This window comes from Aequorivita sp. IT1183 (genome assembly GCF_058068265.1).
The window spans coordinates 1-57,671 of the sequence record NZ_JBYRHS010000007.1 but is presented as its reverse complement, the minus strand read 5'-3'; the positions used below and the strand labels follow the sequence as shown (position 1 = coordinate 57,671).

The window sequence follows — 57,671 nt, the reverse complement described above, 5'->3', positions numbered from 1 at the left end:
ATTCCTGCAAAAATAGAAAAAAAGGATTTAGCCTCGATAGCTATCTATATTGTTTTTTGGATAGCACATATAGTATTTAACTACAGATTTGGAAAGTGCCTCCAAATTAAGCTGATCGCTCGCTCTTGCAACCTCTATAATTTTACCGTTTTTCTTTAATAAATTTATAGTGTCTTTTTCCATACTGTAAGCCTGGTTTTCAAGCTTTCCAGTAAATACGAAGAAAGATGCCTCTTCTTCTGAAATATTAAAAGTCTCCATTACCTGCTTGCGTTTTTCGTTTACTTTCTGAATTGGAAAAGGTTGCGATTTTACTTTTACCTTCAACAAATCTCTGTTGAGAAGCATTTTTGAAAGATTTTTTAAAACAAAATCATCGCTGCCAACCCATATTTTCATTGCTGAAATTATATCGTAATCGTCTAATTTTGAAAAGGTATCGAGTACTTCTTCACTAAAATCATTTAAACTAATAGTATTATTCAGAAAAAACTTTAACGCATTACTTGCAGGCAGATCCACTCCCTGCGCAGAAAGTTGCTTTGCGCGTTTTAAAACACGAACCAAAAGTTGCTCTGCAACAATACCTGTTTTGTGAAGATACACTTGCCAATACATTAATCGGCGGGCAACTAGAAAATTTTCAACGGAATAAATGCCTTTCTCCTCTACTACAAGTTTATCATTTTTTACATTCAGCATTGCAATTAGACGCTGCGCGTTAACGGTGCCTTCTGGCACGCCAGTGTAAAAACTGTCGCGTTTTAGGTAATCTAATCGGTCCATATCCAACTGTCCTGAAACTAACTGATGTAGAAATTTACGTGGCAGTTCGTCCTTAAATAGTTTTATTGCAAGCGTTAATTGCTTGTTAAACTTCTGGTTTAAAGCCTCCATAAAAAGCAGTGAAATTTGCTCGTGACTTATATTTTCTACGATGCTATTTTCCATAGCATGCGAAAACGGACCGTGGCCAATATCGTGCAATAATATAGCAACATAAAGCGCTTCTTCTTCTTCATTAGAAATCTCAACACCTTTATATTGAAGCACCTGCACAGCCTTTTGCATTAAGAACATTGCGCCCAATGCATGATGAAAACGAGTGTGATGTGCGCCCGGATAAACGATGTACGAAAAGCCCATTTGCGAAATACGACGCAGCCTTTGGAAGTATTTATGCTCCATCAAATCAAAAACCAGTTTGCTGGGTATGGTAATAAAACCATAGATAGGATCGTTTATAATCTTGTGCTTAGGAAGGGTTTTCAAACTTTAACTTTAAATTAGTAGCTTCAAAAATTGTTTCGAATAATTCAGGTTTAATTTTGAAGAGAATTCCTCGCAACAGTGCAGAATTATTTATAAAATAAAAATTAACGATACTCCAACACTAAAGTTTCGGAGTATAGCAACAAATATACATATATGAGCGACATAAAAGTACTATGGGTAGATGATGAAATTGATTTGCTTAAACCACACATTCTTTTTCTTGAAAGTAGAAATTATAAAGTAACTACAGCACAGAGTGGTTCGGAAGCTTTGGAAGAAATAAAGAAGGAGAATTTCGATATTGTTTTTTTAGATGAAAATATGCCCGGACTAACCGGATTGGAGACACTTGCTGAAATAAAGGAGCTACAAGCATCTATTCCAGTGGTTATGATTACCAAAAGTGAAGAGGAATATATAATGGAAGAAGCTATTGGTTCAAAAATAGCAGATTACCTAATAAAGCCTGTAAACCCGCATCAAATACTGTTGAGTTTAAAAAAGAATTTGGACCACAGCAGATTGATTTCAGAGAAAACAACTTCCAATTATCAACAAGAATTTAGAAAAATAGCGATGGATCTTTCCATGGTAAACAGTTTTGAGGAATGGAAAGACCTTTACACAAAATTGGTTTATTGGGAATTAGAGCTGGAAGATATTGAAGATTCTGGAATGTTCGAAATTCTGGAATCCCAAAAAACAGAGGCTAACAGTCAGTTTTGCAAGTTTATTGATAAGAATTATCCAAGTTGGTTTGAAGATCCAAGCGAGGCGCCTATAATGTCGCACACGCTCTTTAAAGAAAAGATTCAGCCACAGTTAAAACAAGGCACCCCAACCCTACTGGTTGTGGTAGACAACTTAAGATTTGATCAATGGAAGGCTTTTGAACCTACGGTTGCAAATATTTATAAAAAAACTCAAGAAGAACTTTTCTGTAGTATTCTGCCTACAGCAACACAATATGCTCGAAACGCAATTTTCTCTGGTCTAATGCCGAGCGATATGGAAAAATTGCATCCGGATCTTTGGTTGAATGACACCGAGGATGGCGGAAAAAACATGAAAGAGCAAGAATTTTTTGAAGCACAATTAAAGCGACTTGGAATGAAGCTTAACTGGAGTTATCACAAAATATCTAGTTTAAAGCAGGGTAAAAAACTTGTGGAAAATTTCAAAAGCCATAAAGATGAAGATTTAACCGTTGTGGTTTACAACTTTGTAGATATGCTTTCTCACTCCAAAACTGAAATGGAGGTTATTAAAGAATTAGCATCCAACGATAAATCATACCGATCTCTTACTCAAAGTTGGTTTAAAAATTCGCCACTGCTAGAAATTATTCAGCAAGCTGCACGTTTGGGCTTCAAATTAATAATAACTACAGATCACGGAACCATCAATGTAAAAAACCCGTCAAAGGTTATTGGTGATAAGAATACAAGTCTTAACCTTCGTTATAAAACAGGTAAGAGTTTAACCTATGAGGACAAAGAAGTTTTGGCGGCAAAGGATCCAAAGTCTATCCAGTTACCAACAATTAACATGAGCAGTTCATTTATTTTTGCGAAAAGCGATTACTTTTTCGCGTACCCTAATAATTACAACCATTACGTAAGTTATTACCGCAATACTTATCAACACGGTGGGGTATCCTTAGAAGAAATGGTAATTCCGTTTTCCGTTTTTATACCTAAGTAATTATTTTTAAAAGACTTATAGTGTTCATTTTGTGGATTTATTAGATAATTTCAGTAATTGTTGATAATTATCTATCTTCGCATTCCTATTATTATGGAATTAACTTATACCGAAGACGAAATTAATGGCGTTGTAACCAGCCTTTTAGAACATTCAGCCTCCAAAATATTTTTATTTTATGGTGAAATGGGAGTTGGAAAAACAACGTTGATAAAAGAAATAGTTAAGCAACTTGGAGTTTTACAGCCATCAAGTAGTCCTTCATTTTCGATTGTAAATGAATACGATGGCAAAGAAGGCCCAGTATATCACTTTGATTTCTATAGAATAAATAATATAACCGAAGCCTACGACATCGGTCTAGAAGATTACTTATACAGTGGAAATTATGTTTTGATTGAATGGCCAGAAAAAATTGAATCCCTTTTGCCTGAAGATGCCACTAACTTGTATATTAAAATAAACACTAACGGAAGTAGAACCTTAAAAATTAAGCCAGTGAAATAAAATTGAAGCGAAAAATATAAAACTATAAATTACTTTTTAATTGCTTGCCCCAAATCGCAATAATTTTTAAGCAGGATTTCTATTTTAAAAAATTTATAAATATATATTAAAAATAATTAATAATATTTCTTTTTTTCATAGTAGGTTTGAAGTGTTATTAACCTCACAAAAACTATATATTATGAAAACTCTAAAGTATTTATTAATCGCAACAATTTTTTCATTAGGAACATTTGCTTCTTGTACCCCAGAAAGCATCCAAGATGAACAAACCCCCCAACAAATCGAAAAAAGCAAAATCATCGTACCTAGTAACGGGTAGTATTATTGCGCTTATAATAGCAGCATCACCTTATATTTTTTATTCATATGAAAGTTTCCCACAAACAAAATCGTGGGAAACTTTTTTGTTTACATACGAAGCTAATTGGTACCAAGAAGTTTATGTTTCGGTATGGACTATGATGGGTAAATTTGTTCCGCTCCTACTTTTAATTATTTGGTTTATAACTTGTAAGCATTGGTGGTACCACGTAATACTAATTCCCATTGGTATGTTTGCTTTTCAATTATTCAGTGTCATCAACGATGATGTGCGTATTACCGATGAAGTGGAAATATGGTGGCTCTTCCCTATCATGCTTATAATAGTTCCTTTAGTTTATCTTATAAAAGCTCAGCTATCCAACAATTTAATGGGTAAGGACTTGAAAAGCTTCGAGGAAGAACTGGGCCAGAAAAAGTCTTTTTGGGGTCAGCTCAAAGATCTTTTCTAAACTGCAGTCCTCTGGCAGGCATTTGTTAATTTTCAATTTTTTTATATGTACCTTGGTGCTCCCTTATTTTTTATTCTTTACTGAATAGCTTGCAAGGAAGGCATACAAAATGTAGCTACTTGCTCCGTACAAAGCGGAACAAACAGCTATAATATAAAACCTATTTATTAACCTAAAAAAACCTAGCAAAGTAAAAGTCTAAGAAAATTGCAGATAAACAATATTGATTTCAACATTAACTATTGTTACATTATCAATAATAAATATTGCTTTTAATCGTATTTTATAGGAGTTCAACGCATTATAACCTGTAAATATACAATTAACATAATTAGTAAGTTTAAATATTTTGAGTGTAAGTTTGACCCTTATTAACCTCACAAAAACATACTATTATGAAAAACTTAAAGATTATTATTGTAGCTGCAATATTTGCGACAGGATTATTTGCTTCTTGCACCCCAGAAGGAATTCAGGATGAACAAACCCCCCAACAAATCGACCCGTCGACAGTTAAAGTTCCACCAGCCGGATAAAAAAAGTCTTATACAAGGAGGGGCCATTGTTTTAATAATGGCCTGTACTCCTTTTATTTATTATGCCTATGAAAGTTTCCCTCTAGATTCTCTAGTTTGGGAAACTCCTTTATTCTCATTATCTACGCAATATCCATACTCTTCATTTTATCAATATGCGTGGTTTATTACTGGTAAATTAATTCCTATAATATTATTATTACTTTGGTTTTTTACATGTAAGCATTGGTGGCATTGGATTATTTTAGTGCCTTTAGCAATGTATGTGTTTCAATTATTTAATATTGTAATACAAAGTGAGGATGTTGATGAGGTAGAAATTTACTATCTCATCCCTATAATGATGGTGGTAATTCCCTTTGTATATTTAATTAGAGCAAAGCTATTTAGTCAGATGCGGCATAACGACTTAAAAACCTTTGAGGAGGACCTTTTGGAAAAACAATCTTTTTGGCAACAGATAAAAGATCTCTTCCGCTAAGCAGCTCTAAAATTTTTGATAATAATTCCGTAAATTGAGACCACCAAGTTATTAATATGTCAAAACCAAAATCACCATTCACAAGAGCACAATTACTTCCGCAGGAGGAAACACTTGAAATCTCCCGAGAAAAAGGAGAACTCTTTATTGGTATTCCTAAAGAAGCTTATTTTCAGGAAAAACGAATTTGCTTAACTCCAGATGCCGTAAATGCAATAATAAATAACGGTCACAGAGTACTTATAGAAAATGGTGCCGGTATAGAAGCTGGATTTTCAGATAATGATTATTCTGAAGCGGGTGCCGAAATGACCACAGATACAAAAAAGGTTTTTGGATGCCCAATGGTTTTAAAGGTTGAACCACCCACCCTGGAAGAATTGGAATTAATTAATCCAAAAACTGTACTAATTTCAGCGTTACAATTAAAAACGAGACAGAAATCATATTTTGAAGCGCTCGCCAAAAAGAAAATAACAGCCTTAGCTTTTGAATTCATAAAAGATGAAGATAATAGCTACCCCGCCGTTAAAGCCTTAAGTGAACTTGCAGGTACCGCAGCCGTGCTAATTGCTGCAGAATTAATGGTAAATGCAGAAAAAGGAAACGGTTTGCTTTTTGGAAATATAAGTGGCGTACCTCCTATTGAAGTTGTTGTAATTGGTGCCGGCACTGTTGGTGAATTTGCGGTTAGATCGGCCTTAGGATTAGGCGCCAATGTAAAAGTTTTTGACAGCTCCATTACCAAGCTCAGAACGATTCAAACTAATGTGGGAAGGATTTTATACACATCTACAGTGCAACCCAAAAATCTGATGAAAGCACTACGCCGTTGCGATGTTGCAATTGGCGCAGTACGCGGACATAACCGTGCCCCCATTATTGTAACTGAAGAAATGGTGCGCAACATGAAAAAAGGCGCTGTAATTATTGACGTTTGTGTAGATATGGGCGGTTGTTTTGAAACCACCGAAATGACTAGCCACGATCATCCCACTTGCATAAAACACGACGTAATTCACTACGGAGTACCAAATATACCAGCTCGATATCCTAAAACTGCGTCTATTTCAATTAGTAACATATTCACCCCCTACATTTTAGAAATTGCAGAGGGCGGCGGACTCGAAAACGCCATCCGCTTTGACAATGGTTTAAAAAATGGTTTGTATTTTTACCGCGGAATTTTAACAAGTAAGGCCGTTGCAGATTGGTTTGATATGCCATATAGCGACATCAACTTGATAATTTTTTAAAACTATTTTGAATTGAATAAAAGACTTCAACTTCAATCCAAAAAGTTGGTGAATGTTGTATTTTTGCAAATTCACAAAAATCCCCTAATTCTTAAAAATGAAATTAGCTTATAGATTAGTTTATTTTTCTGGTGGCTTTGGTATAGGAATAGCACTTTTATTTTTTATTCTTAGCGGAAAAAAAACGTCTTGTGCATACGGTCCCGAATCTAGAACGCTCAAAAACATACGCCTAAAAGAACGTGCTTTTTCCGAAAAAACACTGCTTACACTTAGAGACAATCAGATGGATACTTCGGCGGTTTCAATACTTTTAAGAGATGGCGATGTGCTTTTTTCTGAAAGCAATACAAAACTAGACTCTTGCAAGCAATATGTAATTGAAGGTGAAATTTCAGAAAAAAACCTAAAGATAACTATCGAGAACTGTGAAGAACTTGCAACTGTGCTTAACGCAAAAGTTAGCAAGCAATAGTTTTTTAGCAATCTATAATTTTCTTCGCTTTCGTTCTTTTTTCAAAAGTGTAAGTTCTCTACTTGTTTGCCCAGCTACCGAAGTATTTTCCTCAGCGCGGCGAATTAAATAAGGCATCACATCTTTTACAGGTCCGAAGGGAATGTATTTAGCCACATTATAACCTTCTTCGCCAAGATTAAAGGTAATATGATCGCTCATTCCAAAAAGTTGTCCGAACCAAATGCGTTCATCGCTTTTTGAAATACCTTTTTCTTCCATCATTTCCATTGCCTTGTAATTGCTCAACTCATTATGGGTACCGATAAACAACTCAATATCATCTAAGTTGTCCATTATATACGTCATAACTTCATTGAAATTGTCATCCGTGGCTTTTTTGCTCTCACAAATTGGAGTTTTATAGCCATTTTCGGCAGCGCGCTCGTTTTCCTTCTCCATATAAGCGCCACGAACAATTTTAAAACCAAGCTTATACCCTTTTAATTTTGCATTTTGATGTAACTTTTTAAGGTAATCTAAACGGTCCCATCTATAGCACTGCAAGGTGTTGTAAACAATAGCGCGTTCTTTGTTGTATTTCTCCATCATTTGCTCGCAAAGCTCATCGGCGGCATCTTGCATCCAAGACTCTTCTGCGTCAATCAAAATACTTATTCCAGAATCATGCGCTGTTTTTGACACCCGGTCGTAACGTGCTTCCAGCTTTTCCCACAGCAGCTTTTCTTCAGCTGTTAATGGTTCATTTTCTGTTACCTTTTGTAAAATTTTAAAGCGGCCAAAACCGGTTGGTTTAAAAACCGAAAAAGGCATTGCCTTCTTATTTTCAGCAAAATTAGTTAACTCAATAACTTTACTGGCGGTAGCATCAAATTGCGCATCTTCTTCCTTCCCTTCAACCGAATAATCTAAAACCGAACTAACACCAACATCAGAAAGCTTATCTACTGTAGACATGCAATCAGTTTCGCTTATGCCGCCGCAAAAATGGTCGAACACCGTTGCACGGATAAGTCCTTCCACCGGAAGGTTCAAGTTTAGTGCAAATTTTGTAACTGCTGTTCCTATTTTCACCAAAGGTTCTTTGGAAATCATTTTAAATAGAAAATAGGCTCTTTCAAGTTCAGAATCGCTCTTAAGACGAAAAGCAGTTTCAGTATTATCGAATAGGGAATTTGAGATCATAAAATTTATTATAAAGTGCACAAATATAGTTAGATTTGACTTCTGAATATGCGACAAAAATCAATAATTAATGGAAATTAAATTAAAGGAAAAAGGACAAGTTTACTACAACAATCTAGCTTGGAAAGCTTTCACAACATATATTGAAGAACAGGAAAACGCTAAAGTTTTCCTAATTGTCGATCAGAATACCGAGAAGCTATGTTTGCCTCATTTTTTGAAAAATTATACAGCTAAAAATCCCATTGAAATTATAACGATTCCTATTGGCGAAGCGCACAAAAATATTGCTACATGTTTAAACGTTTGGAACACGCTTTCTGAAAAAGGTGCAGACCGTAATAGCATAATTATAAACCTTGGCGGTGGCGTAGTTACCGATCTTGGCGGTTTTGTAGCATCAACATTTAAACGCGGACTCCGTTTTATAAATATTCCCACTTCCCTACTAGCGATGGTGGATGCTTCTGTGGGCGGCAAAAACGGCGTTGACCTTGGTCACCTTAAAAACCAAATAGGTGTTATAAACCCACCAGAAATGGTTATTTTGGACACTACATTCTTGATTACTTTACCATACGAGGAGCAAATTTCTGGACTTGCAGAAATGTTAAAACACGGACTAATTTATAGTGAAGAATATTGGAACCGTATAAAAGAAGTAGATTTTGAAAACAAAACTGAATTCGAAAAATTGATTTGGGATTCCGTAGAAATAAAAAAGGAAATAGTTACCAAAGATCCATTTGAAAAAAACATTAGGAAAACATTAAATTACGGCCATACCCTAGGTCACGCAATAGAATCTTATTTTCTGGAAAACCACGACAAACAAGCACTGCTTCACGGAGAAGCCGTAGCGGTAGGTTTAATTCTGGCCACATATATTTCGGCAGAAAATATAGGCTTTCCAAAAGAAAGACTGAAAGAAATAACCGAGACTATATTAAAGTATTTTCCGAAGGAAACATTTACCCAGCACGACATTGCTGAAATTATAAAGTTGCTGATTTTTGATAAGAAAAACAGTAACGGAGAGGTGCTCTTTGTACTATTGAACGATATTGGGCAACATAAAACCAATTGCAAGGTAGATAACGAGTTGATTTATAGCGCTTTTACGTATTATAAAAATTTCTAAAAAAAATCTTGTAAATATTTTTATCTCTTCTATTTTTGAATAGTTTTATAACCACAAATTAAAAGATTGAATACCCAATGAAGCGCATAATTGTAGATTATCGAAAGTTAACCCCAGAAATACTTTCTTTACTGGTAGAAAAGTATCCCGACGGATATGATGACGACCACGTTGTAACTTTTAAAAATGCTAAAAATGAGACAGTTGAAGCTGTTGAAGTACGAACGGATGATACTATTTATCTCGTTAAAGTAAGCTCTCGTTTAGAAACATCAATGGCAAATTTTGATGAAGATGACTATGAAGAAGCTGACTTCAATGAGCCAATTAGTGAAATGCCAGAAACGAAAAAAACAGACGAAGAGGAATAAAAAAACCATTATCATAAAAAAAGAGGCTTTCGAGCCTCTTTTTTTGTTTTAATATTTCAAACCTAGATTTTAGGAGTGTTGATGTTCGTGCTTACCTTCTTTAATTTCCTCAATCAATTTTGAATTGAAGGCCGATAAGTCATCAGGATTTCTACTTGTTACAAAACCTTCATCTACTACAACCTCTCCATCTACCCAATTGGCGCCCGCGTTAATTAAATCATCTTTTATAGAATTAAATGAAGTCATTTTTCTTCCTTTAACTACTTGTGCAGAAATCAATAATTGCGGAGCGTGGCATATTGCGGCTACGGGTTTTTTCTGCTCAAAGAAATCTTGCACAAATTTCAATGCCTTTTCATTTCGTCTTAATTTATCAGGATTTATTACTCCTCCTGGAAGAACCAGTGCGTTATAATCTGATGCAGATACGTTATCAAGGGTTTTGTCAACATCGTATTCATTGCTCCAGTTTCCATCTGCCCATCCTTTTATTTTGCCGCTTTCTTCACTAATAATTTCAACGGTAAAACCTTCTTTTTCCATCGCCTCTTTTGGTGATTTTAATTCAGATTCTTCAAATCCATTTGTCGCTAAAATTGCAATTCTCTTATTCATATCTTTTTCTTTTGGTTAAACAATTAATTTTATACCAATATATTACGAAGAAGACTTTTTATCAATTTATGGATATTAATCTTTTATTAATCTTTGTTAAGAAGTACTAATGCGGGTGTTTTATTATTGTTCTTCAATGTTATTTTCTAAAGTTTCACTTTTTTTCTTATCCTCCTCCACTTTTCGTTTATATGCTCGAAGTTCTTTCATTTCTAACTCGTACGAGAGTGTTGCATTGCTAGTAGGCTCTATTTTTAATTTGCGGAATAGAGCCCAATTAACTGTGAATTCTGCCCCTAAAAACAAAATAAGGCACGTGTAATAAACCCATAAAAGTATAAGTACTAAGCTTCCTGCAGCACCGTAAACTGAAGCAGGATCCGAAGCCGAAAAGTAGAAACCAATTAAATATTTACCTGCCAGAAAAAGAAGCGCAGTCATAAATGCACCAATAAGACTGGTTTTCCATTTTATCTTAACATCTGGCAGCAAAGTGAAAATTGTGGCAAATAAAGCGGTAATTATTATTTGTGAAAAAATAAAATTCAGCACTTCTATTACTGCCGAAGAAAGGTCTGTATAATAATTTCCTATTAAATCGCTTAAAGCATTTATGGCACTAGTTACAACTAGGGATATTAGCAGTAACAAACCTATTGCCAGCACCATTCCAAAAGAAATTGCTCTTCGCTTTAAGGTGTCTAAAAAGGTATTGTTCTTTGCCCGTACACTCCAAATATCATTCAACGCTTTTTGAAGTTGAAAAAATACACCCGTAGCACCAAAGATTAGAACTCCTATTCCAAAAATAATGAAGAACACTGAGTTTTCCGACAGTGCAGAATTTATAATCATCGCCTGAACTAGCTCTGCGCTACCCTGCCCTATCAACCCACTAATTTCACCCGTTATTCTGCCTTCAACTGCTTCTCTACCAAAAAATACACCCGCAAAATGGACGGTTATAATTAATAATGATGGCAATGAAAACAAGGCATAGTAGGCAATTACAGCACTTTTAGCCCAAGGATCGTTTTTATCCCAGCTTATATAAGTGTCCCTTAAAAGTTTTAAAAACTTCATTAAAGATAACGTTCGTTAATAATGTTACAGTGATGAATTTCATGACCGCAGATTATAAACCCAGCTGCAATCACAGACATAATATTGCCATTGGCCATCCCCTTCTTTTTTAATTGAACGTCGTCAAAACTTTTAAAGAGACTAATACTTGCATTGCGAACTGTAACGTATTCCTGTAAAAGTGATTCTGGAGTCTTGTTATTTGCTAATGCATTCTCTGCAAAAAGGTTTTCATCAAAACCATTTAAATTAGCATTATCGGCTCTTGCAAAATATAAAGCTCTGTATGCAAAAACTCTTTCTGTATCAATAATATGCAGTAAGATGTCTTTAGGAGTCCACTTTTTTTCTGCGTAACGAAAGTTCCATTTTGAAGTTGGTAAATTTTTAAAATATGATTCGGTTTGCTGTAAGCCTGTTTCTAACGCTTGCGTTAAAGGCACATCATTAACCAAATCTATGTATGTTTTGTAATAGGAATTATATTCCGAAGGATCAATTTCAGTACGCTTCATAGTTTTCTAATAAAGATAAAAAAAAACCTTTGTCGATGAACAAAGGTTTTTAAATTAACAAGTGGGGAAATTAAATTTCTTTAAATATAGAATGAAGTAATCTCTTTTTATCGTTAATGCTCTCTTCCATAGAAATCATTGTTTCGGTACGACTAACACCTTCAATATCGTCAATTAGGTAGATAATATCTTTAGCGTGTGCTGTATCGCGAGCCCTAATTTTACAGAATATATTAAATTTTCCAGTAGTTACGTGAGCTACGGTTACAAAAGGAATTTCACTAATGCGCTCTAACACAAATTGCGTTTGCGACGTTTTAAAAATAAATACACCTACATAAGCAATAAAGGCATATCCTAGTTTTTTATAATCTACTTGTAATGATGAGCCAGTAATAATTCTTGCTTCTTCCATCTTTTTCACTCTCACGTGAATTGTTCCGGCAGATATTTCTAATTTCTTAGCGATATCAGTAAAGGGTATTCTTGTGTTGTCAATTAATAGGTCAAGGATTTTGTGATCTGTTTCGTCTAATTTAAACTTTGGCATATTTTCTATTTTTTTTTGCAAAACTATAAAGTTTTAGGTTAAAATAGATTTTATTTCATTAAAATATGTCATCGAATCATACGATTTATCAATAATTTCTGAAATATTTGCCCCAACTGTTAAATTTTTCTGTGTTTTTGTTAAAATTTTTGCGCCTTTCGCATTTTTATCAATATAACCGTAATAATTTTTCAAAGATCCAATTTCATCTATATAAGGCTCAAATACGATAGTTTTATTCTTTAGTACTTCGCGATATTGAATTGCAATTGAAACATTTTTGGAATGCTCCTCCAGCTTTACATTTCTTAAAATGAAGTCTTTATAATTTTTTGAGTTTTCTGGAATTTCAAAATAATCTTTATAGTCTCCGGACTCAGTATTTTCGCCATTAATACCAAAAACCGTTAATAGCGAATAGAAAATATATTCTCTAGTTTTTTCTCTTTGGTAATCTTGTTCTGTATGGCCGGCTTCAAATAAAATGGTTGGCACCCCTTCTTTTTGAAAAGTATCACCCACGCAAGCCCCGTTAAAAGTGTCATCATACCTCCCCACCTGCCCTGGAATATAGTTTTGAAGCGTTTTATTCATATTTACAATATGTTTCATTGCAACTATTCTGGATTCTGTAAGTGTTCGATTTTTGTCAGCGGCAGGCGATAAAAAAGAAACTGTTGCTGGTTTACCGTCTTCAAATCCATAAATAGAACGCTGATCGTGTAAATTTAAGCATAGCGAAGGTTTAAGCTCTTCAAAAACATCGCGAAGACATCTACTCTCTTTTTGCGACAACGCTTCTGCATCGCGATTTAAATCTACACCATTAGCATTCTCTCGTGTATACAAGCGCGCACCATCTGGATTAAGAATGGGTAAAACATATAATGTGTATGTACTTAAAAATTGCTCAATTTCTGACTGAAAATATTGCTTCTGATTTACAAAACGTAAAAAATCGAAAATTGCTTTTGTGGTTGTAGATTCATTGCCGTGCATTTGCGACCATGCCAAAACAACTTTATTACCATCCCCAATTTTGATTAATGGAATATCCTGACCCATTTCTGAAAGTCCAGGCACCGAAATTTCGTAGGTTAATTTGTAGCTATCTAATATCGGATTAATGCTTTCCAAGTTGATGTATCTACCTTTCAATTGAGTCTCAAAATGATTCTTGTACCAGCTCTCTATTTTCATATCAAATTTTATAGTTTACAAAGTTAAACAATGCCTTGTTTACAATTGTAACCGTGCGATTTAAAACTATTCGCCTACAACGGTAAACATTCCTCGTGCCTTCAGTCTCTCGGTAAACAGTTAAAAGCCGAAATTATATAAATCAAGTATTAATAATCTTAATTTCAATAAATTACATAGATTTAATTAAAGTTAATATATAACTATTATTCTATTAATAATGAATTGTTTGCGTACTTAATTAAAAATATTTTACATTTGTAACCATTAGAAAATTAAAAATAATGTTACAATGGTAAACAGCTCTGATTTTACTAAAAGACTTGAAAAAATACTGGAATATTACAGTCTAACTGCCGCTGCATTTGCAGAAGAAATTGATTTTAACCGCTCCACTATTTCACATTTATTATCTGGCAGAAATAAGCCAAGTCTGGAATTTGTAATGAAACTCTACCAGAAATTTCCTGACGTTGATATGGATTGGTTGCTTTTTGGAAAAGGCAGCTTCCCCTCTAACTCTCAAAATGAAAGCAAGGAAATATTAAAATCGAAAGCTAACGCAACAGAAAAAAAGACAATCGATCTTTTTACAGAAGAAGTTGGCACGGAGAAATCTACGATGGACAGATCTGTTGGAAATCAAAAACAAATTGATAAGATTGTTATTTTTTATAAAGACGGAAGTTTTAATGCTTACCAAAACTGAGGGGTTTACAGTAATTTTTCGGAAATTCGCATAAAAATTGATTATGCGTTTTGTTTTAGTAGTATTTAGCTTTTTTCTCCTTAGTAGTTGTTACGAAGTACAACGCGATTGCTCCAACTTTAGAACAGGAACCTTTGAATTTGAAGCTCTTTCAGGCACAGAAGTGTTTAAAACAACCATTGTTCGTAACGACTCTATAGAAGTTGATTATTTTCAAGGAAAGAGCGATTCCTCTTCTATTAGATGGATAAATAACTGCGAATACGTACTTAAAAAAATTAACCCAAAGAACCGGGCTGAAAAGAAAGCCATTCTCATCAAAATTTTAACTACTGATAAAGATAAGTACACATTTGAATTCAGTGAAGTTGGTAAAACCAAAAAGAGTAAAGCAACGGCTAAAAAAGTGAAGTAATAGCCTTTTTAGGCCTTGATACGCATTATTTCTGAATTAGCATCAATCACTGTAGGCATTGAGAATTAAGCGTACTGTCCTTCTTTATACAAGAATTATTTAAACTATAATCTCAAGTAGTTGTTTTAAAAAAGTATTTGCCCAAAATAGCAAATAAGGTTTCTTGTTCAATAGGTTTAGTAAGGTAATCGTTCATTCCAGACTTAATACCGCGTTCAATGGCTTCTTTAGTAACATCCGCCGAAAGTCCTAGAATAATAGCGGTATTGTCCATTTTCCTTAAGTATTGAACAATTTCAAAGCCATCTTTTCCAGGCATGTGTACGTCCATAAATATAAGATCGTAGTGTCGAGAAGCGCATTTAAGGATGGCGTCTCCACCATCATTTGCCATATCTGGTTTTATATTTTTCTTAGAAAGAATTTTTTCTAAAATTTTACGATTCAAAAGATTGTCGTCTACCACCAAAACACTTAAATGACTTAAATCTCGAAATTTCCGGGCTTTTTTATTTTTGTTTTTGTGAGCAATTATCGGGTATTCCAATGAAATAGTAAAAGTAGACCCTTTACCAGCTTCACTTTCCACCTGAATTTTACCGTTCATCATCTCCACGATGGCTTTTGTAATGGCTAACCCTAAGCCACTTCCCTGATGTTTTTTAGTAATTCCAAAATCAAGCTGTTTAAATCTTTCAAAAATAACGTCAATTTTAGACGAGTCAATGCCCATTCCCGTATCGGCTACTTTCAAATTTATTTTTAGCTTTCCATCCTCCACATGTTCGTTATAGAGAACCGTTATATTACCTACTTCGGTAAATTTGGTAGCGTTGCCAATTATGTTAGTTATAACCTGCTCAGTGCGTGAAATATCGCCCATTACATAATTTGGATTTTGGATCTCCTCAAAATTTGTAATTACCTCGATTCCTTTTTCTTTTGCTGCTGGCGCGTATATTTCGACAATTCTTTGTATCGTAACAAAAGGACAAAAAGCTTCATTTAAAAACTCTATTTTCCCGGCTTCAATTTTATCCATGTGCAGAATATTATTGACCAAGTTCATCAAGATTCTAGATGAATTCTGCATTAGTTTTAGAAATTCTTTGTCGCTCGTGGAAAGTTGTTTGTCTTCTAATATTTCAGAAATACTAAGAATAGCACTCAGTGGCGTTCGTATTTCATGGCTCATATGAGAAAGAAATTGTGTCTTTGCTAAGGACGCGTCTTCTGCTCTTACCCTCTCTTTATCGAGGTCTTCATTAAGCTCATTAAGTTTTAGGTTTATAGACTTATAATTGCGCGATTGCATTTTTGCCAACATGAAAAAATAAGCCAACAACCCAATAAGAAATGATAAGAAAATACCTAAAAACAAGATGAACCTTTGCAGATTTGTGGCATTAAATTCTTTTTGTGAATTTAACATGAATTCAAACTTCCAAGGCCCCGTGGATCTTGCAGAACTAGGTTTTATGTTTTTTGAATAAACTTGATTTTGCTTAAAAGTATCAAGTTTTGGGTTATTGTAGCTGTAAAAAATGTTTCCCACATCGTCTTTAATTTGGACGCTGTAAAGATTTTGTTTGGAACTAATAGCGTTAAACTGGGCTTTAAAATCCATCCCAGCAGAAATTGTTCCTTGAAAAGTATCGTCGTAATAAACGGGAACATCTACTAAAAAAGCTTTTCCAGATTGCGTAAGATCAACCCAGGAAGTTATATTAGTTATTGTATCCATTGCATTAGCAAGCCAACTATCGTAACGATATCCTGTAGATCTAAGATCTAAGTGAAGCGCTTTTATATTTGGTTCTAGCGGAATTATAAAGTCAATAATCCCGTCACAATTAATAAATTCAACAAATTGAATTGATTGGTTTTGTTTTATAATTCTTTCTGAATCTGATGGCAAATAAGTTTTGAAGCCTCCATTGCTCTCCACAATTCGATCGCGCAAACCTTCTAATGAAATAATATTGTGGCGTATTATTTTCCTAAAATCTTGATAAGTTAAGTTGCCCGCAATTTCTAATTGTTGCAGTTTAGCTAATTTTTGATCATTAACAGTTTTGTAATAACTTAAAACACAAAGGGTAGAGAGGCACAAGAATAAAACGAGGGAAAGTAAGCCAAATTTATATCTTCGATAAGATTCTTTGATTCTATTTGGGTGCATTTCTAAAGTTACTAAAAGATTCTTTTTTATAATAACTTTCTGAATCCTATTTTGAAGCAGTGTTCTTATATTTCAGAAGAGCATTCTGCTCTTCCATCAATTTTTCGATATTAGATAAAAGTTGAATGTTTTTAGGAGTTTCAACAGTTTGATCGTGTGGATCTTCCGCCTTTTTCTTAAATCGATTTATGAATTTTATAATTACAAAAATAGTAAATGCAATGATAAAAAAGTCTATTAAAGCCTCTAAAAGATCGCCGTAACTAATTGCAACTTCTTCTGCAGTTTCTGAAGCATTGCGAAGAATATATTTTTTGTCTGAAAGCTTAACGCCGTCCGTAAGCATAGACAACGGAGGCATTACCACTTTTTTCACAATTGTACTAACTACATTATTGAAGGCCATACCAATCACGATACCTATAGCCATATCAATCATGTTGCCTTTTATAGCGAAATTTTTAAACTCTTGAAAAAATGAACCCATTACTATTTTACACGATTTATAGAAGATGTAAAATTAGTAAAGATTTTGATAATAAGAAAGTGAAATATAATTGGCGAACACTAGATGCGGCCAGCAATACGATCTTGCGCTAATTGCAGCACTGTGTGAAATTGATCTTCCAAATTCATATCAGAATTATCAATTTCAATAGCGTCTGAGGCCTTGCGCAATGGTGAATCTTCGCGGGTAGTATCTATATGGTCGCGCTCTTGAATATTTTTTAAAACATCCTCAAACTTAACTTTGTCCCCGCGCTCTGAAAGTTCTTTATACCTTCGTTGCGCACGCTCTTGGGCAGATGCATTCATAAATATTTTAAGCTCAGCATTTGGGAAAACTACAGTGCCAATATCTCTTCCATCCATCACAACACCTTTTTCTAGCCCCAGTTTTTGCTGTTGTGCAACTAACTTTACCCGAACTTCGTGAATAGTTGCAACAGGACTCACAAATTCTGAAACTTCCATTTTTCTTATTTGCGTTTCTACATCTTTTCCGTTCAGAAAAATATGTGCTTTCTTCCCAGCCACTTCTTTATGGAATTTCAAATCGATTGAAGCAAGTGATTGTTTCAACTTTTCTACATCAAAATGGTCGTTAGAAATAATACCGTTTTCCATAGCATAAAGTGCCACAGCACGATACATTGCGCCACTATCTACATAAACATAGCCCAAATAATCGGCTAGTTGTTTAGCTACAGTACTTTTTCCTGTAGACGAATATCCGTCTATTGCAATGGTAATTGTTTTCATTACTGAAGATCTATATTTAGCCCAAAAAAGCTAGCAGTAGCCGCAGAGCTGTATTTTGAATACGAATAACTTAATCTTAGATTGTTTAATTTAATTCCGAAACCGGCACTAAGCCCAGCGAAGGCCCGTTTATCTACAATGCGAAGTTCTTCGCCTCGTCTAAAATTATAACCCAACCGAATATTAAAACCGCTTTCGGGAAAGAGTTCTATTCCCACAATGGCGTGTCTAAAAGTGTTATCTATAAAATTAATGTTTTCTTCTTTTACATTTCCTTCCAAATCAGTTTCTTCTCTCGAAGGATTTGAAAATGCCACATTCCATTGCTGCATATTTTCTAAAGTGAAATGCCAACGAATTGGCACATTTTGCAAGGTTTGTGAAATTCCGAATATAAGTTCGAATGGTAGTGGTTCGTATTGTTCGTGATAAGGTGTAAACTGTGTTCCCAAGTTTCTGGCAACCCCAGCAATGTGTAAATCCCAGTCTTCATAAACGTACATCAATGCAATATCGACTGCACCTCCTATGGATCCATAATTTTCAAGAGTTGATGAAATAAGTTTCACATTCAAGCCCACGTGAAAATTGGTAAAAGCAATGTTTCTTGCGTGTCCCATTGAAATTGCGACTTCACTTCCGCTGAAACTATTAGTTGGATTTCCTGCTTCGTCGTAACCATCAAATTGCCCGTAATTAACGTAAGTAACACCAGCGTGCAAAACTTGTGTTCGCCTATCCCATAAATAGGCATATGCTGCTGTTCCGTAATTTACATCGCCTATATAGTTGGTGTAATTAAGCGAAAGTTGATTGTCCATCGCCCAGTTTATACTAGCTGGATTATAAAGAGGTTGGGTTGGGTCGTAATCGTAGTTTGTAATTACTTTTCCACCCAAAGCAGCCATACGCGGATTGGTAACCAAATTTAGAAATTGATACGTAGCCTTACCTCCTATCTGTGCCGCCAATAGCTGAGATACAAACAGAGTTAAAACTAAAAAAACCTTTTGGGTCATAGACGCGAGTTACCGTAACTAAAAACTAAACGAATGCAAGTATAATTTATTTTCGCAAAGCAAAGAAACATCCAAGATTAATATTTAAAATCATTTAGATATCGCTAGATGTTCTGCTTGTAAAAAAAGAATGAATATTTTTTTCTGTTGAAATAATTAAGGATTAAAGTATAAAAGCAAAACAATTATACTTTAATCCTCATATAGAATGCAGTTTAGAGTTTTTTTGCGTTTTTCACCTTTTCTTTGGTGAGTGCCAACTCCAAAACATCGCTCATATCTTTTACATAATGGAAAGTTAGCCCTTTTAAATATTCTGGTTTAATTTCCGCAATGTCTCTTCTATTGTCTTCACAAAGTAGAATTTCCTTAATACGCGCGCGTTTTGCCGCAAGTATTTTTTCTTTAATTCCACCTACTGGCAATACTTTACCACGAAGGGTAATTTCTCCCGTCATCGCCATAGATTTTTTCACTTTTCGTTGTGTGAAAAGCGATACCAAAGAAGTAAGCATTGTTATACCAGCACTTGGTCCGTCTTTAGGAGTTGCTCCTTCTGGCACGTGAATATGTACATTGTAATTGTCAAAAATATCTGAGTCTAACCCAAGTTTTTCAGCGTTAGATTTTATGTATTCCATTGCAATTGTGGCAGATTCCTTCATTACTTTTCCAAGGTTTCCGGTCATATTCAAAGTACCTTTTCCTTTGGAAAGTGTAGATTCAATAAAAAGAATGTCTCCTCCTACTCGGGTCCAAGCCAAACCTGTAACTACACCTGCAACATCGTTGTTTTCATATTTATCGCGTTCCATTCTTGGAGCACCCAAAACTTCCACAACTACCTCGTTGGTAATTTTTACTTCGTATTCTTCATCCATTGCAATTTTCATTGCGGCATAACGAACCATTTTAGCGATTTGCTTTTCTAAACCACGAACACCGCTTTCGCGTGTATAACCTTCTACAATTTTTTCTAGTTGCGGTTTTGCTATTTTAATAGCATCGCTATTCATTCCGTGTTCTTTTATTTGTTTCGGAAGTAAATGGCGTTTTGCAATTTCTACCTTTTCTTCAATTGTGTAACCCGTTACATCTATTATTTCCATTCTGTCGCGCAATGCAGGCTGAATAGTACTTAGACTGTTTGAAGTGGCAATAAACATAACTTTTGAAAGGTCGTAACCAAGTTCCAAAAAGTTGTCGTAAAAAGAATTGTTCTGCTCCGGGTCAAGAACTTCAAGCATCGCCGATGATGGATCTCCTTGATTACTCGCCGAAATTTTATCAATCTCGTCCAAAACAAAAACTGGATTACTAGTTTCTGCCTTTTTAATACTTTGTATTATACGCCCAGGCATTGCGCCAATGTATGTTTTTCTGTGTCCGCGTATTTCTGCTTCGTCACGAAGACCACCCAAACTCATACGTACATATTTTCTACCTAATGCTTCTGCTACAGATTTACCCAAAGAAGTTTTACCTACTCCCGGAGGTCCGTAAAGACAGAGTATTGGCGATTTCATATCGTTCCGAAGTTTTAAAACAGCCAAGTATTCTATAATTCGCTGCTTAACATCGTCAAGCCCATAATGATCGCGATCCAGAATTTTTCGGGCGCGTTTTAAATCGAATTTATCTTTGCTATATTTATTCCACGGAAGATCCAAAAGCAGGTCCAAATAGTTCCGCTGAATACTGAATTCAGCAACTTGAGGATTCATACGTTGCATTTTTGCCAGTTCTTTCTGAAAATGCTTTTCAACGTCTTTGCTCCACTTTTTTGCTTTTGCACGCTCACGCATCTCGTCTATTTCTTCTTCCATAGAAGAACCACCCAACTCCTGTTGAATAGTTTTCATTTGCTGTTGAAGAAAATACTCGCGTTGTTGTTGATTTATGTCGCTCTGAACTTTGGACTGAATATCATTTCGAAGTGATAACTTCTGAATTTCCATATTCATATAACGAAGCGTTTCCAGCGCACGATCTTTCAGATTATTTATCTCTAAAAGGGCTTGTTTTTGTTCAACTTCGATATTTAAATTAGAAGAAACAAAGTTTATAAGGAAACTAGAACTTTCAATGTTTTTAATAGCGAAGGCAGCTTCTGAAGGGATATTCGGGCTTTCCTTAATTATTTTAAGCGCCATTTCTTTAATAGAATCTATGATCGCCCTAAATTCTTCGCTTTCCTTTTCTGGACGTGCTTCAGCCACTTCTCTAATTGTCGCCGTCATATAAGGTTCTGTGGTAATAACCTCAGCAACCTCAAAGCGTTTTTTACCTTGAATAATTACAGTGGTGTTACCATCAGGCATTTTGAGAACACGCAGAATTTGAGCTACGGTTCCAATAGTATTTATGTCTGAAATACCCGGCTCTTCCTCGTTTTCGTCTATTTGTGAAACAACACCTATAACCTTATTACCCTTGTTAGTTTCATTAATAAGTTTAATTGATTTGTCGCGTCCAGCAGTAATAGGAATTACAACTCCGGGAAACAATACCGTGTTTCGGAGTGGTAAAATTGGAAGTATATCCGGAAGATCTTCTTTGCTCATAGCATCTTCATCTTCGGCAGACATTAGCGGTATAAATTCTGCATCTTCCTTTAAATCCTGAAATGACAACTTGTCTATCGATGTAAATTTTGAATTACCCATATATATGTTTAAGACATTGTGTCACAAATGTAGCTTCACAATGCGCTAGTTTTAAAATTTTATGTTTTCATTATAAAAAGTTCACTGACTTTCAACTGGTTTACAGTGCCTTTTCTATTATATTTCAAGAGTTATGCCAGTTATACTTCTAATAACGGCGAACCAATTTTAAAGTGAAAATTTCTATTTTGAAAATAGTATTGTTGGTCGAAATAGAACTAATAAAATAACCAATTGACGGTAAAATAAAAGGTCGCTTTTAGAAGAACTAAAAACGACCTTTTATAATTTATTAATTGTATTTACGGAAGAACGGCCAAAAACTCACCGCCAGTTATTTGATAAACAGTTGGGTCTTGCCCAGTTGCATCTACAGCGCTAAAATTAAAAATTCCTTCAATAATACCATTATCAATATCATAATTGGTAATTATAAATGTTCCGGGGTTCGAAACATAGGTAATTGAAGACCCTATTATAGGAGTGTAACGCCCTACTATTTCATCGCCTTCAACTACTTGAGTACTCATGTCAAAACTACCTTCAGTAATAGTAGCAGGAAATGTAAGTACCATTCTTTGATCGCCCAAAGTAGTTGTAATGGTTATTGTTGGGTATTGATTAAAAACTTCAGTCGTTATAGTAAGTACATCGGGAGTATAAGCCACGCCGTCTACATTTGCTCTAAACATATTATTGGCACCAGGCACTCCTTCAAAATATACGGTGAAACTACCTTCGGTAACTTCTACTACGTCTGGAGCTTGATTTAGCGGATCTGTACCAGTAAAATCAAAAGTTGCTTTTAGAATTCCTAATTCTAGATCAAAATCTGTAACTGTAATTGTTCCTGGATTAGCAGTCAAGTTTTCGCCACCAGCACCAGCATTGTAAAGTCCTATTAATTTTGTACCGTCAGAAATTCTAACCATATTAAAGGTACCAACTCCTAAAGAACGCGGTATATCTAAGCGCAGCAGTTCGCCCGCTGTAGTCTTTGCTTCAATTTTAATCATATGTACATCGCCAACCATTGGCTCTGTAACATTTATACTTTCGGCTATAAAATCAACAGCATCTACTTTGGCGAAAAACTCATTGTTGGCGTTGCCACCTCCGCCTCCGCCACCTCCGCCACCGCCAGTGTCGTCAAGTGTGTAAGGTATTGCGTTAAATGCGCCACTAGCTATGTCTATCTGTTCTAAAACCGGATCGCCATTTCCATCAAGAACTGGATTGCCGTCGCTATCAATTTTTATACGTGCTCCTACAAAACTAAAAGTTCCAGTAACTGTTTGTGCTGTGACATCCATTCCGGTTACATTCATAATTCCGTATCCTCCCAATGCTTCTGCCGAAATATATGGAAGTGGATTGTTAGAAGTGTCGAAATATGTTCCTGCGTTTTGAACGGCTCCACCTAGCGATAAATTAAACGAACCTACGGCTGCATTTACAATAGCTAGCGTAATATTTTCGCCACCTGCTTTGGCACCTGTAATAACTAATTCATTATCTGTGTTAAGCACTGCAGAAACTGAAGTTGCAATATACTCTTGGCCTTCAATTTGGGCTTTAAATTGTCCTTCTTCGGCGTTGTTCTGTTCTTCTTGAACAAATTCACCTGTGAGGGGCTCGTTTTCACAGGAAAAAAATTGAAAGGCTATGAAGGCTAAAAGCACTCCCTTCAAAAAATACATTTTTTTCATAAATAAGTAGTTTGGTAGGTAATAAACGCAAACTTAAACAAAAATTGTTTAATGCTTTTTATTTCTAGGTACTCTTAATAACAAAAAAACACCTGTTATAAAAAATATTACAAGAAACAATATAGAATTGCGCATACTACCCGTTATTTGATCAATAAATCCATAAATAAGCATTCCTATTACTATTCCAATTTTTTCGGCAACATCATAAAAACTGAAATAGGAAGTCGTGTCTTTAGTTTCGGGTAAAAATTTTGAATAGGTAGATCTGGAAAGAGACTGTATTCCGCCCATCACCAAGCCTACTACCCCAGCCGTAATATAAAATTGAATTGGCGCCACAATAAAAAAGGCTACGATACATATTCCTACCCAAATAATATTAATAACTATAAGGACGGCTATGTTACCAAATTTTTCTGAAGCACGAGAGGTTATTATAGCGCCACCAACGGCAACAAGTTGAATAATGAGAATACTCACTATTAGCCCCATAGTTTTCGCCTTATCATCACCCCAAGCAATTTCCTGTTCTCCAAAATAGGTAGCTACAAGCATCACAGTTTGTACCGCCATACTGTAAACAAAAAATGCCGCTAAATATCTTTTAAGTTGTATGTTTTCTGAAAGCGAATTGTAAACACCTTTTAACTCTCTAAAACCGTTGAAGAGTATTTTTGTATTTACTTTTTTACCGCTTTTGTTTCCCTTCGGAAGAAAATAAAAAGAATACTGACTAAACAGAATCCACCAAATTCCAACTGTTACGAAAGACCATCGCATCGCTTTTACACTCGCTTCTCCCCCTTCGCCAAAACCGAAAATATCAGGAAACATTACCATTCCTAAGTTAAAAAGTAATAACACTACGCTCCCAATATATCCTAAGGAATAACCCTTCGCACTCACTCTATCTTGTTGTTCGGGAAAAGCAACATCTGGCAAATACGAATTATAAAAAACAAGACTTCCCCAAAATCCTACTAACCCACTAAAATAAAAGAGGAGACTAATATGTATATTTTCAATGCTGAAAAAATAAAGGCCCATACAAGATAGCGAACCCAAATAACAGAAGAATTTCATAAAATTCTTCTTATTACCCACATAATCGGCAATACCAGAAAGTAACGGAGAAATAATAGCTACTAGCAAAAACGCCGCTGCTGTAGTATAACTAATTAAAGGTGTGCTCCTAATAGTTCCACCAAAAATGGAAACAGAAGTTATACCCGCAGATTTAAAAAGTGCCTGATAAAATATTGGAAATATTGCCGATGCAATTACTAGACTATAAACTGAATTTGCCCAATCATAAAAAGCCCAGGCATTTAGCAGTTTTTTACTTCCTTTGGCAAGATTGTGCATAGTACGTTCAGTATTTTTCGGATACTAAACTAATAAAAAATCCTGCTTAAAGCAGGATTTTAAAAATATTCAATTAAAAATAAAATTGTATTTATCTCTTAAAGGTTGTAACCCCAAATTTTCCAGCTTCTGCCTTAGCTTCTAAAACCCAAGCATTAATATTTTGAATTCTAGTTGCGCTCGAAGGGTGTGTGCTTAAAAATTCCGGTGGTGCTCCTTGTTCTTGTGCCTGCATACGTTGCCACAATTCTGCGGCTACTGCTGGTTCGTATCCTGCGATAGCCATTAGAACAAGACCTATGTGGTCTGCTTCGGTTTCGTGAGATCTGCTAAAAGGCAGCATAACCCCAAGATTTGAGCCCAAGCCATAAGCTGTATTAAAAATCTGCTGATTTTCTGCATCGCCGGCCAAAGCTATATTACCTGCCACAGCACCCACCTGTTGTAACTGGGCGGCGCTCATACGTTGCTGACCGTGGTTTGCAAGCGCGTGAGCAACTTCGTGACCCATTACGGCTGCTAGTCCTGCTTCGTTTTTAGTGATGGGTAAAATACCAGTATAAACTACTATTTTTCCGCCAGGCATACACCAAGCATTTACATCGGGACTGGATATTAGGTTGTATTCCCAACGATAATCAGTAAGATATCCTGCATATCCATTTGCGTTTAAATACCTTTCTGCGGCAGCTGCTATTTTTTGTCCCACATTTTTAACCATTCTAGCATCAGCTGTATTATCTACAACCTTGTTCTCAGTTAAAAATTCATTGTATTGTTGAAAAGCCATTGGAAGGATTTGAGAGTTTGGAACTAATGCCAAAGTCTGTTTTCCCGTAAATGGATTGGTGCTACAAGCAACCACGAGTATTCCTAATAATAGTATTGAAATTGATTTCTTAAGTTTCATAATGAATGATGGTTTCGTTTGAATGTTAAAATTAAAACTATATAAATTATATTCTCACAAAATTATTCTAAAATTCATTTTTCAATAATTGTTCCACAAACTAAAAACTTTAATGTTTCTTTAATACCGAAATGATATTGAAGCCTTTAAATTTATCAACTTTTAAAAGTTGGAACGACTTTTGAATAACCCAAGCAGTAATCTTAAAAATACCTATTATGAAAAACATACTTCTCTTTTTAGCCCTTTCTTCAACAATATTATTTACTTCTTGCGAAGGTGATCCAGGACCTCCAGGATTGGATGGTGGATTGGTTTACGCGCAAGTGTTTGAAGCAACTGTAAATTTCAGTAACGGCAATAATTTTGAAAACTTAATCGTTTACCCTTCAAATGTTGAAGTATATGAAAGTGACGCTATTCTAGTTTATCGCTTAGTTGAAGTTGTTTCTGGAAATGATGGCCCTATAGATGTTTGGGAGCAATTGCCACAAACTTACTTTCTAAGCCAAGGCACATTATTATATAGTTTTGACCATACATTTTTGGATGTTAAAGTATTTTTAGATGGTAATTTCGATTTGAATACTTTAGGAACAGATTTCACAAACAATCAAACTTTCCGTATTGCCGTTGTTCCTGCAGAATTTGCCCGAACAAATCCTTCTATGGAAGACGTTTTGGAAGTGATGCAAGTGGATGATTCACAAATCGAAAAAATAGAACTTTAATATGAAAACTTTAGGCGCACTATTAATAATGAGTGCTTTTCTTGTCAGCTGTAATTCACCTGCACAGAAGGGTATTTCAACTGTGCAACAACAGTTTCCAATTCTTAAAACCGATGCTGAATGGAAAGCAGAACTTTCACCCGAAGCATACCAAGTTTTACGACACGAAGGCACAGAACCCGCTTTCTCGAGCACCCTAAACGACAATCATAATAAAGGAGTATTTGTTTGTGCAGGTTGCGGGACACCTGTTTTTAAAAGCGAACATAAATTTGACAGTGGCACAGGTTGGCCAAGTTTTGACAGAGTAATTGATGGCAACGTAGCTTTTTCAACCGATAACAAACTTGGTTATACACGAATGGAAGAGCATTGCGCCAAATGCGGCGGACATTTAGGCCACGTTTTTGATGACGGCCCAAAAGATACCACCGGTAAAAGACATTGTATAAATGGAGTTGCACTAAAATTTATTCCCGATAATGGAAAAGCCAAATAAATACCCAATCACAAAATCGGAAGCCGAATGGCGCGAAGAGTTGGGCGAAAAACGTTACCATATTCTTCGCGAAAAAGGCACCGAATTTCCTCGAACCGGAGAATACAACCTTACTTTTGAAGCAGGCACGTACACCTGTGGCGCTTGTAACACCCCTCTTTTTGAAAGCAACAACAAGTTTGAAAGTAGCTGCGGTTGGCCTTCGTTCGACGATTCTATTGAAGGTGCTGTTGAATATATAAAAGATAACACACTCGGTATGATGCGCACAGAAATACTTTGCTCAAACTGCGGTAGTCATTTAGGTCACATCTTTGATGACGGACCTACTGAAACTGGGCAACGTTATTGTGTAAATTCACTTTCACTTCATTTTAAAAAATAAACCCCAATTTTTTGGGCACCAAATTCCAAAACCAAATTTTAAAGATCAGCTTTAAAGTTTGGTTTTTTTATTTTCCTTTTTGAAATTTATTTGTTTTTTGAAATTTGAATTATTTTCCTTTTGAATTTCGTAATTTCGTACCTCCAAAAATTTAGACTTAAATATATATAATGAGCAAATACGACGTAATAGTTTTAGGAAGTGGTCCCGGTGGATATGTTGCTGCCATAAGAGCCTCACAATTAGGATTAAAAACCGCGATTATTGAAAAAGAAAGCCTTGGTGGCGTTTGTTTAAACTGGGGATGTATACCCACAAAAGCACTTTTAAAGAGCGCACAGGTTTTTGATTATCTAAAACATGCAGACAGTTACGGCCTTACCGTTAAGGAATTTGACAAAGATTTCGGAAAAGTTGTTGATCGTAGCCGTGGCGTTGCAGAAGGCATGAGCAAAGGCGTTCAATTTTTGATGAAGAAAAACAAAATTGATGTTATAAACGGTTTCGGAAAGCTAAAAACTGGAAAGAAAATAGACGTTGACGGAAAGGAATATTCCGCAGACCATATAATTATTGCAACCGGCGCACGTACCCGCGAATTGCCAAACCTAAAACAGGACGGCAAAAAAGTGATTGGTTATCGCGAAGCAATGACGCTTAAAAAGCAACCAAAAAGTATGATTGTTGTGGGTAGTGGCGCTATTGGCGTTGAGTTCGCACATTTTTACAATTCTATGGGTACTGAAGTTACTATAGTAGAATTTTTACCAAATCTTGTTCCTTTAGAAGACGAAGATGTTTCAAAACAATTTGAACGTTCTTTCAAAAAAGCTGGAATTAAAGTAATGACGAATTCTTCCGTAGAAAAATTAGATACTTCCGGAAAACTTGTAAAAGCTACCGTAAAAACTGCTAAAGGTGAAGAAACAATCGAGGCTGAAATTGTACTTTCTGCAGTTGGAATTGCTTCAAACCTTGAAGGTATTGGCCTTGAAGATGTTGGTATTGTTACCGACAAAGGCAAAATCATGGTGAATGATTGGTACCAAACCAACATTCCTGGTTATTATGCCATAGGCGATGTTGTTCCTGGTCCTGCCCTAGCCCACGTTGCTTCCGCAGAAGGAATAACTTGTGTAGAAAAAATTGCAGGGCTTCACGTAGAACCTATTGACTACGGAAATATTCCTGGTTGTACGTATGCTTCGCCAGAAATTGCAAGTGTTGGTATGACAGAGAAGCAAGCTAAAGAAGCTGGATACGAACTGAAAGTTGGAAAGTTCCCTTTCTCTGCTAGCGGAAAAGCTAGCGCATCTGGTGAAAAAGATGGTTTCGTAAAAGTAATTTTCGACGCTAAATACGGCGAATGGTTAGGCTGCCATATGATTGGCGCTGGCGTTACAGATATGATTGCCGAAGCTGTTTTGGGAAGAAAACTTGAAACTACCGGTCACGAAGTATTAAAAACAATCCACCCGCATCCTACAATGAGCGAAGCCGTAATGGAAGCCGTTGCAGATGCTTATGGGGAAGTGATACATTTATAGACGTTAGACGTTAGACGTTAGACGTTAGACGTTAGACGTTAGACGTTAGACGTTAGACGTTAGACGAAATTAAAAAACCGCAGCATATGTTGCGGTTTTTTTTGTATTTATAATATACTACCGACTACCAACTAAAGACTACCGACTATTTTAGAAAACTCTGCAAAGCCAACTCATAACTTTGCAATCCAAAACCAACGATTACTCCTTTCGCATTGGGTGAAATGTAACTTTTATGTCTAAAATCTTCCCTTGAAAAGGTATTAGAAATATGAACTTCTACAACCGGAGTTTTAACTGCTCTTACCGCATCTCCTATTCCCACGGAAGTGTGGGTGTATGCGGCGGCATTTAGAATAATACCATCAAAACTATAGCCAGTTTCCTGAATTTTATCAATTAGTTCCCCTTCAATATTCGATTGAAATTGAGACAGTTCTACATTTGGATATTTCTGCTGCAGTTTTTCGAAAAAATCGTTGAAGGTTTCATCTCCGTAAATATCGTTTTCACGCTTTCCGAGAAGATTTAGATTGGGGCCGTTGATGATTATTATTTTCATTCAGTAAATATATAAAATAAAAAAACGGAAGATTTCTCCTCCGTCTTTTAATAAATATTTTTAATAGTTACAAGAAAAAATATCCTACTGAAAAACTTATTACAGAATTTTTACCATCTGTACTCTCTCCTTCAAAATCTTCAAAAATACTTGTAAAGCCAGTTACATACCTAGCTTGGAAAAACAAGTTCATAGGTAAAACATACTGAGCTCCAATACCAACGCCAAGATCAAGAGTTTTAATACCATCGGCATCGCTATTATTGCCATCAAAATCAACTTTACTACTAACATTAAACCCAATTTGTGGGCCGCCTTGTAAACTTAATCCTTCAGCTATAGTAAAGTCAGCCATAATTGGTAGATTTAGATAATTAAGATTCACGGTTATATCCCTACCTAAACCATAGCCCTGAGAGGAATAGACAAGTTCAGGTTGTACAGAAAATAGCTCAGTGATACCAATTTTAGCCACTGCACCTATATGGAAGCTGGTTACTAAATCTACATCGTCAACATCACTGCCATTAATAGATGCGAAATTAGCCCCAGCTTTTGCTCCAAATCTAAAATTCTGAGCCTGCGCAGTTGTAACAAACAAAGCCATTAACGCACTAAAAAGTAATAATTTTTTCATAATTAAAAGTTTATATTTTTAAGATTTAAAAGTATATAAAAAATTAACATTTGTCCGCTTTTTTTCGAAATAGACAAGCAAAAAAAGCAGGAACCACGTTCCTGCTTTTTCAAAATAAACTAAACGTCTTAATAAAATTTATATCCTAAGCCTACACTTAGAAAATCAATTTTTGAATTAAATTCCTGCGGTCCTGTAAAATAATTGTTTAATTGAAAAACATATTTTGCATTTGCATAAAGTCCAGAAACAATGTCGTAACCTATTCCGCCGCCTAAACCTATATTAAACTTCGTGAAATCGTCCGAAATTTCTTCTAGGGTATAAGTAATTTGTGGACCTGCCTGAAAATATAATCCTTCTGTTGCATAAAACTTTGCCATAATTGGAACTTGCAAGAAACTATTATTGTCAATATTGGTATAAAGGAATTCAGGTTGAATCTTAAATTTTTCAGAAATAGGAATTTCTATAATCAAACCTCCATAAAACCCAGATTGACCGTCGCTAACTTTTTCATTATATAATTCAACTTTAGCCTGACCATTCACAAAACCAGCTGTTACACCGATTACGGCGGCATCTTGTGACATAGCCGAAGCAAATCCCAAAATTAATAATGTAGTAGTAAGTAATAATTTTTTCATATTTATATTTTAGAGTTAAGCCGGTAAAGCTAAATAAAAATGGAAATTATAAAAGAAAAAAATTATGTTTTAAACTATCTATTGGTAACCCTTTAAACACAAAACTGTTACCCATAAAAAAAGGCAAGGATTGCTCCCTGCCTCTTTCAAATATTAATTAATTATTCTTAAAAAGAAAACTCTACTCCTCCATTTACAGAGCTAAACGTACCGCCGTCAACAGAAACTCCAGAATACGAAAGTATCACTCCAACTTTTCCAAAGCTATAGCCCACTTTTGGTCTGTAGAAGAAACCTCCATCATTACCATCAGGACTCAAACCAATTCCATACCCAAGATCTGCTCCAAAAAAGAACTCTTCAAGCAAGAATCTAGCAGAACCTCCAATGGGTAAAAATAATGCATCTTCAATTTCAAAGGTCGCTGGCCCTATATCTATTTTATCACCATTGTAATATAATAAACTAGCCATAGGCCCTACATGAAAGGCATCATTGACCTCAAACAGATATGCAAAATCTAGTTGAGCTCCAAAAGTGTAGCCATCAGCACTGTCACCAACTGGTAATGACCCGCTAACACCTAATTTAATGTTTTGTGATTGTGCAGTTGTAAGTGCGAAAACTACAAATGCTGAGAACAATAAAAGTTTTTTCATAATTAAAAATTTAAAGATTAGTTAATTAAAAATAGGCAAAATTTTTAATTAGCGCAAATTTTTCATCCATTCGAAAAACCGGATTAAAACTTTGTTTTTCAGCAACTTAAAAGCACTGTAAACACTAGGAAAACTGACTTCTTTTAAAGGAAAAAAATCAAAAATATTTACAAAAAAAAAGCTATTCAATTAAGAATAGCCTTTTTTAAATTGAATTTTTATCACTTTTTATAAAAACGAGTATCCAAGTGCAACTGAAAATACATTATTCTTGTTTTTGCCATCAACATCTTTTGAAACATCTGAAAGTCCAAAATTATAACGAGCGTCTACTCTAATTCCAAATGGAAAGTCATAACCAGCACCTACTATTCCGGAAACATCAGATTTTTCTGCTTCATAAATATTTCCTAGAACATCCGCTATTTTATCATCTACAATAAATCCGAATTGCGGCCCTGCTTGTATATTCAAGCCTTGCACTAAATAATATTTCAAAACAACTGGTACATTTACATAGGTTAAATCAAACTCACCAGCATCAAATTTTGCGCCTTGCTGAGAATATAGAAAATCTGCTTGCACCCCTACTTTATCGGTGAATTTTATTCCCGCAAAAATACCAGCTTGGAAACCAGTTTTACTAGAAAGATCATCAACATCAGAGATATTTGCAAAGTTAGCACCCGCTTTTATACCAAGATCAATTTCTTGAGAAAATGCCGTCGTACCGATAAATAACGTGATTACTGCTACAATTAATTTTTTCATAATTATTGGGTTTTTTTGAGTTTTATATTAAACGTAAAGATACCGCTAATCTTATACCTTAAAATATATTTAGTTTTTTGTTAACTATTGTTTTTAGTGGTAATATAGCAGTATGAAGTGGCATCAAGGTTTAAAGGATTATCAAAATTTTCTGCGTTTAGAGCGCGGGCTTTCCCAGAATTCTATCATTAATTATTCATTAGATGTGAAAAAATTGATGCGATGGCTGGAAACCAATAATATAGAAGCCTCCCCTATTTCTATTTCTGAAGAAACGCTGCAACAATTCATTTATGAAATTGCAAAAAAAGTGAATCCTCGCACCCAAAGTCGCTTGATTTCTGGGCTTAAAGGTTTTTTCAATTATTTAATTTTTGAAGATTACCGAAAAACCAATCCTTTAGAACTTATTGAGGCGCCTAGATTAGGCAGAAAACTCCCCGATACACTCGCCATTGAAGAAATTGACGCTTTAATAAATGCCATAGATTTAAGTAACAAACAAGGCGAGCGCAATCGTGCAATTATTGAAACACTTTACGGCTGTGGTTTGCGAGTTTCAGAACTCACAAACCTAAAAATTTCAGATTTATATTTTGATGAAGGTTTTATTAAAGTTACCGGTAAAGGCGATAAACAAAGACTTGTACCCATTGGTCCGACCACAGAAAAATACATTACTATTTATAGGAAGGAAATACGTGTACACAAAGAAATTGATGCCGCAGCGAAAGACACCCTATTCCTAAACCAGCACGGCCGTCAATTAACACGAGCAATGATTTTCACAATTGTAAAAAGATTAGCGGAAAAAGCAGGTATTCGCAAAACCATAAGTCCGCATACTTTTCGTCATTCTTTTGCTACCCATCTTTTAGAAAACGGCGCCGATCTTCGCGCTATTCAACAGATGTTAGGTCACGAGAGTATAACAACTACCGAGATTTACACTCATATTGATAGAAAGCATCTTACTGAAGTAATTAATCGGTATCACCCGAGAAAGGAGGCCCCCTAGCCCCGCCGCGGCGGGGGAATCGAAATATTATGAAATAAAAAAAGCTCCAAATGGAGCTTTTTTTATTGAGTTTGAGTAAAAGTTCCCACGCCGTGGCGGGCTTAGGGGCCTTTTACTTCGCTATGTTAACCGCACGCGTTTCACGTATAACGGTTACTTTCACTTGCCCAGGATAAGTCATATCTGTTTGAATTTTTTGAGAGATTTCAAAAGAAAGCTGCGCTGCTTTTTCGTCGCTTACTTTATCACTTTCAACCATAACGCGTAATTCACGTCCGGCTTGAATTGCGTACGCTTTATTTACGCCGCCAAAGCCAAAAGCAATATCTTCTAAGTCCTTCAAACGCTGGATGTAAGAATCCAACACTTGACGTCTTGCTCCAGGTCTTGCGCCACTTATGGCATCACAAACCTGAACAATTGGAGATAGCAATCCGGTCATTTCAATTTCGTCGTGGTGAGCACCGATAGCATTACAAACTTCAGGTTTTTCACCGTATTTTTCAGCCCACTGCATTCCTAAAAGTGCGTGTGGCATTTCAGTTTCCATTTCTGGAACTTTCCCAATATCGTGAAGTAATCCTGCACGCTTAGCGAGTTTTGCGTTTAAGCCAAGTTCCGCTGCCATTACGCCGCAAAGTCTTGCAACCTCGCGCGAGTGATGTAAAAGGTTTTGACCGTAAGACGAACGGTATTTCATACGTCCCACCGCTTTTATAAGCTCTGGATGCAAACCGTGAATTCCTAAATCGATAACGGTTCGTTTTCCAACTTCAATAATTTCTTCTTCTATTTGTTTTGTAGTTTTTTGAACCACTTCTTCAATACGAGCAGGGTGAATACGGCCATCAGTTACAAGTTTATGTAGCGACAGACGAGCAATTTCTCTTCTTACAGAATCAAAACACGAAAGGATAATTGCTTCCGGCGTATCGTCAACAATAATTTCTACGCCAGTAGCGGCTTCTATCGCGCGAATATTTCGACCCTCACGACCAATAATTCTACCTTTAACGTCATCACTTTCAAGATTGAAAACCGAAACGCAATTTTCAACTGCTTCTTCGGTTCCTATACGTTGAATGGTATTAATGATTATTTTCTTAGCTTCTTGCTGCGCAGTCATTTTCGCCTCTTCCATAGAAGTTTGAACATAAGCCATTGCTTGCGATTTAGCTTCGTCTTTTAGGCTCTCCATTAACTGTGACTTCGCATCTTCAGCAGAAAGACTACTAATAACTTCAAGTTGCTCTATTTGGCTACGATGTGCTTTATCTACTTCAACTTGCTTTTTTTCTAGAATAGTAATTCTTTCGATGTAATCAGTCTTCTTTTCTTCAAGTTCTGTATTTAATTTCTTTGATTTTGCAAGTTCGCTAGAAACTATCGACTCTTTATCACGGGTTCTTTTTTCCGCTTCTGAAATCTTTTTATCGCGATTTAATATAACTTTTTCGTGCTCAGATTTAAGCTCCAAAAATTTCTCTTTGGCTTGTAGAATTTTATCTTTTTTTGTGGTCTCGGCTTCAGATTTTGCCTCTTTCAATATTGATGCAGCGCTTTTTTTTGCTCTTAGTATAAGCTGGGATGCATTATTTTTCTCCAGTATTTTTGCAATAAAAAAACCAATCGCAACACCTACGATTACGCCTATTACAGGTATTATTACTTCCATTTTTAGTTGATTTATATATATAAAAAAAGCCTACATCAATATATTTATTTTGAATAAACTCCTTAAAATGAATGTTTAGGGCTAACAAGCTGATCAAGTATCCGCTCAAAGACGGCACGCTTTTACAACTTCAACTCACCCTTTTTAAAGAATTCCTGTTGAGTTTACCAAAAATTTGTATTAATGTAGGCAGTAACCTTATTTAATTTAAAGAACGTTATGATAAGTGCTCCTGCAGCAAGCGGTCTAAAGCCTTAAGCTTTTCCTCCGTTTCATGCGTATCGCTAGATTTATCAATATTTTTTTGCTCCACTTGGGCGGCAAACTGGAGGGCGCACATGGCTAATACATCCTGCTTGTCGCGTACGGCGTAACTTTGCTCGAACTGTTTAATCATTTTTTCTATCTTTTTTGAAGCCAACCGCAATCCCTCTTCCTGTGAAGGGTTAATGGTTAGTGGGTAAACCCGGTCCGCAATTGATAGTTTTATTTTTAATGGTTCGGCCATTGTTATATTATTATTCTGAAAGCTGACTTATACAATGATCAATTTCCCGAATTAGAGCGTTTATCTTGAGTTTAGTTTCTCGTTTATGTTGGTCGCTGCCAAGCATTGAATTTGCCAGTTTTAATGAGTTACATTTTTCGGTCCAAACTTCAATTTCATTTTCAAATTGTTGCTGTTTCGATCGTAAATTATTGAGTTCTTCTTCTAATGCTACGTTAGCCTTACTTACTTTCTCATGCCTTTGTAGCAGCTCGCCAATTCTATTTTCAAGAGAATCAACTATTTCAAAAAGATTGCTCATTAAAATCTGTCTTCAATACTTCTATCACAAAGTTAGCATACCATACCAAATACACAAACAGTTTTCCATTATTTTTTGTAATATTGAAGAATAGTTACATTTATCCATCTCGCCACCTCTTAAATCACCACGGATTCCTATTTTTGCACTATGAAGAAATATTTATCAATCCTCCTACTTTTAGGTGGGTTAGCGTACGGACAGAACGACATTCCCACAGATTATTTTGCTAATCCACTAGATATAAAGCTGGTGCTTTCAGGAAATTTTGGCGAAATGCGAGCCAACCATTTTCACAGTGGTTTAGACATAAAAACCGAACAACGCGAAGGTCTTCCTGTTTACGCTCCCGCTGATGGTTATGTAAGCCGCATTAACGTGCAGCATTACGGTTATGGCAAGGCATTGTATATTCTTCACCCAAATGGCTACACAACTGTTTATGGACATTTAAAAAGCTTTGCTGGCGACATCGAAAAATATGTGAAAGACACCCAATACACCAAAGAAACTTTTGAAATTGAGCTTTTTCCAGACAGCACACTTTTACCCGTTAAAAAAGGAGATTTAATTGCTTATTCTGGGAATACTGGTGGAAGTGGCGGCCCGCATTTACATTTTGAAATTCGCGATTCTGCGCAACGCCCAATGAACCCGTTGCTTTTTGGAATAGAAATACCAGATTCCAAAGAACCAATTGTTAGTGCTGTATTTGCGTATCCAATCGGCGAAGATGCACACATTAACCAAAGCCAAAACCGAATAAAATTACGTTTGATAAAACAAAAAGACGGCAACTATAAAGCTGAAAACGTGAAAGCTTTTGGTAAATTAGGCTTCGGAATTACTACCTACGATCAGCAAGATGGCGCATCGAATAAAAACGGAGCCTACAGAATTGAATCGCGCTTTAATGGTTCGGAAAAATTTGAAGTGCTTTTCAATAAATTCTCATTCTCTGAAACGCGCTACCTAAATCGTTATACCGACTATAATTATTACGAAACCAACAAGAGTATGGTTCAAAAGCTCTTCCGCGAAACTAACAATCCGTTGAGCATAATTACCAAGGAAGATGAAAGTGGTTTCATTACCGTAAAAGACAGTCTTCAATCAATTTATACTATTGAAGTGAACGATTTTAAAGGCAACAGAATGTTTATCTCCGTTCCTATTGATGGTGCAAAACTTGATGTTTTGGAGCCAAAAAACATCGAAAAAACAGAAGACTATATTTATGCAGATCACGCCACATCAATAACGAAAGGCAAGTTTAGCATATACATTCCCGCGAATAGTTTATACGAAGACACTTACTTAAACATTAAAGACGAAGGCGACGTTTTAATATTTCACGAAGACCTTATTCCAATACACAATAATATTTCTATCACAACAGATATTTCTTCGTATAATGAAGCCGATAAAGACAAATTATACATTGGGAGATTAAATTATAGAGGCCAACCCTACTACACTACAACAACGCGAAGTGGAGACAAACTTACCGCAAAGACAAGAACCTTTGGAAGTTATACTGTTGCTTCAGATACGACACCACCATCAATAAAAGCTATTAATTTTTCTGAAGGAAAATGGATTAGCGATCAAAACTTCTTAAAATTGAAAATCACCGATGATTTAAGTGGAATTAGCTCATACCGAGCAACAATCAACGGAAAATTCATTTTGATGGAATATGAATACAAAAAAGACGTTATAACTTATAATTTCAATGATAATGTAAATCTGGAAACAGAAAATAATTTGAAAGTTATTGTTATAGATAATGTTGGAAATAGTGCTACATTTGAAGCACAATTTTTCAGAAAACAACCCTAACCCTTGCTTTTGAAAACAATTAAACTACCGCTCACACTCCTTTTCATTTTTATCACAACGTTTGCATTTGCCCAAAAGGCAACCATCCGTGGAGTCATTTTAGACGAAATGAACACACCTCTTTCCGGGGTAAATGTAACTTATGAAAACAACGGAACCATATCAGATCTGAATGGTTATTATTTGTTGGAAATTCCTTCGAATCAAGAAGTTGTCGTAATATATTCGCACGTTGGCCATAAAAATGCCAGGTTGCGTTTTAACTTAAGTCCGAATGAGGATTACGAATTAAACCCCGTTTTAAAAATTGATGTTGAGCAAATTGCCGAAGTGGTTATTTCTGGGCGTGAAAACAGACGTATTGAAGGTCTTGTAAATATAGAACCTGAGATTATCCGTAAAATGGTTGGTGCAAATGCGGGTGTTGAAACGCTCTTAAAATCTCTTCCTGGTGTTAACGGAAATGACGAACTAAGCACGCAATACGCAGTGCGCGGAGGAAATTACGATGAAAACCTTGTTTACGTAAACGAAATTGAAGTTTACCGTCCATTCCTTATAAGAAGTGGGCAACAAGAGGGCTTAAGCTTTGTAAACAGTGAGTTAACGAGCAATGTTGATTTTTCAGCAGGAGGATTTCAAGCTAAATACGGCGACAAGCTTTCTTCGGTTTTAGATATTACGTATCGTCGCCCTGTAGAGTTTGGCGCTTCGGTAGATGTGAGCCTTTTGGGCGCAAGTGGTTCTGTGGAAGGTATTTCAAAAAATGGCCGTTTATCAGCAATTTTAGGAGTTCGCTATCGCGATAACAGTCTTTTGGTAGATGCAAAACAGACTGAAACTAATTACCGACCAAAATTTGCAGATGCACAGACGTATCTTACGTACAAATTCAATAATAAATTTGAATTGAGCTTTTTGGGAAATATTTCCATCAACGAATACAACTACAGACCTTTAACAAGACAAACAAACTTCGGAACAATCACCGACCCAATTGCACTGCTAGTGTTTTATGAAGGTCGCGAAGAAGATCGTTACAATACGTACTTCGGTGCTTTAAAATCTACTTGGGTTGTTTCAGATAATTACACCGCGAAATTTATTGGTTCCATTTATCAAACCACCGAGCAGGAATATTTCGACATACTTGCAGAATATCGCTTAGGTGAAGTAAATACTGAAATTGGAGGCGAAAATTTAGGTGAAGTAACTTTTACCCGCGGAATTGGCGGTCAGCTTACCCACGCCCGAAATGATCTAGATGCATTGATTGTTAACCTTGAGCACAAAGGGAACCTTGCAATTGAAGATAATAATATAGAATACGGCATTAAATACACCCGCGAAGATATTCGCGATCGCGTTCAGGAATACGAAATTATTGACTCGGCTGGGTTTTCTATCCGTCCACCAATATTTCCACCAAACAACCAACCGTACGAACCATACACTTCACCAATTGAACCGTATACAGACGTGCGTGCAATGAACGACACACAAATAGATCGTATTTCGGGTTATGCACAATGGAGCAAAAAAACGAGCCTGGGTAATAGCGATCTTTGGATGAATGCTGGCGTACGCGCACATAACTGGACCGTTAGCGGGAAAGACATTACGAGCACTACGCAAACCGTTTTTAGCCCAAGAGCACAGGTTTCGTTAAAACCAGCTTGGGATATGGATATGCTGTTCCGTCTTTCTGGTGGGGTTTATCATCAACCTCCTTTTTATAGAGAATTACGTGATTCATCAGGCACAGTTAGACCGGGCGTAAAAGCGCAAAAATCCATTCATGTTGTGTTTGGAAACGATTATAGTTTTAAAATGTGGGATCGTGCTTTTAGATTGAATTCCGAAATATACTACAAACACTTGACAGACGTAAATCCTTATACATTAGAAAATGTTCGCATTCGTTACCGTGCTACAAACAATGCCGTTGCTTATGCTTACGGACTTGATTTGCGTTTGGCGGGAGAATTTGTTCCCGGTACCGAAAGCTGGTTGAGTTTTGGTTACTTAAAAACGGAAGAAAATATTGAGGATCGCGGTTTCATTTTCCGCCCTACAGATCAACGTTTGAAGTTTGGAGTACTGTTCCAAGATTATGTAAAAGTGATCCCTTCACTTAAAATGTACCTTAATTTAACATATAACACAGGCCTTCCCGGAGGTTCGCCAAGTTATGCAGATCCTTATAAATACCAAGTAAGGCTACCCGATTATAAGCGTGCCGATGTTGGAATGAGCTATGTAATTATAGATAAAACTAAACTAAAGGAAAGTGGCTGGTTAGCGCCTTTTGAAGAGCTTACTATTGGTGCAGAAATATTCAACATATTCGATGTGCAAAACTCTATCACTAACACTTTTGTAAGAGATGTTTACACTAAAGTTCAGTACGCTATTCCAAACTATTTAACTCCACGCGTTTTCAACGTGAGAGCTACTGCGAAATTTTAAAGAGTGATTTAAAATTTAAAATTCAAGATTCAAAATTATTTGAATCTTGAATTTTAGATTTTAGTAATGATTTAGATGAAATTAAAACCGAAGGAATAATTTTATTCATTATTCACACGGAGTGTAGCCTTATTACCCAATCCCGTTATCAATAAACTCTTTCAATACATCCACCACATAATCAACTTCATCTTTCTTATTGAAGCTGGAAAAAGAAAAACGGATAGAAGGTTTGCTTAAATCTTCATCGGAAAGTATTTCGTTCAAAACATGCGATCCACCTTCACTCCCACTCTGGCAGGCGCTTCCTTTGCTACAGGCTATTCCTTTTAAATCTAATTGAAACAGAAGCAGCATCGCTTTTTCTGCGGAAATAGGCAGGCAAACGTTCAATAAAGTATAAGTACTGCGCACATTATCGTCACAGCTACCATTAAATTTTACCCCCGGAAAAGCGGCTATTAGTTCATCTTTAAAATAATCCTTCAGCTCGGTAATATATTTGCGCTCCTTTTCAAGTTTGTGATACGATAGCTTCAACGCTTCCGCCATACCAGCAATTGCGTAAACAGCTTCGGTACCAGCTCTTAGTCCGCGTTCCTGCTCGCCACCGTGTATTAGCGCTCGCAATCCTGAATTTTTTCTAACAAAAGCAAAACCCGCTCCTTTGGGTCCGTGAAATTTATGCGCAGCAGCAGCGGCAAAATCGATTGGAATTTCTTTAAAATCAAGTTCGAAATGCCCAACAGACTGCACTGTATCACTATGAAATAGGGCGTTGTATTCTTTACAAAGTAATGCCACTTCTTTTAAATCTAGCACATTTCCTACTTCATTGTTCACGTGCATCAAACTCACCAAAGTTTTTTGAGATATATCTGTCAAAAGATTTTTAAGATGTTCGTGATCTACTTGGCCACATTCATCCAATTTAACAAAATCAATTTGAACATTATATTCTTTTTGAAGCCATTCCAAGGTGTGCAAAACAGCGTGATGTTCAATACGGCTAGAAATTATTCGCTTTACACCAAGGTCGCGAACGGCACTATTCAGAATTAAATTATCTGCCTCTGTACCGCCAGAAGTGAAAATAATTTCACTTGCAGAAACGTTTAAAAGCTTTGCTATTTCCTTTCGGGCATTCTCAAGTAATGATTTAGAAGAACGTCCGTAAGAGTGTGTTGATGAAGGGTTTCCGTATTCAGTTTTTAAAACTTCCGTAATGCAGCTTATTACGTCGTCGCGCAATTCAGTTGTTGCAGCACTATCAAAATATACTTTTTTCATTTAATAAATTTTTTTCCTAATGTGAAGTATGTAACCTGCAATACTATTTTGTTTTACGCTACATGTTGCTTACTTGTTTTGGTTGGCAAAAATACATATTAAAAGAGTTTTGCCATCTATTCAGTTAAAAAGAAATGCGTTTCTTTGTGGAAGAGAAAATGTGGCATAAAACCAAATTTTTGCGAAATACCCTACGAAAATTATAATAATATGAATCGATTTCTTGGCCTTTTAATGTTAACATCAATCCTGCTTCAAAGCTGCGACGATGGTGAAATAATCATAACCACCTTCAATTTTGATGATGCTGAACTAAAGACTTGCGGCACATCTGGCAATCATGTTTTTTACAAAGTGAACGATGAAGCGCTAGAAAGCCTTTCGTTAAAATTAGGCGTAACAGATAGCCTTTATAGACTTGAAGGCCCTAAAACATACATTTTGAACGGGACTAGTAATTTCGTAAACTATCGAAATTATGACGGTGCTTTAGAATCTAATTATTTCTGCAGCAGCATTCCACCCACTACGCCAATCGTTACTGTAGATTATCTTGCAGTTTCTGGTACTGTCGAAATCACAACTATTTTTGAATTCGATGATAATGACGGCGTTCCAGCTGCCAACGAAGAAGGCGATACCGATGGTGATGGCATCCCAGATGTTTATGACGAAGATGACGACGGCGATAATGTACCCACTGCTTTAGAATTAGATATTCAGAATGAAGATGGAGACAACAATCCATTAACTAACCCACTAGATACAGACGGCGACGGCATTCCAGATTACTTAGACGATGACGATGATGGCGATGGTGTACTTACTAGAAATGAAGACATGAATGGGGATTTAAACCCAAGAAACGATGTAACAGATCCGAACGTTGGTGCAGATTATCTAAACCCGGCAGTTGCAAATAACTATGAGATAAACGAATATTACGAGCATGAATACACAATTACAAAAAGTGCAAAAGTAGTATTGAAAAACCTAGTGTTAATTAGCGGGGAAGAAGAAATAACCATAGAAACGCTAAATATGGGAACGCTTGAAAACATTGAAACGATTGACAAAACAAAAAAACCAGCGTTTTAATTCGGGATTCGGGAATTATAAATTATAGCAATAGCAGTCTACTGCGATTGAAAAATACTACTTATTAATTGTGTTCTGAAAAATATAAACCTCAGTTGCTCCGCGCCCATATTTCTGGAAATCGGCATCGTAAAACTTCACATTTTCATAGCGGTTAAAAAGATATTCTAATTCTGTGCGTAACACCCCTTCGCCGACACCATGAATAAAAACTACTTTCGGAATACGTTTTGAAATAGCGAAATCTAACTGCCTTTTTGCTGTATCTAATTGGATAGTTAGCATTTCATAATTATCTAGTCCGCGTGTTTTTGGCAGCAATTGATTAATGTGCAAATCTACCTCCAAAGGCGGCAGGCTGCGCTCTTTTGGTTTTACGCGTTTAGTTTTCCCAGGCTTTTTTTGTTCTTTTTCTGAAATAATTGAAGAAACATCCATTTGCGACAGTTCTCTTTTGGAAAGCGAACCATCTATTACGATAAGTTCATTCTTCAAAAAATCTATTTCGAAGCCATCAGAAGTCATTAAGGTTACCTCATTTCCCTTTACAGCAGTAACCACACCCGATATGGCATCGTCTAACACTGAAACTTTATCGCCTATTTTCATATAATTTTTAATATTTTTTTACTTCCACACAACAGATTCCAACCTTCATAAGTACCTCTTAACGAAAATATTACGTATTTTGCAGTGTTTTACACTATATGTGGTTTATTATTTTTAAATTTAACCCATCGAAACGGCTTTGTTGCCCCACATCAAAGTTTTTTAAAACTGTAAAAATATGAAAAACCTACTATTCTTTTCAACATTACTGCTAACAACTACTGGTCTTTTTGCGCAATTAACAGTTAAGCCTACTTCCGGTGGAACTGATTCTTTTGTTTACGTAAAGAATCAAGTGCTTTACGTTACGAATGAAGTTAACCTAACTAGAAATACAAGTGTTGCAAACGGTTCAACCGACAGTAAAGAAGCTAGCATTTACTTACGTGATAATGGGCAAATGATTCAAGGTAATGTTGCTGACAACACAGGAGATGGGCAGCTTTCTGCACAACAAAACTCCCCTGTTACAAATGCTTATGCCTATTATTATTGGTGCTCACCTATTGGAGATACCCCACTCAATGATGCTGGAAATAAATATTTTGGAGCGAACCATTTATATGAGCCATTATCGAGTATTAGTAATACAGCAGCACAACAAGTAGGTAAAACAAATGTACTTAATGGATTTACTAATCCAAAACTAACGGTTTCTACACGTTGGCTTTATACGTTTCGATACCCCGGCAAAGAAAGAGAAGGAAGTTATCAAGCTATGGGCAGTGGAAATAACGCTCCTCCAGGATATGGTTTTACAATGAAAGGAGTAAATTTTGGTGTTAGTGGAGCAGCCAATCCAATAGGTCCTGCATTTGGACACAATCAAAATTATGAGTTCCGTGGAAGACCAAATAATGGAACATTTTCAATTCCTATTAACGAGCCCAATAATGGAGAGGCGCTTATGACTTTTACAGGAAATCCTTATCCTTCATCAATAGACCTAAACGCACTTTTTTATGATAGCGATAATGAAGAATTAGATGCTATTTGGTATTATGATGAAGACCGAAAAGTCCTTTCACATTATTATTCCCAAAAACCTTTTGGATACGGAGTTTGGGTGCCAGGTGGTAAAGATTTAGACCTCAATAATAAGGATAACAGTCCTTCTGGTACATATGTTCACGCACCTTTCCAAATTTATTCTGCCAACGGCGGAGGTACTGGTACAAATACTAATGGCGATGCTAATCAAAACAAACGATACGCTCCAATTGGGCAGGGATTTATGGTGGTTGGAAAAAGCAGCATGGGCGCCGGTGTAGACAAAATTATAAATATTAAAAATTCACATAGAATTTTTGTAAAAGAAGGAGCAGCTGGCTCTGCTTTCCAAAGACCAGAATTCGCTAATGAAAATGAGGAGAGTGATGAACCTGATAACACTTACTTTTCTACCATAGCAGAAACGGCAAGAATAGACACGCGTCCTCCAAGTATGCGCATTTATACAATCTTTAATGAAGGAGTAACCAGAGATATGGTACTCGCTTTTTATGACGAAGCTACTGACGGCTACGACCGCGGCTTGGACGGCTTAAGTGCCCAAGATTTAAGAACAGACGCCTACTTCCCTATTGGCAATGACACTTACCGCCTACCTTATGTTATTAACGGTGTTAAGTATAATATTGATAAGCAAGTGCCAATCGCTTTTAAATTACAATATCAAACAAAATTTGATGTAAAAGTGGTTCAGGAAATTAAAAAACCATACATAAATGCTTACATTTTTGACGCTGTGGAAAATACCTATTCGCAAATTACCCGTGGTCAAAGTGCTACGTTCAATCTTCCTGCTGGAACTTACGACAATAGGTTTTTCGTAGTGTTTGTAAACCCAAATCTGAGATATGAAATTCCTGACGAAGAATGGAATGCTATTAGCTTGGTAACGGAAAATGTAAAGTTCTTCCAAAACAATAGAAGTCATCAATTAGAAGTAAGCAATCCGGAAGGCTATGTTATTAAAACCGCTTCTGTTTACGATATGAACGGTAAATTAGTAATAGCAGAGAAAAATCTTGGTAGCGATTCAAAATATAGCTTTTACACTGGTAATTTAAGCAGTGGTGTTTATTTAGTGAAGCTAATGACGGACAACGATATTGCTATAGATTATAAAGCAGTAGTACACAATTAATAACCTAATGCTTCGCAATACCAGATATTGCGAATGTAAATTATAATAAAAAACGGCCTCGAAATAATCAAGGCCGTTTTCATTATGTATTCATCTAAAAATCTTCAAAAATCTTAAAGCCTTTCGAAGTTTCGTTTATTACTATTTTTCAAACTCTTTTAAGGTCTTAATAATTATTGAAACGCAATCTCTCAATTGTTCTTCATTCATCACTAAAGGCGGTGCAAAGCGAATGATGTTTCCGTGAGTAGGTTTTGCTAATAAACCATTATCGCGAAGTTTTAAACAGATGTTCCAAGCGGTATCGCTGTCTTCAGAATCGTTAATAACAACTGCATTCAACAATCCTTTTCCGCGAACAAGTTTTGCAATGCTGCTGGTTTCAATGAATTTATTAAGTTCACTTCTAAAAAGTTGTCCAAGTTTTTCTGCATTTTCAGCAAGATTTTCGTCGCGAACTACACCTAATGCAGCCATTGCTACCGCAGCAGCAACTGGATTACCACCAAAAGTAGAACCGTGATTCCCTGGTTGAATAACATTCATAATCGCATCATCTGCCAATACAGCCGAAACTGGATAAGCGCCACCGCTTAATGCTTTTCCGAGGATTAGAAGATCAGGCTTCACATTTTCGTGATCAACCGCAAGAAGTCTTCCTGTTCGGGCAATACCCGTTTGTACTTCATCTGCAATAAAAAGAACGTTGTGCTTTTCGCATAAAGCTCTTGCTTTGCTCAAATAACCTTCTGACGGCACAAAAACTCCGGCTTCGCCTTGAATAGGCTCCACCAAGAATCCAGCAATATTTTTATTGCTTTCTAAATGCTGCTCAAGTTGCTCAAGATTATTGTACTCTATTTTTATAAATCCTTTTGTGTACGGGCCAAAATTATCGCGCGCCACGGGATCGTTACTGAACGAAATAATTGTAGTAGTTCTTCCGTGAAAATTGTTTTCGCAAACAATAATGTCGGCTTCATTTTCTGCGATTCCTTTCTTTTCATACGCCCACTTTCTACAGATTTTTAAAGCCGTTTCCACAGCTTCGGCACCCGTATTCATTGGTAGTACTTTATCAAATTTGAAAAAATCACAGACAAATTTTTCATATTTCCCAAGCATATCATTATGAAATGCGCGTGAAGTTAGTGTGAGTGTTTGTGCCTGCTCGTTCATGGCATTAACAATTGTTGGGTGACAGTGACCTTGGTTTACTGCGGAATAGGCCGAAAGAAAATCGTAATATTTCTTTCCTTCCACATCCCAAACATATACGCCTTCTCCCCTATTTAAAACCACTGGAAGTGGATGATAATTATGGGCTCCGTATTTGTTTTCCAATTCAATAGCTTTAGCTGAAGCTGTTTGCTCTAAGACTGACATAAATGTAAAATTTTGATGTAATTTAATAGTGATTCCTGCTTTGTGGAGAGAAATCATCCTGAAATTGCAAAATTAGCGATTATTATCTATATAAGTAGGTAATAGCGCCTTTTTTACCGAATTTGAAATAAGAAAGATTGTATTATTCGCTAAATAATAAATATTTTAGCAATATGCTTTAAATACAACCCTTCCTATTTAAAGTATAGAATTTAATATTATTTCATATTATGAAACACTATCCCCATTTAATAGAAGACTTAGGCATTGGAATCTGGGAATATAATGTTCAGACCAGAAACATTATTTGTAATGAAAATTGGGCTTCAATAATAGGTTACACAATCGCAGAGCTCGAACCAATTACTTTCGAAACTTGGAATAAAATGTTTCATCCTAAATATTTGGGCAATTCTGACAATTTATTTAAAATGTATTTGGAAGGAAAAACCAAGGAGTTTAAATGCGAGATTAGATTAAAACATAAAGATGGTCACTCTATTTGGGTACTTGCACAAGGGAAAATAGTATCGAGAGATGAGAACGGCAGTCCTGTTTTAGTTGTTGGGACAAATCAAGATATTACCGACGAGAAAAGAAACCAATTAAAACTTAGAAGGTTTAAAGACATTACAGAAATTGCAAGTAATATTGCTCAAACTGGATATTGGGAAATCGATTATATAACCAAAAACTTCTTTTGGAGCCCAATGATAAATAAAATATACGGGCAAGCACCAGATTTTTCACCTAAGGAAGAAGATGTATTAAGTTATTTTGCTGAAGGCGAACATAGAGATACAATGAAACTCGCAATAAAAAATGCGGTTTTAAACAAACAAAATTTTGACCTTGAAGTACAAGTTAATTCGAAAGACAAATCCTTAAAATGGGTTAGAATAATTGGCATCGCCGATTTCAAAAAATCGAAGTGTATACGCCTTTATGGAATTGTACAAGATATTGATGACTTAAAAAGGATTCGAATTAAAACAGCCATACAAGAAGAGCAGTTTAGACAAACATTTGAGCATGCTACCATTGGTATGGCCTTGGTTGGACTTGATGGCACTTGGCTTAAGGTTAATGAAAGCATATGCTCTCTTTTAGGATACTCGAAAAAAGAATTCTATAATTTAACTTTTGCAGACATTACCCATCCCGAAGATCTTAATAAGGATATAACTTTGCTGAATGAATTGGTGGCAGATAAACGTAAAAACTATCAAATGGAAAAGCGTTATATCTGTAAAAATGGAGATATTGTCTGGGCGTATTTATCAGTGTCATTAGTGCGTAATAATGAGGGCAGCCCGTTGCATTTTGTATCTCAGATACAGGATATTAATGAAAATAAAAATTTGGTCGAGACTATGAAAGACCAAAACAAAAGACTTATAAATTTTGCCTATATCGTGTCTCATAATTTAAGATCGCATGCCGGAAATATTGCTATGATTTTGGAACTAATGGCTTCAGAAAATTTAGAATTAGTTGATAATGAATTCATGGTTCACCTTCAATCTGCTTCCAATAATCTAAACGATACAGTGGAACATCTTAATGAAGTGGTTGTAATAAACACAAAGATTTATGATAATCTGGTGCCATTAAATCTTCATCAATATATAAATAGTGCATTGGTGAATATTCGAGGGCTGGCAACAGTCACTAATAGTGTAATAATTAATCAAACTAGCGAAGATTTATTTGTTGCCGGAATTCCAGCCTACTTGGAAAGTATTGTGCTAAATTTCCTAACAAATGCTATAAAATATCGCTCGCCAGACCGCAACCCCCATATTATAATTTCTGCTGAAAGTAAAAACAGCCATATTATTCTGAAAATAAAAGACAACGGAATGGGGATTGATTTAAAGCGAGTTGGTAAAAAGCTATTTGGAATGTACAAAACCTTCCATAATAACGAAGATTCTCGTGGTATTGGCTTGTTTATTACCAAGAATCAAGTTGAAGCTTTGGGAGGTAAAATTAAGGTGAAAAGTGAAGTTGGCATAGGCACCGAATTTAGCATCTACTTCAATAAAGCGAAGATGAAAAATAACAAGTTAACCCCTTTAAAATAACGCATATAAGTATGAAAAAAATAAACCTAGCCTGCATAATAGACGATGATCCTATATTCGTTTTCGGCACCAAAAAAATTATGAAACTGGCAGACTTTTGTCAAAGTTTCATGGTTTTTCATAATGGTGAAGAAGCTTTAAATAGTCTGAAAGCGATAATTAAAGGCGGTGAAAAATTGCCAGAGATTATACTGCTAGATTTAAATATGCCAATTATGGATGGTTGGGAATTTTTAGAAGCCTTTACAGCTATACCTACACCCACTACAATTAACATATATATAGTTAGCTCCTCTTTAGATCCAGAAGACATTAAGCGGGCTAACAACTTGAAGAGTGTGAATAATTACATCATTAAGCCCATTGCATACGATAAGATAGCAGAAATTGCTTCAGATCTTTAATCGGTCAATTTTAAATCTCAAAGTTTCGTTTAAATGCCAAAAACGTTCTATTTTTGCGCCTATGGCAGTAAAAAATAAGAAAGTAGTTTTAGAAAACCTTGAAGTAATAGATGCGGGCGCTAAAGGCAAAGCAGTAGCCAAAGCAGCAGACGGAAGAGTAGTTTTTATAAACAACGCCGTACCTGGTGATGTGGTAGATGTGCAGACACATAAAAAACGTAAAGCGTATTATGAAGGTTCTGCTATTTCAGTTTCAAAATATTCTGAAAAAAGAGCTGAACCGGTTTGTCCACACTTCGGAACTTGTGGTGGCTGCAAATGGCAGAATATGGGTTATGAACACCAACTTTTTTACAAACAAAAAGAAGTTGCCCAAAATCTGCAACGCATCGGGAAAATTGAACTGCCCGAATTTCAACCTATTTTAGGTTCCGAAAAACAATATTTTTATCGCAACAAAATGGAGTTTTCTTTTAGTGACAGCAAGTGGCTAACACTGGAACAAATTAAAAGCGATGAAACAATAGAAGACCGAAACGCCCTTGGTTTTCACATTCCTGGAATGTGGGACAAGATTTTAGATCTTAATATATGTTACCTGCAAGCGGACCCCAGTAATGCTATTCGCGATTTTGTGAAGGCGAAATCTGAGGAATTGAATTTAACATTTTTCAACACCAGAAATCAAGAAGGATTTTTAAGAACGCTTATGCTTCGCACTTCTTCAACCGGTGAAATAATGGTTCTGCTGCAATTTTTTCACGAAGATGAAGCAAACCGAAAACTACTTTTAAGTGCAATTGCTGAAGAATTTCCACAGATTACTTCACTTTTATATGTAATCAATTCCAAAGGAAACGATACACTTTACGATCAAGACATTGAACTTTTCCACGGAAGAGATCATATTTTTGAAGAAATGGAAGGTTTAAAGTTTAAAATAAATGCAAAATCTTTCTACCAAACTAACAGCGAACAAGCGTACGAACTTTATAAAATAACCCGTGATTTTGCAGGTTTAAGCGGAAATGAGCTAGTTTACGATTTATATACTGGTACAGGAACAATAGCGCAATTCGTTGCTAAAAACGCAAAAAAAGTAATTGGCGTTGAGTCCGTTCCGGATGCTATTGAAGCTGCCAAAGCCAACGCGCTACTAAACAATATTGATAACGTTGAGTTCTACGTGGGTGATATGAAAAAAGTGTTTAACGATACATTTATAAGCAAACACGGAAAGCCAGATGTAGTTATTACAGATCCGCCACGCGACGGAATGCACGCAGACGTTGTTGCACAGCTTCTAAATATTGGTGCCGCTAAAATTGTATATGTAAGTTGTAATAGTGCAACGCAAGCACGCGATTTAGCTTTGTTAGATTCAAAATATAAAGTTATTAAAGTACAGCCAGTAGATATGTTTCCGCAGACGCATCACGTAGAAAATGTTGTACTTTTGGAGAAACGCTGATTCGTCAAAAGGACGTAAGACGGTAAGACGTAGGACTAAAAAAAGCAGAAGGGTTTTGATTTTTATTAATATTTTGATGCTGTATTAGTCTTACGTCCTATGTCAAAAAGTCTTAGGTCTATTTAAAAAAAATTATGTTGAAAAAAATTATTCTTTTCATACTTATAATCTTCGCCTTTAAAAGTTGTACCAAAGACGATATTTGCCCAGAAGGAACGGCAATTACGGCAAACCTGGTTATTACCTTTAACGATATTTCAAATCCCAGTAATTCGAAAAACGTAACAGTTTTAAGCGTTAAAACGGATTACAATGATAGTGTTGAAGTAATATCTTTGGAAGATACTAATGAAATAGTGATACCGCTTAGCACTACTTCAGATACCACAAAATATAAGTTTATAAGGACAACCTATGGAACCAGCGATACGCTAGTTAATACAGATAGAGTAATGTTTGTGTACCAGCGAAAAAATAATTACGTTAATCGCGCTTGCGGTTTTAACACTGAATATTTTAATCTGGAGGCAGAATTAGAGCTAGAAGGAAACGAAAATTGGATTCAAGAAATAATAGTAAAACGAGATACAGTTAATGACGAAAATAGCGCCCATATTACTATGCTGCATTAGTCTTTTTTGCGGCACACATTTAATGGTGGCGCAACAAAAGAGTGAAACTACCACAGACACTATTTCAAAAATTGAAAAGTATGGAATTCGTGTGGGTGTAGATTTGGCAAAACCTTTGCGATCTTTAGTTGAAGATGGCTATTCTGGTTTTGAAGTTATGGGTGACTTTAGGATAACCAAAAAGTTTTATGCCGCAGTAGAACTTGGAAACGAAACGAAAGACTGGAACGAGCCCTACATTTCTGCCACTACGAGTGGAAGTTATGCAAAAATAGGTTTTGATTACAACGCTTATGAAAATTGGTTGGGAATGGAAAACGCGATTACACTAGGTATGCGGTACGGAATTTCTACTTTTAAGCAAGAATTGCTCAGTTACCGAATATATACAGACAATACTGCATTTCCCACTGAAACCATTTATGATCCACAAGAATTCAGTGGTTTAACCGCACATTGGGCCGAATTTATTTTGAGCATTAAAACTGAAATACTAAACAATCTCTATCTTTCCTTAAATGTTCAATTGAAGAGAAAAATTTCAGAAACGGAACCAGAAAATTTTGCAAACCTATACATCCCAGGATTCAATAGAACATATGATTATAGCGAATTTGGCGTTGGGTACGGGTATTCTCTTTCTTACTTAATACCTATTTTCAAGAAAACAGAAGTGTCCCAACAAGCCCCGAAGGGGAAGTAATTCTACGCTTTGACTGAATACTAATCACTGATCACTGAATACTAAACTACTGCTTACTAGTTTTCCTACTTCCCTCATACATTTCATAACGTACAAGTTTAGCTTCAAGCTTTCCGTTGAAGAGTTTTATCTTTCTTGAAGGACGAAGTCCTACAAATTTCAACGCTTCCATGTTTGAAGTAATCATCCAAGCTTGTGTGCCTGGATAATTGCGTTTCAGTGTATTACCAATAGAACTGTAAAATTCTTCAACATCGTTTACAGAAATCCGTTCGTCATAGGGCGGATTGAAAACCATATACAAAGATTTATCACCTTCTTTTTCACTTTGGAAAAAATCTTGTTGCTTTAATTCAATAAATTCTTGAAGGTTTGCACTTTTTATATTCTCTTTAGACTTTTGAATTGCTACTGGATCAATATCAAATCCATAAATTTTATGTGGGAAATCACGAACTTTTGCGAGCGCAGCTTCTTCTATTTTTTCATATAAATCTACATCAAAATCAGGCCAAGTTTCAAAACCGAATTCTTGACGATTCAAGTTAGGAGGAATATTGCAGGCAATCATAGCTGCTTCGGTAAGCATAGTTCCACCACCACACATTGGGTCGAGAAAATTACATTGCCCTTGCCAGCCGGAAAGCATTAAAATTCCTGCCGCAAGTACTTCGTTTATTGGCGCAAGGGTACTTTCTACTTTATAACCACGTTTGTGAAGCGATTCACCAGAACTATCTAAGGAGACGGTACAAATATTTCTGTCAATATGCACATTAATACGTAGCGTAGGATGATCCAGATCTACATCTGGTCGAACTCCTTCCTTATCGCGAAATCTATCAACAATGGCATCTTTCGTTTTTAGAGAAATATATTGCGAATGCGTAAAAACATCTGAAAAAACAGTGGCATTCACGGCTAATGAGCCCTTTACATCCATGTGTTTTTCCCAAGGCATTTCGTAAATCTTCTTATAAAGATCTTCTTCAGTAAAAATATTAAAAGCTGAGATTGGTTTCAAAATTTTAATGGCCGTACGGCAGCATAGATTCGCTTTGTACATAAAGCCCGTGTCGCCTTCAAATGAAACGTTACGCACCCCAATTTCAACAGCCGAAGCACCCAATTGACGTAATTCCTGAGCAAGCAGCTCTTCCATCCCAAAAAGGGTTTTGGCCACCATTTTAAAATTCTTTACCATAGATCATCCCAGTCTAAACAGGGAACTTTTTAATTAATTTTCAATTTATACGAAATTAAAAATCTTCCATTTAACAAAGGAACAAAAATACAGTATTTTTGCAGTGCGAAACGATAACTATGCAAAAAGAAAAAGAGAATTGGTATACATCCTGGTTTAATACTCCATACTATCATCTGTTGTACAAAGACAGAAATCATAGGGAGGCGGCAATATTTATGAATTCTCTTACCAGTTATTTAAATCTTAAAAAAAACGATTCTATTCTCGATCTTGCGTGCGGACGAGGACGGCATGCAAAATATTTATACCGTCAAGGATTTGATGTTACTGCAGTAGATCTTTCTGAAGAGAGTATTGAATACGCAAAACAATACGAAAACGCGCGACTTCATTTTGAGGTGCACGATATGTGTTTGCCCTATCCGAAGCAATTTGATGCAGTTTTTAATCTCTTTACGAGTTTCGGATATTTTGAGAACGAAATAGATAACTTGAGAACAATAAAAGCCATTAAAGCTGAATTAAAGCCATCGAGCTACGCTGTTATTGATTTTTTAAATGTTGAATTAGCCATAGCTAATCTCGTTCCCTTAGAAAAAAAGAAGGTAGGCGACATTGTTTTTCATATTGAAAAATATGTTGAAGAGGGTTATATTGTTAAAAACATTCGATTTACGGATCAAGGAGAAGATTTTTTATATACCGAACGTGTAAGGGCCTTGACTTTGCAGGATTTTGAATCATACTTTAAGGAAGCCGGCATTACGCTTAAGAACGTTTATGGCAATTATAAACTTGAGGATTTTAATAAAGAATCTTCTGAAAGACTAATCCTAATTTTCAACTGATGAATTATTTATTGCTTTTTTTGGCCGTGGCTGTAGGTTATTTTATTGCGCTTTTCCTAAAGAAAAAGGAATTGCGAAATATGGAGATTTTTCTGGCCTTTAGTGGCGGATTTTTATTGTCGATTACCGTTTTTGAACTTATACCTCACGTATTTGAAAACCCTTCAAAAAGCATAGGTGTTTACATAATGCTCGGAATATTACTGCAAATATTTTTAGAGTTTTTTTCAAAAGGCGCCGAACACGGCCATGTCCATTTACATTCTGAAGCAAAACATTTTCCTTGGATTTTGTTCATTAGTTTAAGCATTCATGCGTTTATGGAAGGATTCCCTATTTCCGAAAATAATAATTTGCTGATTGCTATTATTGTTCATAAAATTCCGGTGGCTATAATACTATCTTTCTTTTTCATTACCGCAGGATATAAAAGATCCACTACCTTATTTTTTCTATTCTTTTTCGCAATAATGACGCCTTTGGGTAGTTTTATATCAACACATTACAACCTTTTTCATCAATATGAAACACCAATTACAGCTATAGTTATTGGAATATTTTTACACGTTTCAACCACTATTCTCTTTGAAAGTTCGAAGAACCACAAGTTCAACCTTTCAAAAATGACCGCGGTAATTTTAGCAGTGGTGATTGCGTATTTTATTTAATTTGCTTCCGAAGTATTAGTGTGGAGTTTCACTCTTTTCTCGTATTCAAGTACGTTGGCTACCATTCGTAAATCGCCATAGGTGAATTTCTTGTCAATTCTACTTTTTAAGTCGTTAAAACCTTCGTATACTTCGGTTTGCATAATTTTCTTGAGTTCGAGATATTTTTCTTCTGGCATTATTTCGGTGATTTTAAGCTCTCCCGTAGATAAAAAAATACCGAGATGCCTTTCAATAGTGCCAACAGTGTAATCACGTTCCTTCGCTATTTCTGTTATGCTCAATCCAGATTTGAATAATTTGAAGGAGATTTGTTGCGTCTCACTTTTTTTAGGCACAGATTTAGTTTCATTTTTCGGCTCTATTTCATTTTCTTGGCAGTAATTCCTTATGACTTCGAGAATTGCAGCGCCGTATTTTTCAAGTCTTACTTTTCCAATGTCAGTAATTCCTCGGAGTTGTTTAACATTTATGGGTAAGACTTGGCACATTTCAAAAAGTGCTTTTTGGGTAAAAACTTGATAGGCCGCGACCGCTTCTTCATCTGAAAGTACTTTCCGAAGTTCTCTCAGCAGTTCAAATAATTCTTTATTTTCAGTTGAAATTGCTAAATCAGCTTTGGCGCGTTTTGGCTTGTCTACTTCCTGCAGTGCGGCCTTAGCTCGTAAATCGAGGTATTTTGAAGTTTTGAAACCATCTTTTAAACCATTAAAACAAAACTGTTTTGCAACTATCAATTCTTCCAAATTATTAAGCTGATTTGTAATATCTTCTTTAATTGCTTTATTATCTGTGGAAAAATTAAGATCGTCTAAAGGTTTTTTAATAAAATCTTCTAAATGCTTTTCAAAATAAAAAACGGCCTTTTTAAAGCGCTCCTGTAACATAACATTATTTTCTGGAGCATCGTGTTCGCTTAATTTTTTTAATTGAAATTGGAAGTTCGTATTGACTTTTAAAAGTTCAGTCACTCCTTTTTCCTTTAAAATGGTTAATTGATCGAGTAAATTTCCATTGATATTGCCATTATTTTTAAAATAGACATCTATAATTCGACTTACCGGATATAAGAAAGGATATAAATTAAAAATGTCATGGATCAAATTAAGTTGATATGCTATTTGTGAAGTTTCCAAAATGGAAGTATCTGGCTGGTTCTCTTCGGCATTTTTACTAAAGGAAGCAACTTCCAGATTGTTGATTATGCTTTTTTGAGTGAGCGGCCCTGTTAAAACAATACCTTCCAAAGTTTTGCAGCGACTTAAAGCTACATAGGTTTGTCCGTGAGCGAAGGCTTCTTGGGCGTCGATAATTACTTTTTCAAATGTGAGCCCCTGACTTTTATGGATAGTTATAGCCCAAGCCAAACGCAATGGCATCTGGGTAAATGAACCAATTTCATCTTCCATTATTTCCTTAGTATCCGGATGGATGGAGTATTGAATATTCTTCCATATTTCTGGACTAGTAACGATATCTGAATTATCGCCGGGACAACGCACGAGGACTTCATCTTCATCTAAATCTATGATTGTTCCAATCTTTCCATTGAAATAGCGTTTTTCAGCAGAGCTGTCATTTTTAACAAACATTACTTGCGCTCCTATCTTAAGTTCCAACTCTAAATGTGTGGGATATGTATATTCTGGAAACTTACCTGCTACTTCTGCTTCGTAAAAAAAACTTTTCTTTTTTAGCTTTTTCAGTTCAACAGAATTTATTCTATCCGCTCTATTGTTATGCGTGGTCAAAGTAATAAACCCAGCACCGTCATTTGCTGAAAAGTTAGGAATATACCGTTTATTAAGGGTTTCAGAGGATTCGTGTGTCAAAGAATCATTTCTAATTTCGTTTAATATTTTTATAAAATCCTCACTTTCCTGTCTGTAAATGTGTTTCAATTCAATGGTTATGGCATTCGAATTTTGAAAAACGTTGCTTCCAAAGAAAAACCCGGTCTTGTAGTGTTTTTTTAAAAGTTGCCATTCATCGTTCTTAATTACTGGCGAAAGCTGTTGTAAATCGCCAATCATCAATAATTGAGCGCCTCCAAAGGGTTTACTTCTATCTCTAAACCTACGCAAAACCTGATCTATACCATCGAGCAAATCAGAACGCACCATACTTACTTCATCGATAACCAACAAATCTAAAGATTTAATAATATTGATTTTCTTTTTACTGAATTTTTTAGAAAATGAATTGCCTTGCGTATTTGCAGTTTCGGGTAAGATTGGACCAAAGGGCAACTGAAAAAAGGAATGGATGGTCACCCCTCCCGCGTTAATAGCCGCAACACCGGTGGGTGCCACAACTGCCATTCTTTTTAAGGAATCCTTTTTTAATTTATGTAGAAACGTAGTTTTTCCTGTCCCCGCTTTTCCGGTCAGGAAAATATTCCTATCGGTATAATTGACGAAGTTCCAAGCCAGATCGATTTCAGGATTTTCAATCATTATTAAAAATTGTGGGGGAGGTTAATGTATTTCGGAGAATAAATATAATAAATATAGCGTGGAAATAAAATCAGAAATTTTAAAATTGAGAGGTTAGGTTATATTGTATTCAATATACAGCAGCTTTACACTGAAATACATTCAATTTATGAATTATTCAGTGATAGTAAAATTAGTACTTAGATTGCTTCGAAATGCTTAAATCGATATTTAGTAGAAGGTTTTAAAGGAAGGCGTTTATGTTTATGATAACGGCAGGGGCGAATAAGCTAATAGTTATAAAAAATTATGGTTCCGTCTTGTCGCCCCTACCACCACGATGTGGGAGAGTAGGTTTGTTTTTCAGTTTATTCCAAAAAAAAAGACCCAATCAAATGAATGATTGGGTCTTTAAAGGAAGGCGTTTATGTTTATGATAACGGCAGGGGCGAATAAGCTAATAGTTATAAAAAATTAGAGCTCCGTCTTGCCGCCCCTACCACCACGATGTGGGAGAGT

General features: G+C 35.8%; 55 protein-coding genes and 1 other RNA gene. 27 read left to right on the top strand and 29 right to left on the bottom strand.

Going from position 1 to position 57,671, the window contains the following annotated elements; genetic code table 11:
• Positions 1 to 27: 27 nt before the first annotated feature.
• Positions 28 to 1,272 carry an HD domain-containing protein gene (locus AC3RVF_RS14780; protein ID WP_489690066.1) on the bottom strand — a complete coding sequence of 415 codons (1,245 nt, stop codon included), beginning with the start codon at positions 1,270 to 1,272 and terminating at the stop codon, positions 28 to 30.
• A gap of 156 nt (positions 1,273 to 1,428) precedes the next feature.
• On the opposite strand from AC3RVF_RS14780, the gene porX reads away from it, so the two are divergent.
• From porX to AC3RVF_RS14745, 7 genes are all read left to right on the top strand, one after another.
• Entirely contained in the window at positions 1,429 to 2,979 is a 1,551-nt protein-coding gene (gene porX, locus AC3RVF_RS14775) for a T9SS response regulator signal transducer PorX (protein WP_489690067.1), read from the top strand.
• Between the two features lie 57 nt (positions 2,980 to 3,036).
• Positions 3,037 to 3,486 (top strand): tRNA (adenosine(37)-N6)-threonylcarbamoyltransferase complex ATPase subunit type 1 TsaE, encoded by a 450-nt coding sequence (gene tsaE, locus AC3RVF_RS14770; protein ID WP_489690068.1) that lies wholly within the window; start codon positions 3,037 to 3,039, stop codon positions 3,484 to 3,486.
• A 263-nt stretch (positions 3,487 to 3,749) separates the two neighbouring features.
• Complete coding sequence (locus tag AC3RVF_RS14765; protein WP_489690069.1) at positions 3,750 to 4,262, top strand: hypothetical protein; 513 nt, start codon at positions 3,750 to 3,752, stop codon at positions 4,260 to 4,262.
• A gap of 395 nt (positions 4,263 to 4,657) precedes the next feature.
• The gene (locus AC3RVF_RS14760) at positions 4,658 to 4,798 is read left to right on the top strand and encodes a hypothetical protein (protein ID WP_489690070.1); all 141 of its coding nucleotides are present in this window, start codon (positions 4,658 to 4,660) and stop codon (positions 4,796 to 4,798) included.
• Positions 4,799 to 4,835: 37 nt separating this feature from the next.
• Positions 4,836 to 5,279, top strand: a complete 444-nt coding sequence (locus AC3RVF_RS14755; protein WP_489693679.1) for a hypothetical protein — start codon at positions 4,836 to 4,838, stop codon at positions 5,277 to 5,279.
• A gap of 56 nt (positions 5,280 to 5,335) precedes the next feature.
• Positions 5,336 to 6,535, top strand: coding sequence for an alanine dehydrogenase (locus tag AC3RVF_RS14750; protein ID WP_489690072.1), 1,200 nt, complete (start codon positions 5,336 to 5,338; stop codon positions 6,533 to 6,535).
• 97 nt (positions 6,536 to 6,632) lie between these two features.
• Positions 6,633 to 7,010 carry a hypothetical protein gene (locus tag AC3RVF_RS14745; protein WP_489690073.1) on the top strand — a complete coding sequence of 126 codons (378 nt, stop codon included), beginning with the start codon at positions 6,633 to 6,635 and terminating at the stop codon, positions 7,008 to 7,010.
• 12 nt (positions 7,011 to 7,022) lie between these two features.
• On the opposite strand, the gene AC3RVF_RS14740 is transcribed toward AC3RVF_RS14745, so the two are convergent.
• Positions 7,023 to 8,195, bottom strand: coding sequence for a proline dehydrogenase family protein (locus AC3RVF_RS14740; protein WP_489690074.1), 1,173 nt, complete (start codon positions 8,193 to 8,195; stop codon positions 7,023 to 7,025).
• Positions 8,196 to 8,265: 70 nt separating this feature from the next.
• Between AC3RVF_RS14740 and aroB the strand changes: the two genes are divergently transcribed.
• Together aroB and AC3RVF_RS14730 are read left to right on the top strand one after the other, a co-directional pair.
• The gene (aroB, locus tag AC3RVF_RS14735) at positions 8,266 to 9,336 is read left to right on the top strand and encodes a 3-dehydroquinate synthase (RefSeq protein ID WP_489690075.1); all 1,071 of its coding nucleotides are present in this window, start codon (positions 8,266 to 8,268) and stop codon (positions 9,334 to 9,336) included.
• Between the two features lie 77 nt (positions 9,337 to 9,413).
• Entirely contained in the window at positions 9,414 to 9,707 is a 294-nt protein-coding gene (locus AC3RVF_RS14730; RefSeq protein ID WP_489690076.1) for a hypothetical protein, read from the top strand.
• Positions 9,708 to 9,776: 69 nt separating this feature from the next.
• Here the strand turns inward: AC3RVF_RS14730 and AC3RVF_RS14725 are convergent, their stop codons facing one another.
• From AC3RVF_RS14725 to AC3RVF_RS14705, 5 genes are all read right to left on the bottom strand, one after another.
• Complete coding sequence (locus AC3RVF_RS14725) at positions 9,777 to 10,325, bottom strand: type 1 glutamine amidotransferase domain-containing protein (protein ID WP_489690077.1); 549 nt, start codon at positions 10,323 to 10,325, stop codon at positions 9,777 to 9,779.
• A 123-nt stretch (positions 10,326 to 10,448) separates the two neighbouring features.
• Positions 10,449 to 11,408 (bottom strand): YihY/virulence factor BrkB family protein, encoded by a 960-nt coding sequence (locus tag AC3RVF_RS14720; RefSeq protein WP_489690078.1) that lies wholly within the window; start codon positions 11,406 to 11,408, stop codon positions 10,449 to 10,451.
• The gene (locus AC3RVF_RS14715; RefSeq protein ID WP_489690079.1) at positions 11,408 to 11,923 is read right to left on the bottom strand and encodes a DinB family protein; all 516 of its coding nucleotides are present in this window, start codon (positions 11,921 to 11,923) and stop codon (positions 11,408 to 11,410) included. Before AC3RVF_RS14715 ends, AC3RVF_RS14720 begins: the two co-directional genes overlap by 1 nt.
• Positions 11,924 to 11,993: 70 nt before the next feature.
• Positions 11,994 to 12,473: an Lrp/AsnC family transcriptional regulator gene (locus tag AC3RVF_RS14710; RefSeq protein WP_489690080.1), complete on the bottom strand. Its 480-nt coding sequence runs from the start codon at positions 12,471 to 12,473 to the stop codon at positions 11,994 to 11,996.
• A 33-nt stretch (positions 12,474 to 12,506) separates the two neighbouring features.
• A complete protein-coding gene (locus AC3RVF_RS14705; protein WP_489690081.1) occupies positions 12,507 to 13,673 on the bottom strand; it encodes a M14 family zinc carboxypeptidase in 1,167 nt (388 codons plus the stop codon).
• Positions 13,674 to 13,965: 292 nt separating this feature from the next.
• Between AC3RVF_RS14705 and AC3RVF_RS14700 the strand changes: the two genes are divergently transcribed.
• The gene (locus AC3RVF_RS14700) at positions 13,966 to 14,382 is read left to right on the top strand and encodes a helix-turn-helix transcriptional regulator (protein ID WP_489690082.1); all 417 of its coding nucleotides are present in this window, start codon (positions 13,966 to 13,968) and stop codon (positions 14,380 to 14,382) included.
• A 43-nt stretch (positions 14,383 to 14,425) separates the two neighbouring features.
• Positions 14,426 to 14,797 (top strand): DNA topoisomerase IV, encoded by a 372-nt coding sequence (locus tag AC3RVF_RS14695; protein ID WP_489690083.1) that lies wholly within the window; start codon positions 14,426 to 14,428, stop codon positions 14,795 to 14,797.
• Between the two features lie 112 nt (positions 14,798 to 14,909).
• On the opposite strand, the gene AC3RVF_RS14690 is transcribed toward AC3RVF_RS14695, so the two are convergent.
• The 8 genes from AC3RVF_RS14690 to AC3RVF_RS14655 form a co-directional block, all read right to left on the bottom strand.
• Entirely contained in the window at positions 14,910 to 16,979 is a 2,070-nt protein-coding gene (locus AC3RVF_RS14690; RefSeq protein WP_489690084.1) for a response regulator, read from the bottom strand.
• Between the two features lie 46 nt (positions 16,980 to 17,025).
• Positions 17,026 to 17,466 carry a large-conductance mechanosensitive channel protein MscL gene (gene mscL, locus AC3RVF_RS14685; RefSeq protein WP_489690085.1) on the bottom strand — a complete coding sequence of 147 codons (441 nt, stop codon included), beginning with the start codon at positions 17,464 to 17,466 and terminating at the stop codon, positions 17,026 to 17,028.
• A gap of 80 nt (positions 17,467 to 17,546) precedes the next feature.
• A complete protein-coding gene (gene cmk, locus AC3RVF_RS14680) occupies positions 17,547 to 18,242 on the bottom strand; it encodes a (d)CMP kinase (RefSeq protein ID WP_489690086.1) in 696 nt (231 codons plus the stop codon).
• Entirely contained in the window at positions 18,242 to 19,261 is a 1,020-nt protein-coding gene (porQ, locus tag AC3RVF_RS14675; RefSeq protein WP_489690087.1) for a type IX secretion system protein PorQ, read from the bottom strand. Before porQ ends, cmk begins: the two co-directional genes overlap by 1 nt.
• Positions 19,262 to 19,476: 215 nt before the next feature.
• Complete coding sequence (gene lon / locus AC3RVF_RS14670; RefSeq protein WP_489690088.1) at positions 19,477 to 21,927, bottom strand: endopeptidase La; 2,451 nt, start codon at positions 21,925 to 21,927, stop codon at positions 19,477 to 19,479.
• A 302-nt stretch (positions 21,928 to 22,229) separates the two neighbouring features.
• Positions 22,230 to 23,636 (bottom strand): DUF6252 domain-containing protein, encoded by a 1,407-nt coding sequence (locus tag AC3RVF_RS14665; protein WP_489693678.1) that lies wholly within the window; start codon positions 23,634 to 23,636, stop codon positions 22,230 to 22,232.
• A gap of 48 nt (positions 23,637 to 23,684) precedes the next feature.
• Positions 23,685 to 25,004 carry an MFS transporter gene (locus AC3RVF_RS14660; RefSeq protein WP_489690090.1) on the bottom strand — a complete coding sequence of 440 codons (1,320 nt, stop codon included), beginning with the start codon at positions 25,002 to 25,004 and terminating at the stop codon, positions 23,685 to 23,687.
• 91 nt (positions 25,005 to 25,095) lie between these two features.
• Positions 25,096 to 25,914, bottom strand: a complete 819-nt coding sequence (locus AC3RVF_RS14655) for a M48 family metallopeptidase (RefSeq protein WP_489690091.1) — start codon at positions 25,912 to 25,914, stop codon at positions 25,096 to 25,098.
• A 218-nt stretch (positions 25,915 to 26,132) separates the two neighbouring features.
• Between AC3RVF_RS14655 and AC3RVF_RS14650 the strand changes: the two genes are divergently transcribed.
• From AC3RVF_RS14650 to lpdA, 4 genes are all read left to right on the top strand, one after another.
• Entirely contained in the window at positions 26,133 to 26,645 is a 513-nt protein-coding gene (locus AC3RVF_RS14650) for a hypothetical protein (protein ID WP_489693677.1), read from the top strand.
• Position 26,646: 1 nt separating this feature from the next.
• A complete protein-coding gene (msrB, locus tag AC3RVF_RS14645; RefSeq protein WP_489693676.1) occupies positions 26,647 to 27,144 on the top strand; it encodes a peptide-methionine (R)-S-oxide reductase MsrB in 498 nt (165 codons plus the stop codon).
• Positions 27,128 to 27,529, top strand: coding sequence for a peptide-methionine (R)-S-oxide reductase MsrB (msrB, locus tag AC3RVF_RS14640; protein ID WP_489693675.1), 402 nt, complete (start codon positions 27,128 to 27,130; stop codon positions 27,527 to 27,529). Before msrB (AC3RVF_RS14645) ends, msrB (AC3RVF_RS14640) begins: the two co-directional genes overlap by 17 nt.
• Before the next feature lie 170 nt (positions 27,530 to 27,699).
• Positions 27,700 to 29,076 carry a dihydrolipoyl dehydrogenase gene (lpdA, locus tag AC3RVF_RS14635; protein ID WP_489693674.1) on the top strand — a complete coding sequence of 459 codons (1,377 nt, stop codon included), beginning with the start codon at positions 27,700 to 27,702 and terminating at the stop codon, positions 29,074 to 29,076.
• 145 nt (positions 29,077 to 29,221) lie between these two features.
• On the opposite strand, the gene aroQ is transcribed toward lpdA, so the two are convergent.
• From aroQ to AC3RVF_RS14610, 5 genes are all read right to left on the bottom strand, one after another.
• A complete protein-coding gene (aroQ, locus tag AC3RVF_RS14630) occupies positions 29,222 to 29,638 on the bottom strand; it encodes a type II 3-dehydroquinate dehydratase (protein ID WP_489690096.1) in 417 nt (138 codons plus the stop codon).
• 67 nt (positions 29,639 to 29,705) lie between these two features.
• On the bottom strand, positions 29,706 to 30,275 hold the full coding sequence (locus AC3RVF_RS14625) for a porin family protein (protein ID WP_489690097.1): 570 nt from the start codon (positions 30,273 to 30,275) through the stop codon (positions 29,706 to 29,708).
• 128 nt (positions 30,276 to 30,403) lie between these two features.
• Complete coding sequence (locus AC3RVF_RS14620; protein ID WP_489693673.1) at positions 30,404 to 30,922, bottom strand: porin family protein; 519 nt, start codon at positions 30,920 to 30,922, stop codon at positions 30,404 to 30,406.
• A 167-nt stretch (positions 30,923 to 31,089) separates the two neighbouring features.
• Positions 31,090 to 31,581, bottom strand: coding sequence for a hypothetical protein (locus tag AC3RVF_RS14615; RefSeq protein ID WP_489693672.1), 492 nt, complete (start codon positions 31,579 to 31,581; stop codon positions 31,090 to 31,092).
• Positions 31,582 to 31,809: 228 nt separating this feature from the next.
• Positions 31,810 to 32,352 (bottom strand): porin family protein, encoded by a 543-nt coding sequence (locus AC3RVF_RS14610; protein WP_489693671.1) that lies wholly within the window; start codon positions 32,350 to 32,352, stop codon positions 31,810 to 31,812.
• Between the two features lie 112 nt (positions 32,353 to 32,464).
• Here AC3RVF_RS14610 and xerD point away from each other — a divergent pair, with 112 nt between their 5' ends.
• Positions 32,465 to 33,370 carry a site-specific tyrosine recombinase XerD gene (xerD, locus tag AC3RVF_RS14605; RefSeq protein ID WP_489690099.1) on the top strand — a complete coding sequence of 302 codons (906 nt, stop codon included), beginning with the start codon at positions 32,465 to 32,467 and terminating at the stop codon, positions 33,368 to 33,370.
• A gap of 112 nt (positions 33,371 to 33,482) precedes the next feature.
• Here the strand turns inward: xerD and rny are convergent, their stop codons facing one another.
• The 4 genes from rny to AC3RVF_RS14585 form a co-directional block, all read right to left on the bottom strand.
• A complete protein-coding gene (gene rny, locus AC3RVF_RS14600; RefSeq protein WP_489690100.1) occupies positions 33,483 to 35,045 on the bottom strand; it encodes a ribonuclease Y in 1,563 nt (520 codons plus the stop codon).
• A 55-nt stretch (positions 35,046 to 35,100) separates the two neighbouring features.
• Positions 35,101 to 35,209, bottom strand: a non-coding RNA gene (ssrS, locus tag AC3RVF_RS14595) — 6S RNA.
• 53 nt (positions 35,210 to 35,262) lie between these two features.
• Complete coding sequence (locus tag AC3RVF_RS14590) at positions 35,263 to 35,553, bottom strand: cell division protein ZapA (RefSeq protein WP_489690101.1); 291 nt, start codon at positions 35,551 to 35,553, stop codon at positions 35,263 to 35,265.
• A gap of 10 nt (positions 35,554 to 35,563) precedes the next feature.
• A complete protein-coding gene (locus AC3RVF_RS14585) occupies positions 35,564 to 35,854 on the bottom strand; it encodes a hypothetical protein (RefSeq protein WP_489690102.1) in 291 nt (96 codons plus the stop codon).
• A gap of 150 nt (positions 35,855 to 36,004) precedes the next feature.
• On the opposite strand from AC3RVF_RS14585, the gene AC3RVF_RS14580 reads away from it, so the two are divergent.
• Together AC3RVF_RS14580 and AC3RVF_RS14575 are read left to right on the top strand one after the other, a co-directional pair.
• Positions 36,005 to 37,696 carry a M23 family metallopeptidase gene (locus tag AC3RVF_RS14580; RefSeq protein WP_489693670.1) on the top strand — a complete coding sequence of 564 codons (1,692 nt, stop codon included), beginning with the start codon at positions 36,005 to 36,007 and terminating at the stop codon, positions 37,694 to 37,696.
• Positions 37,697 to 37,705: 9 nt separating this feature from the next.
• Positions 37,706 to 40,165, top strand: coding sequence for a TonB-dependent receptor (locus AC3RVF_RS14575; protein WP_489693669.1), 2,460 nt, complete (start codon positions 37,706 to 37,708; stop codon positions 40,163 to 40,165).
• A 132-nt stretch (positions 40,166 to 40,297) separates the two neighbouring features.
• Here the strand turns inward: AC3RVF_RS14575 and AC3RVF_RS14570 are convergent, their stop codons facing one another.
• Positions 40,298 to 41,455: a cysteine desulfurase family protein gene (locus AC3RVF_RS14570; protein ID WP_489693668.1), complete on the bottom strand. Its 1,158-nt coding sequence runs from the start codon at positions 41,453 to 41,455 to the stop codon at positions 40,298 to 40,300.
• 210 nt (positions 41,456 to 41,665) lie between these two features.
• Here AC3RVF_RS14570 and AC3RVF_RS14565 point away from each other — a divergent pair, with 210 nt between their 5' ends.
• Positions 41,666 to 42,553, top strand: coding sequence for a hypothetical protein (locus AC3RVF_RS14565; protein WP_489690106.1), 888 nt, complete (start codon positions 41,666 to 41,668; stop codon positions 42,551 to 42,553).
• A 57-nt stretch (positions 42,554 to 42,610) separates the two neighbouring features.
• Here AC3RVF_RS14565 and AC3RVF_RS14560 read toward each other — a convergent pair whose 3' ends face one another.
• Positions 42,611 to 43,162: a DUF8465 domain-containing protein gene (locus tag AC3RVF_RS14560; protein ID WP_489690107.1), complete on the bottom strand. Its 552-nt coding sequence runs from the start codon at positions 43,160 to 43,162 to the stop codon at positions 42,611 to 42,613.
• 178 nt (positions 43,163 to 43,340) lie between these two features.
• Here AC3RVF_RS14560 and AC3RVF_RS14555 point away from each other — a divergent pair, with 178 nt between their 5' ends.
• Complete coding sequence (locus AC3RVF_RS14555) at positions 43,341 to 45,311, top strand: DUF8693 domain-containing protein (RefSeq protein WP_489693667.1); 1,971 nt, start codon at positions 43,341 to 43,343, stop codon at positions 45,309 to 45,311.
• Positions 45,312 to 45,452: 141 nt separating this feature from the next.
• Here AC3RVF_RS14555 and rocD read toward each other — a convergent pair whose 3' ends face one another.
• The gene (gene rocD, locus AC3RVF_RS14550; RefSeq protein ID WP_489690109.1) at positions 45,453 to 46,697 is read right to left on the bottom strand and encodes an ornithine--oxo-acid transaminase; all 1,245 of its coding nucleotides are present in this window, start codon (positions 46,695 to 46,697) and stop codon (positions 45,453 to 45,455) included.
• A gap of 230 nt (positions 46,698 to 46,927) precedes the next feature.
• Between rocD and AC3RVF_RS14545 the strand changes: the two genes are divergently transcribed.
• From AC3RVF_RS14545 to AC3RVF_RS14525, 5 genes are all read left to right on the top strand, one after another.
• Positions 46,928 to 48,784 (top strand): PAS domain-containing sensor histidine kinase, encoded by a 1,857-nt coding sequence (locus AC3RVF_RS14545; protein ID WP_489693666.1) that lies wholly within the window; start codon positions 46,928 to 46,930, stop codon positions 48,782 to 48,784.
• A gap of 11 nt (positions 48,785 to 48,795) precedes the next feature.
• On the top strand, positions 48,796 to 49,188 hold the full coding sequence (locus AC3RVF_RS14540) for a response regulator (protein ID WP_489693665.1): 393 nt from the start codon (positions 48,796 to 48,798) through the stop codon (positions 49,186 to 49,188).
• A 61-nt stretch (positions 49,189 to 49,249) separates the two neighbouring features.
• Positions 49,250 to 50,659, top strand: a complete 1,410-nt coding sequence (gene rlmD / locus AC3RVF_RS14535) for a 23S rRNA (uracil(1939)-C(5))-methyltransferase RlmD (RefSeq protein WP_489690112.1) — start codon at positions 49,250 to 49,252, stop codon at positions 50,657 to 50,659.
• A gap of 134 nt (positions 50,660 to 50,793) precedes the next feature.
• On the top strand, positions 50,794 to 51,291 hold the full coding sequence (locus AC3RVF_RS14530) for a DUF6452 family protein (RefSeq protein WP_489693664.1): 498 nt from the start codon (positions 50,794 to 50,796) through the stop codon (positions 51,289 to 51,291).
• Positions 51,254 to 51,994 (top strand): DUF6048 family protein, encoded by a 741-nt coding sequence (locus AC3RVF_RS14525; RefSeq protein WP_489693663.1) that lies wholly within the window; start codon positions 51,254 to 51,256, stop codon positions 51,992 to 51,994. Before AC3RVF_RS14530 ends, AC3RVF_RS14525 begins: the two co-directional genes overlap by 38 nt.
• Positions 51,995 to 52,040: 46 nt before the next feature.
• Here AC3RVF_RS14525 and AC3RVF_RS14520 read toward each other — a convergent pair whose 3' ends face one another.
• Positions 52,041 to 53,198, bottom strand: coding sequence for a THUMP domain-containing class I SAM-dependent RNA methyltransferase (locus tag AC3RVF_RS14520; protein WP_489690115.1), 1,158 nt, complete (start codon positions 53,196 to 53,198; stop codon positions 52,041 to 52,043).
• 119 nt (positions 53,199 to 53,317) lie between these two features.
• Here AC3RVF_RS14520 and AC3RVF_RS14515 point away from each other — a divergent pair, with 119 nt between their 5' ends.
• Both AC3RVF_RS14515 and AC3RVF_RS14510 read left to right on the top strand, forming a co-directional pair.
• The gene (locus tag AC3RVF_RS14515) at positions 53,318 to 54,049 is read left to right on the top strand and encodes a class I SAM-dependent methyltransferase (protein WP_489690116.1); all 732 of its coding nucleotides are present in this window, start codon (positions 53,318 to 53,320) and stop codon (positions 54,047 to 54,049) included.
• Positions 54,049 to 54,717, top strand: a complete 669-nt coding sequence (locus tag AC3RVF_RS14510) for a ZIP family metal transporter (protein WP_489690117.1) — start codon at positions 54,049 to 54,051, stop codon at positions 54,715 to 54,717. Before AC3RVF_RS14515 ends, AC3RVF_RS14510 begins: the two co-directional genes overlap by 1 nt.
• Here the strand turns inward: AC3RVF_RS14510 and AC3RVF_RS14505 are convergent.
• Positions 54,714 to 57,173, bottom strand: a complete 2,460-nt coding sequence (locus tag AC3RVF_RS14505; RefSeq protein ID WP_489693662.1) for a helix-turn-helix domain-containing protein — start codon at positions 57,171 to 57,173, stop codon at positions 54,714 to 54,716. The genes AC3RVF_RS14510 and AC3RVF_RS14505 overlap by 4 nt on opposite strands.
• Positions 57,174 to 57,671 lie beyond the last annotated feature (498 nt).

What these genes read in the sequence shown, in the direction of transcription:
- porX (WP_489690067.1), top strand. Translation starts at nt 1,429, where the DNA reads ATGAGCGACATAAAAGTACTATGGGTAGATGATGAAATTGATTTGCTT.
- AC3RVF_RS14765 (WP_489690069.1), top strand. Translation starts at nt 3,750, where the DNA reads ATGAACAAACCCCCCAACAAATCGAAAAAAGCAAAATCATCGTACCTA.
- AC3RVF_RS14760 (WP_489690070.1), top strand. Translation starts at nt 4,658, where the DNA reads ATGAAAAACTTAAAGATTATTATTGTAGCTGCAATATTTGCGACAGGA.
- AC3RVF_RS14755 (WP_489693679.1), top strand. Translation starts at nt 4,836, where the DNA reads ATGGCCTGTACTCCTTTTATTTATTATGCCTATGAAAGTTTCCCTCTA.
- AC3RVF_RS14750 (WP_489690072.1), top strand. Translation starts at nt 5,336, where the DNA reads ATGTCAAAACCAAAATCACCATTCACAAGAGCACAATTACTTCCGCAG.
- AC3RVF_RS14745 (WP_489690073.1), top strand. Translation starts at nt 6,633, where the DNA reads ATGAAATTAGCTTATAGATTAGTTTATTTTTCTGGTGGCTTTGGTATA.
- AC3RVF_RS14740 (WP_489690074.1), bottom strand. Translation starts at nt 8,195, where the DNA reads ATGATCTCAAATTCCCTATTCGATAATACTGAAACTGCTTTTCGTCTT.
- aroB (WP_489690075.1), top strand. Translation starts at nt 8,266, where the DNA reads ATGGAAATTAAATTAAAGGAAAAAGGACAAGTTTACTACAACAATCTA.
- AC3RVF_RS14730 (WP_489690076.1), top strand. Translation starts at nt 9,414, where the DNA reads ATGAAGCGCATAATTGTAGATTATCGAAAGTTAACCCCAGAAATACTT.
- AC3RVF_RS14725 (WP_489690077.1), bottom strand. Translation starts at nt 10,325, where the DNA reads ATGAATAAGAGAATTGCAATTTTAGCGACAAATGGATTTGAAGAATCT.
- AC3RVF_RS14720 (WP_489690078.1), bottom strand. Translation starts at nt 11,408, where the DNA reads ATGAAGTTTTTAAAACTTTTAAGGGACACTTATATAAGCTGGGATAAA.
- AC3RVF_RS14715 (WP_489690079.1), bottom strand. Translation starts at nt 11,923, where the DNA reads ATGAAGCGTACTGAAATTGATCCTTCGGAATATAATTCCTATTACAAA.
- AC3RVF_RS14710 (WP_489690080.1), bottom strand. Translation starts at nt 12,473, where the DNA reads ATGCCAAAGTTTAAATTAGACGAAACAGATCACAAAATCCTTGACCTA.
- AC3RVF_RS14705 (WP_489690081.1), bottom strand. Translation starts at nt 13,673, where the DNA reads ATGAAAATAGAGAGCTGGTACAAGAATCATTTTGAGACTCAATTGAAA.
- AC3RVF_RS14700 (WP_489690082.1), top strand. Translation starts at nt 13,966, where the DNA reads ATGGTAAACAGCTCTGATTTTACTAAAAGACTTGAAAAAATACTGGAA.
- AC3RVF_RS14695 (WP_489690083.1), top strand. Translation starts at nt 14,426, where the DNA reads ATGCGTTTTGTTTTAGTAGTATTTAGCTTTTTTCTCCTTAGTAGTTGT.
- AC3RVF_RS14690 (WP_489690084.1), bottom strand. Translation starts at nt 16,979, where the DNA reads ATGCACCCAAATAGAATCAAAGAATCTTATCGAAGATATAAATTTGGC.
- mscL (WP_489690085.1), bottom strand. Translation starts at nt 17,466, where the DNA reads ATGGGTTCATTTTTTCAAGAGTTTAAAAATTTCGCTATAAAAGGCAAC.
- cmk (WP_489690086.1), bottom strand. Translation starts at nt 18,242, where the DNA reads ATGAAAACAATTACCATTGCAATAGACGGATATTCGTCTACAGGAAAA.
- porQ (WP_489690087.1), bottom strand. Translation starts at nt 19,261, where the DNA reads ATGACCCAAAAGGTTTTTTTAGTTTTAACTCTGTTTGTATCTCAGCTA.
- lon (WP_489690088.1), bottom strand. Translation starts at nt 21,927, where the DNA reads ATGGGTAATTCAAAATTTACATCGATAGACAAGTTGTCATTTCAGGAT.
- AC3RVF_RS14665 (WP_489693678.1), bottom strand. Translation starts at nt 23,636, where the DNA reads ATGAAAAAAATGTATTTTTTGAAGGGAGTGCTTTTAGCCTTCATAGCC.
- AC3RVF_RS14660 (WP_489690090.1), bottom strand. Translation starts at nt 25,004, where the DNA reads ATGCACAATCTTGCCAAAGGAAGTAAAAAACTGCTAAATGCCTGGGCT.
- AC3RVF_RS14655 (WP_489690091.1), bottom strand. Translation starts at nt 25,914, where the DNA reads ATGAAACTTAAGAAATCAATTTCAATACTATTATTAGGAATACTCGTG.
- AC3RVF_RS14650 (WP_489693677.1), top strand. Translation starts at nt 26,133, where the DNA reads ATGAAAAACATACTTCTCTTTTTAGCCCTTTCTTCAACAATATTATTT.
- msrB (WP_489693676.1), top strand. Translation starts at nt 26,647, where the DNA reads ATGAAAACTTTAGGCGCACTATTAATAATGAGTGCTTTTCTTGTCAGC.
- msrB (WP_489693675.1), top strand. Translation starts at nt 27,128, where the DNA reads ATGGAAAAGCCAAATAAATACCCAATCACAAAATCGGAAGCCGAATGG.
- lpdA (WP_489693674.1), top strand. Translation starts at nt 27,700, where the DNA reads ATGAGCAAATACGACGTAATAGTTTTAGGAAGTGGTCCCGGTGGATAT.
- aroQ (WP_489690096.1), bottom strand. Translation starts at nt 29,638, where the DNA reads ATGAAAATAATAATCATCAACGGCCCCAATCTAAATCTTCTCGGAAAG.
- AC3RVF_RS14625 (WP_489690097.1), bottom strand. Translation starts at nt 30,275, where the DNA reads ATGAAAAAATTATTACTTTTTAGTGCGTTAATGGCTTTGTTTGTTACA.
- AC3RVF_RS14620 (WP_489693673.1), bottom strand. Translation starts at nt 30,922, where the DNA reads ATGAAAAAATTATTACTTACTACTACATTATTAATTTTGGGATTTGCT.
- AC3RVF_RS14615 (WP_489693672.1), bottom strand. Translation starts at nt 31,581, where the DNA reads ATGAAAAAACTTTTATTGTTCTCAGCATTTGTAGTTTTCGCACTTACA.
- AC3RVF_RS14610 (WP_489693671.1), bottom strand. Translation starts at nt 32,352, where the DNA reads ATGAAAAAATTAATTGTAGCAGTAATCACGTTATTTATCGGTACGACG.
- xerD (WP_489690099.1), top strand. Translation starts at nt 32,465, where the DNA reads ATGAAGTGGCATCAAGGTTTAAAGGATTATCAAAATTTTCTGCGTTTA.
- rny (WP_489690100.1), bottom strand. Translation starts at nt 35,045, where the DNA reads ATGGAAGTAATAATACCTGTAATAGGCGTAATCGTAGGTGTTGCGATT.
- AC3RVF_RS14590 (WP_489690101.1), bottom strand. Translation starts at nt 35,553, where the DNA reads ATGGCCGAACCATTAAAAATAAAACTATCAATTGCGGACCGGGTTTAC.
- AC3RVF_RS14585 (WP_489690102.1), bottom strand. Translation starts at nt 35,854, where the DNA reads ATGAGCAATCTTTTTGAAATAGTTGATTCTCTTGAAAATAGAATTGGC.
- AC3RVF_RS14580 (WP_489693670.1), top strand. Translation starts at nt 36,005, where the DNA reads ATGAAGAAATATTTATCAATCCTCCTACTTTTAGGTGGGTTAGCGTAC.
- AC3RVF_RS14570 (WP_489693668.1), bottom strand. Translation starts at nt 41,455, where the DNA reads ATGAAAAAAGTATATTTTGATAGTGCTGCAACAACTGAATTGCGCGAC.
- AC3RVF_RS14565 (WP_489690106.1), top strand. Translation starts at nt 41,666, where the DNA reads ATGAATCGATTTCTTGGCCTTTTAATGTTAACATCAATCCTGCTTCAA.
- AC3RVF_RS14560 (WP_489690107.1), bottom strand. Translation starts at nt 43,162, where the DNA reads ATGAAAATAGGCGATAAAGTTTCAGTGTTAGACGATGCCATATCGGGT.
- AC3RVF_RS14555 (WP_489693667.1), top strand. Translation starts at nt 43,341, where the DNA reads ATGAAAAACCTACTATTCTTTTCAACATTACTGCTAACAACTACTGGT.
- rocD (WP_489690109.1), bottom strand. Translation starts at nt 46,697, where the DNA reads ATGTCAGTCTTAGAGCAAACAGCTTCAGCTAAAGCTATTGAATTGGAA.
- AC3RVF_RS14545 (WP_489693666.1), top strand. Translation starts at nt 46,928, where the DNA reads ATGAAACACTATCCCCATTTAATAGAAGACTTAGGCATTGGAATCTGG.
- AC3RVF_RS14540 (WP_489693665.1), top strand. Translation starts at nt 48,796, where the DNA reads ATGAAAAAAATAAACCTAGCCTGCATAATAGACGATGATCCTATATTC.
- rlmD (WP_489690112.1), top strand. Translation starts at nt 49,250, where the DNA reads ATGGCAGTAAAAAATAAGAAAGTAGTTTTAGAAAACCTTGAAGTAATA.
- AC3RVF_RS14530 (WP_489693664.1), top strand. Translation starts at nt 50,794, where the DNA reads ATGTTGAAAAAAATTATTCTTTTCATACTTATAATCTTCGCCTTTAAA.
- AC3RVF_RS14525 (WP_489693663.1), top strand. Translation starts at nt 51,254, where the DNA reads ATGACGAAAATAGCGCCCATATTACTATGCTGCATTAGTCTTTTTTGC.
- AC3RVF_RS14520 (WP_489690115.1), bottom strand. Translation starts at nt 53,198, where the DNA reads ATGGTAAAGAATTTTAAAATGGTGGCCAAAACCCTTTTTGGGATGGAA.
- AC3RVF_RS14515 (WP_489690116.1), top strand. Translation starts at nt 53,318, where the DNA reads ATGCAAAAAGAAAAAGAGAATTGGTATACATCCTGGTTTAATACTCCA.
- AC3RVF_RS14510 (WP_489690117.1), top strand. Translation starts at nt 54,049, where the DNA reads ATGAATTATTTATTGCTTTTTTTGGCCGTGGCTGTAGGTTATTTTATT.
- AC3RVF_RS14505 (WP_489693662.1), bottom strand. Translation starts at nt 57,173, where the DNA reads ATGATTGAAAATCCTGAAATCGATCTGGCTTGGAACTTCGTCAATTAT.